The 55,202-nt window shown below is 71.2% G+C and carries 55 protein-coding genes (1 of these 55 running past the window's edge); 21 read left to right on the top strand and 34 right to left on the bottom strand.

The window, feature by feature from the left end:
* The 7 genes from AC07FN_RS16885 to AC07FN_RS16855 all read right to left on the bottom strand — a co-directional run.
* A protein-coding gene (locus AC07FN_RS16885; protein ID WP_478396440.1) for a uracil-xanthine permease family protein crosses the window boundary here: on the bottom strand, window positions 1-419 show its start. The gene continues 922 nt to the left of window position 1, outside the view; the window shows 419 of its 1,341 coding nt (coding positions 1-419); it begins with the start codon at window positions 417-419; the stop codon falls past the left edge of the window.
* Window positions 420-520: 101 nt separating this feature from the next.
* Window positions 521-1,519: a TIGR03842 family LLM class F420-dependent oxidoreductase gene (locus AC07FN_RS16880; RefSeq protein WP_452612601.1), complete on the bottom strand. Its 999-nt coding sequence runs from the start codon at window positions 1,517-1,519 to the stop codon at window positions 521-523.
* Between the two features lie 220 nt (window positions 1,520-1,739).
* Window positions 1,740-3,140 (bottom strand): dihydropyrimidinase, encoded by a 1,401-nt coding sequence (gene hydA, locus AC07FN_RS16875; protein WP_478396439.1) that lies wholly within the window; start codon window positions 3,138-3,140, stop codon window positions 1,740-1,742.
* Entirely contained in the window at window positions 3,137-4,435 is a 1,299-nt protein-coding gene (locus AC07FN_RS16870) for an aspartate aminotransferase family protein (protein ID WP_478396438.1), read from the bottom strand. Before AC07FN_RS16870 ends, hydA begins: the two co-directional genes overlap by 4 nt.
* 11 nt (window positions 4,436-4,446) lie before the next feature.
* Window positions 4,447-5,289: a nitrilase-related carbon-nitrogen hydrolase gene (locus AC07FN_RS16865; RefSeq protein ID WP_478396437.1), complete on the bottom strand. Its 843-nt coding sequence runs from the start codon at window positions 5,287-5,289 to the stop codon at window positions 4,447-4,449.
* Window positions 5,290-5,553: 264 nt separating this feature from the next.
* On the bottom strand, window positions 5,554-6,942 hold the full coding sequence (locus tag AC07FN_RS16860; protein ID WP_478396436.1) for an NAD(P)/FAD-dependent oxidoreductase: 1,389 nt from the start codon (window positions 6,940-6,942) through the stop codon (window positions 5,554-5,556).
* 6 nt (window positions 6,943-6,948) lie between these two features.
* Complete coding sequence (locus tag AC07FN_RS16855) at window positions 6,949-7,332, bottom strand: DUF5313 family protein (protein WP_358575907.1); 384 nt, start codon at window positions 7,330-7,332, stop codon at window positions 6,949-6,951.
* Between the two features lie 186 nt (window positions 7,333-7,518).
* Here AC07FN_RS16855 and AC07FN_RS16850 point away from each other — a divergent pair, with 186 nt between their 5' ends.
* The 5 genes from AC07FN_RS16850 to AC07FN_RS16830 all read left to right on the top strand — a co-directional run bounded on the left by AC07FN_RS16850 (window position 7,519) and on the right by AC07FN_RS16830 (window position 11,294).
* Window positions 7,519-7,677, top strand: a complete 159-nt coding sequence (locus tag AC07FN_RS16850) for a hypothetical protein (RefSeq protein WP_358575908.1) — start codon at window positions 7,519-7,521, stop codon at window positions 7,675-7,677.
* A 222-nt stretch (window positions 7,678-7,899) separates the two neighbouring features.
* The gene (locus tag AC07FN_RS16845) at window positions 7,900-8,511 is read left to right on the top strand and encodes a hypothetical protein (RefSeq protein WP_478396435.1); all 612 of its coding nucleotides are present in this window, start codon (window positions 7,900-7,902) and stop codon (window positions 8,509-8,511) included.
* Window positions 8,512-8,561: 50 nt separating this feature from the next.
* Window positions 8,562-9,362: an SDR family oxidoreductase gene (locus AC07FN_RS16840; protein ID WP_478396434.1), complete on the top strand. Its 801-nt coding sequence runs from the start codon at window positions 8,562-8,564 to the stop codon at window positions 9,360-9,362.
* A 66-nt stretch (window positions 9,363-9,428) separates the two neighbouring features.
* Complete coding sequence (locus AC07FN_RS16835) at window positions 9,429-10,193, top strand: TetR/AcrR family transcriptional regulator (protein ID WP_478386712.1); 765 nt, start codon at window positions 9,429-9,431, stop codon at window positions 10,191-10,193.
* 66 nt (window positions 10,194-10,259) lie between these two features.
* Entirely contained in the window at window positions 10,260-11,294 is a 1,035-nt protein-coding gene (locus AC07FN_RS16830; RefSeq protein ID WP_478396433.1) for a methyltransferase, read from the top strand.
* 224 nt (window positions 11,295-11,518) lie between these two features.
* Here the strand turns inward: AC07FN_RS16830 and AC07FN_RS16825 are convergent, their stop codons facing one another.
* The gene (locus AC07FN_RS16825) at window positions 11,519-11,947 is read right to left on the bottom strand and encodes an LLM class flavin-dependent oxidoreductase (RefSeq protein WP_478396509.1); all 429 of its coding nucleotides are present in this window, start codon (window positions 11,945-11,947) and stop codon (window positions 11,519-11,521) included.
* 155 nt (window positions 11,948-12,102) lie between these two features.
* Between AC07FN_RS16825 and AC07FN_RS16820 the strand changes: the two genes are divergently transcribed.
* A complete protein-coding gene (locus AC07FN_RS16820) occupies window positions 12,103-12,372 on the top strand; it encodes a TetR-type transcription factor C-terminal domain-containing protein (RefSeq protein ID WP_478396432.1) in 270 nt (89 codons plus the stop codon).
* Window positions 12,373-12,380: 8 nt separating this feature from the next.
* Here the strand turns inward: AC07FN_RS16820 and AC07FN_RS16815 are convergent, their stop codons facing one another.
* From AC07FN_RS16815 to AC07FN_RS16765, 11 genes are all read right to left on the bottom strand, one after another.
* Window positions 12,381-13,250 carry a helix-turn-helix domain-containing protein gene (locus tag AC07FN_RS16815; protein ID WP_478396431.1) on the bottom strand — a complete coding sequence of 290 codons (870 nt, stop codon included), beginning with the start codon at window positions 13,248-13,250 and terminating at the stop codon, window positions 12,381-12,383.
* A gap of 335 nt (window positions 13,251-13,585) precedes the next feature.
* Window positions 13,586-14,500, bottom strand: a complete 915-nt coding sequence (locus AC07FN_RS16810; RefSeq protein WP_478396430.1) for an alpha/beta fold hydrolase — start codon at window positions 14,498-14,500, stop codon at window positions 13,586-13,588.
* A gap of 44 nt (window positions 14,501-14,544) precedes the next feature.
* A complete protein-coding gene (locus AC07FN_RS16805) occupies window positions 14,545-15,252 on the bottom strand; it encodes an isochorismatase family protein (protein WP_478396429.1) in 708 nt (235 codons plus the stop codon).
* On the bottom strand, window positions 15,239-15,928 hold the full coding sequence (locus AC07FN_RS16800) for an SRPBCC family protein (RefSeq protein WP_478396428.1): 690 nt from the start codon (window positions 15,926-15,928) through the stop codon (window positions 15,239-15,241). Before AC07FN_RS16800 ends, AC07FN_RS16805 begins: the two co-directional genes overlap by 14 nt.
* Window positions 15,925-16,461: a (2Fe-2S)-binding protein gene (locus tag AC07FN_RS16795; protein WP_478396427.1), complete on the bottom strand. Its 537-nt coding sequence runs from the start codon at window positions 16,459-16,461 to the stop codon at window positions 15,925-15,927. The genes AC07FN_RS16800 and AC07FN_RS16795 overlap by 4 nt, the downstream gene beginning before the upstream one ends.
* A complete protein-coding gene (locus AC07FN_RS16790) occupies window positions 16,458-18,905 on the bottom strand; it encodes a xanthine dehydrogenase family protein molybdopterin-binding subunit (protein WP_478396426.1) in 2,448 nt (815 codons plus the stop codon). Before AC07FN_RS16790 ends, AC07FN_RS16795 begins: the two co-directional genes overlap by 4 nt.
* Entirely contained in the window at window positions 18,902-19,798 is an 897-nt protein-coding gene (locus AC07FN_RS16785) for an FAD binding domain-containing protein (RefSeq protein ID WP_478396425.1), read from the bottom strand. Before AC07FN_RS16785 ends, AC07FN_RS16790 begins: the two co-directional genes overlap by 4 nt.
* 46 nt (window positions 19,799-19,844) lie before the next feature.
* Window positions 19,845-21,254, bottom strand: a complete 1,410-nt coding sequence (locus AC07FN_RS16780) for an MFS transporter (RefSeq protein ID WP_478396424.1) — start codon at window positions 21,252-21,254, stop codon at window positions 19,845-19,847.
* A 34-nt stretch (window positions 21,255-21,288) separates the two neighbouring features.
* On the bottom strand, window positions 21,289-22,560 hold the full coding sequence (locus AC07FN_RS16775; protein ID WP_478396423.1) for an FAD-dependent monooxygenase: 1,272 nt from the start codon (window positions 22,558-22,560) through the stop codon (window positions 21,289-21,291).
* A 270-nt stretch (window positions 22,561-22,830) separates the two neighbouring features.
* On the bottom strand, window positions 22,831-23,631 hold the full coding sequence (locus tag AC07FN_RS16770; protein WP_478396422.1) for a maleate cis-trans isomerase family protein: 801 nt from the start codon (window positions 23,629-23,631) through the stop codon (window positions 22,831-22,833).
* Window positions 23,628-24,674, bottom strand: a complete 1,047-nt coding sequence (locus AC07FN_RS16765; protein ID WP_478396421.1) for a 2,5-dihydroxypyridine 5,6-dioxygenase NicX family protein — start codon at window positions 24,672-24,674, stop codon at window positions 23,628-23,630. The genes AC07FN_RS16770 and AC07FN_RS16765 overlap by 4 nt, the downstream gene beginning before the upstream one ends.
* A gap of 382 nt (window positions 24,675-25,056) precedes the next feature.
* On the opposite strand from AC07FN_RS16765, the gene AC07FN_RS16760 reads away from it, so the two are divergent.
* On the top strand, window positions 25,057-25,566 hold the full coding sequence (locus AC07FN_RS16760) for a MarR family winged helix-turn-helix transcriptional regulator (RefSeq protein ID WP_478396420.1): 510 nt from the start codon (window positions 25,057-25,059) through the stop codon (window positions 25,564-25,566).
* Window positions 25,567-25,719: 153 nt separating this feature from the next.
* Here AC07FN_RS16760 and AC07FN_RS16755 read toward each other — a convergent pair whose 3' ends face one another.
* Entirely contained in the window at window positions 25,720-26,733 is a 1,014-nt protein-coding gene (locus tag AC07FN_RS16755) for an NADP-dependent oxidoreductase (RefSeq protein WP_478396419.1), read from the bottom strand.
* Between the two features lie 104 nt (window positions 26,734-26,837).
* On the opposite strand from AC07FN_RS16755, the gene AC07FN_RS16750 reads away from it, so the two are divergent.
* The gene (locus AC07FN_RS16750; protein WP_478396418.1) at window positions 26,838-27,482 is read left to right on the top strand and encodes a TetR family transcriptional regulator; all 645 of its coding nucleotides are present in this window, start codon (window positions 26,838-26,840) and stop codon (window positions 27,480-27,482) included.
* Between the two features lie 9 nt (window positions 27,483-27,491).
* On the opposite strand, the gene AC07FN_RS16745 is transcribed toward AC07FN_RS16750, so the two are convergent.
* Together AC07FN_RS16745 and AC07FN_RS16740 are read right to left on the bottom strand one after the other, a co-directional pair.
* Window positions 27,492-28,877 carry an amidase gene (locus tag AC07FN_RS16745; RefSeq protein ID WP_478396417.1) on the bottom strand — a complete coding sequence of 462 codons (1,386 nt, stop codon included), beginning with the start codon at window positions 28,875-28,877 and terminating at the stop codon, window positions 27,492-27,494.
* 213 nt (window positions 28,878-29,090) lie between these two features.
* A complete protein-coding gene (locus AC07FN_RS16740; protein ID WP_452612625.1) occupies window positions 29,091-30,089 on the bottom strand; it encodes a pirin family protein in 999 nt (332 codons plus the stop codon).
* Between the two features lie 73 nt (window positions 30,090-30,162).
* Between AC07FN_RS16740 and AC07FN_RS16735 the strand changes: the two genes are divergently transcribed.
* Entirely contained in the window at window positions 30,163-30,480 is a 318-nt protein-coding gene (locus tag AC07FN_RS16735; protein ID WP_397525872.1) for a GNAT family N-acetyltransferase, read from the top strand.
* A gap of 97 nt (window positions 30,481-30,577) precedes the next feature.
* Window positions 30,578-31,564: an aldo/keto reductase gene (locus tag AC07FN_RS16730; RefSeq protein ID WP_478396416.1), complete on the top strand. Its 987-nt coding sequence runs from the start codon at window positions 30,578-30,580 to the stop codon at window positions 31,562-31,564.
* Between the two features lie 4 nt (window positions 31,565-31,568).
* Here the strand turns inward: AC07FN_RS16730 and AC07FN_RS16725 are convergent, their stop codons facing one another.
* The 4 genes from AC07FN_RS16725 to AC07FN_RS16710 form a co-directional block, all read right to left on the bottom strand.
* Window positions 31,569-32,699 carry a VIT1/CCC1 transporter family protein gene (locus AC07FN_RS16725; protein WP_478396415.1) on the bottom strand — a complete coding sequence of 377 codons (1,131 nt, stop codon included), beginning with the start codon at window positions 32,697-32,699 and terminating at the stop codon, window positions 31,569-31,571.
* A gap of 17 nt (window positions 32,700-32,716) precedes the next feature.
* Entirely contained in the window at window positions 32,717-33,607 is an 891-nt protein-coding gene (locus AC07FN_RS16720; RefSeq protein ID WP_478396414.1) for an Acg family FMN-binding oxidoreductase, read from the bottom strand.
* Window positions 33,604-33,735: a hypothetical protein gene (locus AC07FN_RS16715; RefSeq protein WP_268951841.1), complete on the bottom strand. Its 132-nt coding sequence runs from the start codon at window positions 33,733-33,735 to the stop codon at window positions 33,604-33,606. The genes AC07FN_RS16720 and AC07FN_RS16715 overlap by 4 nt, the downstream gene beginning before the upstream one ends.
* Window positions 33,736-33,839: 104 nt before the next feature.
* Complete coding sequence (locus tag AC07FN_RS16710) at window positions 33,840-34,619, bottom strand: enoyl-CoA hydratase-related protein (protein ID WP_093267845.1); 780 nt, start codon at window positions 34,617-34,619, stop codon at window positions 33,840-33,842.
* Window positions 34,620-34,719: 100 nt separating this feature from the next.
* On the opposite strand from AC07FN_RS16710, the gene AC07FN_RS16705 reads away from it, so the two are divergent.
* The 4 genes from AC07FN_RS16705 to AC07FN_RS16690 all read left to right on the top strand — a co-directional run bounded on the left by AC07FN_RS16705 (window position 34,720) and on the right by AC07FN_RS16690 (window position 38,548).
* The gene (locus AC07FN_RS16705; RefSeq protein WP_478396413.1) at window positions 34,720-35,535 is read left to right on the top strand and encodes an IclR family transcriptional regulator; all 816 of its coding nucleotides are present in this window, start codon (window positions 34,720-34,722) and stop codon (window positions 35,533-35,535) included.
* A gap of 104 nt (window positions 35,536-35,639) precedes the next feature.
* Window positions 35,640-35,825 carry a hypothetical protein gene (locus AC07FN_RS16700; RefSeq protein ID WP_132486206.1) on the top strand — a complete coding sequence of 62 codons (186 nt, stop codon included), beginning with the start codon at window positions 35,640-35,642 and terminating at the stop codon, window positions 35,823-35,825.
* A gap of 599 nt (window positions 35,826-36,424) precedes the next feature.
* Window positions 36,425-36,592 carry a hypothetical protein gene (locus AC07FN_RS16695; protein ID WP_478396412.1) on the top strand — a complete coding sequence of 56 codons (168 nt, stop codon included), beginning with the start codon at window positions 36,425-36,427 and terminating at the stop codon, window positions 36,590-36,592.
* Between the two features lie 102 nt (window positions 36,593-36,694).
* Window positions 36,695-38,548, top strand: coding sequence for an ABC transporter ATP-binding protein (locus tag AC07FN_RS16690; RefSeq protein WP_478396411.1), 1,854 nt, complete (start codon window positions 36,695-36,697; stop codon window positions 38,546-38,548).
* Here the strand turns inward: AC07FN_RS16690 and AC07FN_RS16685 are convergent.
* The 4 genes from AC07FN_RS16685 to AC07FN_RS16670 form a co-directional block, all read right to left on the bottom strand.
* Entirely contained in the window at window positions 38,545-39,738 is a 1,194-nt protein-coding gene (locus tag AC07FN_RS16685; RefSeq protein WP_478396410.1) for an FAD-dependent monooxygenase, read from the bottom strand. The two genes, AC07FN_RS16690 and AC07FN_RS16685, sit on opposite strands and share 4 nt — an antisense overlap.
* Before the next feature lie 138 nt (window positions 39,739-39,876).
* Complete coding sequence (locus AC07FN_RS16680; RefSeq protein WP_452612634.1) at window positions 39,877-40,686, bottom strand: ATP-binding cassette domain-containing protein; 810 nt, start codon at window positions 40,684-40,686, stop codon at window positions 39,877-39,879.
* Window positions 40,686-41,675: an ABC transporter permease gene (locus tag AC07FN_RS16675; protein WP_478396409.1), complete on the bottom strand. Its 990-nt coding sequence runs from the start codon at window positions 41,673-41,675 to the stop codon at window positions 40,686-40,688. Before AC07FN_RS16675 ends, AC07FN_RS16680 begins: the two co-directional genes overlap by 1 nt.
* Window positions 41,672-42,679 carry a substrate-binding domain-containing protein gene (locus tag AC07FN_RS16670; protein WP_478396408.1) on the bottom strand — a complete coding sequence of 336 codons (1,008 nt, stop codon included), beginning with the start codon at window positions 42,677-42,679 and terminating at the stop codon, window positions 41,672-41,674. Before AC07FN_RS16670 ends, AC07FN_RS16675 begins: the two co-directional genes overlap by 4 nt.
* A 158-nt stretch (window positions 42,680-42,837) precedes the next feature.
* Between AC07FN_RS16670 and AC07FN_RS16665 the strand changes: the two genes are divergently transcribed.
* From AC07FN_RS16665 to AC07FN_RS16655, 3 genes are all read left to right on the top strand, one after another.
* On the top strand, window positions 42,838-43,728 hold the full coding sequence (locus AC07FN_RS16665) for a PfkB family carbohydrate kinase (protein ID WP_478396407.1): 891 nt from the start codon (window positions 42,838-42,840) through the stop codon (window positions 43,726-43,728).
* Window positions 43,729-43,794: 66 nt separating this feature from the next.
* Window positions 43,795-44,895: a sensor histidine kinase gene (locus AC07FN_RS16660; RefSeq protein WP_478396406.1), complete on the top strand. Its 1,101-nt coding sequence runs from the start codon at window positions 43,795-43,797 to the stop codon at window positions 44,893-44,895.
* Entirely contained in the window at window positions 44,892-45,545 is a 654-nt protein-coding gene (locus AC07FN_RS16655; protein WP_478396405.1) for a response regulator, read from the top strand. The genes AC07FN_RS16660 and AC07FN_RS16655 overlap by 4 nt, the downstream gene beginning before the upstream one ends.
* Here the strand turns inward: AC07FN_RS16655 and AC07FN_RS16650 are convergent.
* Window positions 45,542-46,111, bottom strand: coding sequence for a hypothetical protein (locus tag AC07FN_RS16650; protein ID WP_478396404.1), 570 nt, complete (start codon window positions 46,109-46,111; stop codon window positions 45,542-45,544). The two genes, AC07FN_RS16655 and AC07FN_RS16650, sit on opposite strands and share 4 nt — an antisense overlap.
* A 176-nt stretch (window positions 46,112-46,287) precedes the next feature.
* Here AC07FN_RS16650 and AC07FN_RS16645 point away from each other — a divergent pair, with 176 nt between their 5' ends.
* A complete protein-coding gene (locus AC07FN_RS16645) occupies window positions 46,288-47,682 on the top strand; it encodes a 3' terminal RNA ribose 2'-O-methyltransferase Hen1 (protein WP_478396403.1) in 1,395 nt (464 codons plus the stop codon).
* Window positions 47,682-50,240 (top strand): polynucleotide kinase-phosphatase, encoded by a 2,559-nt coding sequence (locus tag AC07FN_RS16640; RefSeq protein ID WP_478396402.1) that lies wholly within the window; start codon window positions 47,682-47,684, stop codon window positions 50,238-50,240. The genes AC07FN_RS16645 and AC07FN_RS16640 overlap by 1 nt, the downstream gene beginning before the upstream one ends.
* 73 nt (window positions 50,241-50,313) lie before the next feature.
* Here AC07FN_RS16640 and AC07FN_RS16635 read toward each other — a convergent pair whose 3' ends face one another.
* On the bottom strand, window positions 50,314-51,798 hold the full coding sequence (locus AC07FN_RS16635) for a serine/threonine-protein kinase (RefSeq protein WP_478396401.1): 1,485 nt from the start codon (window positions 51,796-51,798) through the stop codon (window positions 50,314-50,316).
* A 236-nt stretch (window positions 51,799-52,034) separates the two neighbouring features.
* On the opposite strand from AC07FN_RS16635, the gene AC07FN_RS16630 reads away from it, so the two are divergent.
* Entirely contained in the window at window positions 52,035-53,228 is a 1,194-nt protein-coding gene (locus AC07FN_RS16630; RefSeq protein ID WP_478396400.1) for a cytochrome P450, read from the top strand.
* A 57-nt stretch (window positions 53,229-53,285) separates the two neighbouring features.
* On the opposite strand, the gene AC07FN_RS16625 is transcribed toward AC07FN_RS16630, so the two are convergent.
* Window positions 53,286-53,963, bottom strand: coding sequence for a TetR/AcrR family transcriptional regulator C-terminal domain-containing protein (locus tag AC07FN_RS16625; RefSeq protein ID WP_478396399.1), 678 nt, complete (start codon window positions 53,961-53,963; stop codon window positions 53,286-53,288).
* A gap of 69 nt (window positions 53,964-54,032) precedes the next feature.
* Between AC07FN_RS16625 and AC07FN_RS16620 the strand changes: the two genes are divergently transcribed.
* The gene (locus tag AC07FN_RS16620) at window positions 54,033-54,737 is read left to right on the top strand and encodes a DUF998 domain-containing protein (RefSeq protein WP_478396398.1); all 705 of its coding nucleotides are present in this window, start codon (window positions 54,033-54,035) and stop codon (window positions 54,735-54,737) included.
* Window positions 54,738-54,843: 106 nt separating this feature from the next.
* Here AC07FN_RS16620 and AC07FN_RS16615 read toward each other — a convergent pair whose 3' ends face one another.
* The gene (locus AC07FN_RS16615; RefSeq protein WP_358575954.1) at window positions 54,844-55,095 is read right to left on the bottom strand and encodes a hypothetical protein; all 252 of its coding nucleotides are present in this window, start codon (window positions 55,093-55,095) and stop codon (window positions 54,844-54,846) included.
* Window positions 55,096-55,202 lie beyond the last annotated feature (107 nt).

The raw sequence follows: 55,202 nt of genomic DNA, 5'->3' as shown, positions 1-55,202 counted from the left end.
ACCACCTGCGGGCCGACGAAGTGGATGACCACCCCGACCGCGGACAGCACCAGGCCGAGCACCAGGATCGCGCCGGTGACCGTCGAGCTGTCCCCGCCGCCGGCCCGGATCACCGTCACGACGCCCACGAAGGACGCGCTGCTGCCCAGGTAGCTGGGGATCTTGCCCTGCACGATGAGCAGGAACAGGATGGTCGCCACGCCCGAGACCATGATCGCCAGGTTCGGGTCCAGGCCCATCAGCACCGGGAAGACGAAGGTGGCGCCGAACATGGCCACCACGTGCTGGGCGCCGAGCCCGATGGTTCGTCCCCAGGAAAGCCGTTCGTCCGGGGCCACCGCCTCGCCGGGGCGCGGCGTGCTGCCGTCCCCGTGCAGCTTCCAGCCGACGCCCAGCTTCGCGCCGAGTCCCTGCCGCATGGCGCCCCTCCTCGTTCCACCCCGCCGATCGGGGCTGCCACTTTCCGGCGGAACTCTACAAACCCGCGGCCGTGTGATCACCGCCGCAGGTCCGCAAGGCGTCAGGACATGGCCGGGATGACGGCATCACCATAGGCGTCCACAGTGGAGTCGAGCGCGTCGTGCATGGCGTAGATCGCGAACTGGTCGACCCCGGCATCGCGCAGTTCCCGCAGCTTGGCCAGGTGCGCCTCGACGGGCCCGAGCAGGCAGAACCGGTCCACGATCTCGTCCGGCACGAACTCGGTGCTCGGGTTGTCGGCGCGGCCGTGGTGCGAGTAGTCGTACCCCTTCCTGCCCCTGATGTAGTCGGTGAGCGCGGTGGGCACTCCCTCCGCGGCGTCGCCGTAGCGGGCGACGAGGTCGGCGACGTGGTTGCCGACCATGCCGCCGAACCAGCGGCACTGCTCGCGGGCGTGGTCGAGGTCGTCGCCGACGTAGGCCGGGGCGGCCACGCACACGGTGATCGACGCCGGGTCGCGGCCGGCATCGCGGGCGGCTTCCCGGACGTGGTCGACCATCCACCGCGTCAGGTACGGGTCGGCGAGCTGCAGGATGAAGCCGTCCGCCTGCCGGCCGGCGAGCTCCAGGGCTTTGGGCCCGTAAGCGCCCATCCAGATCGGCAGCCGGCCGTCTCGCACCCACGGCAGCCGGACCGGGGTTCCGTGCAGCTGCACCTCGCGGCCCTCGGCCAGTTCCTTGATCACGCGCATGGCCTGTTCGAGCGTCGCCAGCGTGGTCGGCCGCCCACCGGTGACCCGCACCGCCGAGTCGCCGCGGCCGATGCCGCACACCGTGCGCGGCCCGAACATGTCGTTGAGCGTGGCGAAGGTCGATGCGGTGACCGTCCAGTCGCGGGTGGCCGGGTTGGTCACCATCGGGCCGACCACGAGCCGTTCGGTGGCGGCCAGGATCTGGCTGTGGATGACGAACGGCTCCTGCCACAGAACGCACGAGTCGAAGGTCCAGCCGTGGCTGAAGCCGAGCCGCTCGGCCCGGCGCATCCGGTCCACCACGGACCACGCGGGCGGGTCGGTCTGCAGAACCAGTCCGAATTCCATCTCTCCCCCAAAAACTGTTCTTGAATCTAATTTGCTTTGCGGTCCGGTAGTGGAACCTCAGACGCCGCCTGGACGGTGGGAGCCCCGACTTACGACCAGTACGCGGCATCGGGGCTGTCCTCGCCCAGTAGCCCAGAAGGGCGGGCACAGCCTGAGAACCCGCGGTGGTGCGACTTGCGTAGGTGGGCTAAGCGGCTGCGCCGCTTCAAAACGAAGGGATTCAGATCAGGTACTGGCAGGTGTCGCGGGCCAGGAACCGGCCGTGCCCGGCCCGGCCCGTGTAGGTGCCGTCGTCGACGACGACCTCGCCGCGGGACAGCACCGTGCGGACCCGGCCGGTGATCCGCTTGCCCTCGTAGGCGTTGTAGTCGACGTTCATGTGGTGCGTCTCGGCCGAGAGCACGTGCTCGGCGTGCGGGTCGTAGATCACGATGTCGGCGTCTCCGCCGGGCGCGATCGTGCCCTTGCGCGGGTGCAGGCCGAACATCCTGGCCGGGGTGGTGCAGGCCAGTTCGACCCACCGGCGGCGGTCGATGCGCCCCTCCACGACGGCCTGGTGCAGCAGGTCGATGCGGTTCTCCACGCCCGGGATGCCGTTGGGGATCTTGGAGAAGTCGCCGCGGCCGAGCTCCTTCTGGTCCTTGAAGCAGAACGGGCAATGATCAGTCGACACCACCGAGAGGTCGTTGGTGCGCAACGCCCGCCACAGGTCCGCCTGGTGCTCGGCAGGCCGCAGCGGGGTCGAGCAGACGTACTTCGCGCCCTCGAACTCCGGCCGGGCCAGGTCGTCGACTGTGAGGAACAGGTACTGCGGGCAGGTCTCGCCGAAGACGTTCAGCCCGTTGTCGCGGGCTCGGGTGATCTCGGCGACGGCCTCGGCCGCCGAGACGTGCACGACGTAGAGCGGGGCACCGGCCACTCTGGACAGCTGGATCGCCCGGTGCGTCGCCTCGGCCTCCAGCAGCGGGTGCCGGACCTGCCCGTGGAACCTCGGGTCGGTGCGCCCGGCGGCCAGCGCCTGCTGCACGAGGACGTCGATGGCGATGCCGTTCTCGGCGTGCATCATCGCGAGCGCGCCGTTGCCGGCGGCCTGCTGCATCGCGCGCAGGATCCGCCCGTCATCGCTGTAGAACACGCCGGGATAGGCCATGAACATCTTGAAGCTGGTGATCCCCTCGGCGACCAGCGCGTCCATCTCCTTCAGCGCCTCGTCGCCGATGTCGGAGAGGATCATGTGGAAGCCGTAGTCGATCGCGCACTGCCCGTCGGCCTTGGCGTGCCAGGTGTCCAGGCCCTCGCGCGGCGAGCCGCCGACCGGCTGGATCGCGAAGTCGACGATCGTGGTGGTGCCGCCCCACGCGGCGGCCCTGGTGCCGGTCTCGAACGTGTCCGACGCGAACGTCCCGCCGAAGGGCATCTGCATGTGCGTGTGCCCGTCGACGCCGCCCGGGATGACGTAGTGCCCGGACGCGTCGATCACGGTGTCCGCATTGGACACCCACTGCTCGGCGACGGCGGGCGCGGCGATCGCGGCGACCTGCTCGCCGTCGACGAGCACGTCCGCGCGGGTCTCCTCGGTCGCGGTGACCACCAGGCCACCGCGGATGATCGTCCTGCTCATGATCGCCCCGCCTTCTCCATTGCCGCCAGCAGGATCCGGCCGCCCTCGCGCGCCTCGGCCTCGGTGAGGGTCAGCGGCGGCGCGATGCGCAGGACGTTGCCCGCCAAGCCGCCCTTGCCGATGAGCACGCCGCCCCGGCGGGCCTCTTCCAGCACCTCGGTGGCGATTTCCGGCGCGGGCGTTCCGTCGGCGTGCGCCAGCTCCACGCCGATCATCAGGCCCTTGCCGCGCACGTCGACGACGGCCGGGATCCGGCCGAGCGCTCCGTTGAGCTGTTCGCGCAGCACGCCGCCGACGCGCGCGGCGTTGCCCTGAAGGTCGTGGGCGAGGAGGTAGTCGAGGTTGGCCAGCGCACCGGCCGCGGTGACGGGGCTGCCGCCGAAGGTGGAGATCGAGTTCGCCCGGACGCTGTTCATGATCTCGGCGCGGGCGATGACACCGCCGACCGACAGGCCGTTGCCGATGCCCTTGGCGAAGGTGACGATGTCCGGCGCGCCGTTGGCGTCGTGCGCCTGCCAGCCCCAGAAGTGCTCGCCGGTCCTCCCCCACCCGGTCTGCACCTCGTCGCTGATCCACAGGATGCCGTGCCGGTCGAGGACCTCCTTGAAGCGGGCGAACATGCCGTCCGGCGGGGTGGCGAAACCGCCGACGCCCTGGATCGGCTCGGCGATCAGGCAGGCGACGTTGCCGTGCAACTGCCCGAGCACATCCTCCAGATCGGACACGCACGCGGCGGTGAACTCCGCGTCAGGCAGGCCGGCGAACGGGGTACCGCGCCGGCGGCTGCCGTGCACGTACGCCGTCTGCACCGGCGACAGGCTGGTCGGCGACCAGCCGCGGTTTCCGGTCACCGCCAGGGCCGAGAACGACCGGCCGTGGTAGCTGTTGCGCAGTGCCAGCACCTGGTTGGAGGTGCGGTAGCCGGTGGCCAGCAGCAGCGCGGTGTCGTTGGCCTCGGTGCCGCTGGTCGTGAAGAACACCCGCGGGTCATCGATGCCCGAGAGCTCCGCGACCCGCTCGGCGAGCTCGATCATCGGCCGGTTCAGGTACAGCGTGGAGGTGTGCAGGATCCGGCCCGCCTGCTCGCCGACCGCCGCGGTCACCTCGGGCAGCGCGTGGGCGGTCATCGTGGTGAGGATGCCGCCGAAGAAGTCCAGGTACCGGTTCCCCTCGGCATCCCAGACGTGCCGCCCCTCGCCGCGCTCGACGTCGATCGGCTCGTCGTAGTACAGCGCGAGCCAGTCCGGCAGCACCGCGCGGTGCCGCTTGGTCAGCTCTGCGTGCGTGCTCGTCATCGTCGCTCCTCTCACGGCTCGGTCAGCAGCCGGTAGGCGTCCGGGCGGCGGTCGCGGTAGAACGCCCACTTCTGCCGGACCTCGTCGATCAGGTCGAAGTCCAGGTCGCGCACCACGAGTTCCTCGTCGGTGCCGCTGGCCGGCTCGCCGACGAACTGCCCGTACGGGTCGACGAAGTAGCTGGTGCCGTAGAAGTCGTTGTCGCCGTACTCCTCGATGCCGACCCGGTTGATCGCCGCGATGAAGTACTCGTTGGCCACCGCCGCGGCGGGTTGTTCGAGCTTCCAGAGGTAGGAGGAGAGCCCGCGGCTCGTCGCCGACGGGTTGTAGACCAGCTGCGCGCCGGCCAGCCCGAGCGCCCGCCAGCCCTCCGGGAAGTGCCGGTCGTAGCAGATGTAGACGCCGATCCGGCCGACGGCGGTGTCGAAGATGGGCCAGCCGAGGTTGCCGGGGCGGAAGTAGTACTTCTCCCAGAACCCGGGCAGGTGCGGCAGGTGGTGCTTGCGGTACTTGCCGAGGTAGCTGCCGTCGGCGTCGATCACGGCGGCGGTGTTGTAGTAGAAGCCGGGTCCGTCGACCTCGTAGACCGGCACGACGATGACCATGCGGAGTTCTCGCGCCAGCGCGCACATCCGCTGCGTGGTCGGCCCGTCGGGCACCGCCTCGGCCCAGCGGTAGTGCTCCGCCTCCTGCACCTGGCAGAAGTAGGGGGCGTTGAAGACCTCCTGGAAACCGATGATCCCGGCGCCCTGCCCGGCCGCGGCGCGGGCGTGCTTCTCGTGCTGGTCGACCATCGAGGCGGTGTCGCCGGTCCACTTCGCCTGGACCAGCGCCGCACGAACGGTGTTGGGCATGGTTGCGCTGCACCCCTTCGGTCGGTGATGCCCTCTAGGACGACGTTCGGAGGGCGACCATGACGAGCCGGTCGGCCCGTCCATCGAAGGTATGACCAGTAGCCATGACGCGCAATGATCAAGCGATTGCGCAGTGTTCCCATTTTGGCGCGGCGGAACCGGGACACGTGCCGCTGCTAGGAGGAACACCCGCGGAGCGGGCCCGGACCGCGTCCCCGAATTCCCCCGAGAAGGCGAAGCGCCGGTGTGTCGTGCACCGGCCTGTCAGCTGCCGAGGCCGATGCCGCGGTTGTCGAGGAAGCGCAGCCAGCGGCCGCGCCGCCCGCCGTTCTCGTCGGCCCGGGCGAGGGCGCGGCGGGTGTACTGGACCAGCGGCCAGCGCAGGGGCTCCGGCGGGAACGGGATGGGACGGTCGCGCACCATGCGCAGCCGGGTGCGTTCGGTGTCCTCTCCCCACAGCAGGTCCAGCGCGGTCTGCGCGCCGAAGCGGGACGCCGCCACGCCCAGGCCCGTGTAGCCGACCGCGTGGGCGACCCCGCGTTCGCAGCCGATGACCGGCGTGAACCGGACCGTGGAGTCGATCGGCCCGCCCCAGCGGTGGGTGAAGCGCAGCCCCTCCAGCTGCGGGAAGGTCCGGAAGAAGTTCCGCGCCAGCGCGCGGTGCGCGGCGTCGTGCCGGGCCAGGGCCGGATCGGTGCGGCCGCCGTAGTAGTACACCGCGTCGTAGCCGCCCCACAGGATCCGGCCGTCCGGTGTCGGGCGGTAGTAGTGGAAGCGGTTGGCGCCGTCGGTGACGCCCTGCCGCTCCCGCCATCCCAGCGAGTCCCACCGCGGTGCCGACAGCGGCTCGGTGACCAGGACGTAGTCCCAGATCGGGAGCACGTACCGGCGGATCGAGCGCAGCGGCGCGGGAAACGCGTTGGTCGCGAGCACGACGCCCCCGGCCCGCACCGTCCCTTGTGGAGTCTTCAGCCGGACCCCGGCGTCGCGGCGCAGCGCGCGCACGGGGCTGCCTTCGTGGATGCGCACCTCGAGCCGCTGCGCCGCCGCGGCGAGTCCCCAGGTCAGCCTCGCCGGGTCGACGAGCCCGCCCGCGTCCGGCAGGCGCACGCCCGCCCGGTAGGTCGGCGAGTTCACGTCCGCGCGAATGCCGCCGGCGCCCAGGAACCGCGCCGCCATCCCGTGCTCCCGGTACAGCTCGGCCTCGTCGCTGAGCTCCTCGACCTCGTGGGGCTCGGTCGCGACGCCCGTCTTGCCGCACAGCCGGAAATCCGCGTCGATCGCCTCGTCCCGCACGAACTCGCCGATCGCTTGGAGGTTCTCCCGCCCCAGGCGCACCAACCGGTCGTTCTCCGCCGGCCAGCAGAAGCGGCCGTGGGCGAGGCCGTGCGTCAGCGACTCCGACACGAAGCCGCCGTTGCGGCCGCTGCCGCCGTGCCCGAGCCGGTGCGCTTCCAGCAGCAGCACGTCGAGGTCCGGGCGCCGCCGCTTGGCCAGGATCGCCGCCCACAGCCCGGTGAATCCGCCGCCGACCACGACGAGATCCGCGCGGTCGTCGCCGGGCAGCGGCTCGCGCGGGGCGGGCGCGTCCGCGCGATCCGTCCAGTACACGGCGATTTCAGCGTCGCGCAACGCCGGGTCGAGCTCGTCCATCCGGCGCTAGTCCCACCACGGGCGGTAGCCGACGCCGTGCTTCGCCGCGCGGCTGACGTCTCGGCGCAGTTCCCGGGTTTCGCGAGCGACGCCGGGCGGGAAACCGTGCTTGATCGCCCGGTGCTCGGCGGTCTCACCCATGTAGCAGACCGAGTAGAACAGCCCGACCAGCAGGCCCAGCAGGATCGAGGTGAGCCGGATCCACAGCGGACCGGGCATCAGCACGAGGAGGCAGAAGGGCGCCAGCTGGGTCAGGGCGCGGGCGAAGTGCCGCAGCACCCAGGTCGAGCAGGTGACGTCGTGCAGCACCCACTCCGCGCACCGGTCCGGCAGCCTGCCGCCGAAGGCGTACCAGACCCACTGCGCCGGATTGGGTCGATTGGTCGCCATGTTCTCCAGGCTAGTCTTCGCGATTCCGGTCACCAGCCGTCCATTCGGCCGGATCCGAGGACGCGGCAATCCTAGGCCCGGCCGGGCGCGGCTCCCTCATCCGGCCCGAAATGCGTCCCGCGACACACCTGGGGGATACCGGTAACGAAGGCCGCCCCTGATCGATGTTATGGGCAGAAGGGGTGAGTGATCGTGTTCGTCGTCGTTGTCGCCTTGTTGCTCGTGCTTGTCCTGGGTGCCGTCATGTTCACCGACGTGCTGGACCGCAAGGGTTCGCCGAGCCGTGGCCTGAAGAACGCGGTGGCCCAGTTGCGGCGGGACATCCGCCTGCTCGGCCACCGCTGATCGTCCAGAGTGGACTCCGGCCTCGCCTCGCGGCGAGGCCGTTCCCGTTCCCGACCCCACCACCTGCAGCCCTCCCACCAGCGATGATCTTGCGAATCGCCGACCAGGGGGGCTGGCCACGCCCGCCGGCGGTGACGTAGGGTGCGACCGGCCGCCACCACTCGTTTGGGTGAAGGCGACGCCGCGAACAGACCAATCGGCCGGACAGGTGGGGTGGCAGAAGTGGGTAATTCGTCGTTGCCGCGAGCCCGCACTCGGGGCCGCCACCGGCGGGTGGAGCCCAAGACGTGGCAGCACGCCACTCCCCCGCGGGTGATCGGCTACGCGGTCGCGGTGTTCCTCACCGTGATCGCGGTCAGCAGCGCCTATCACCGCACCGACGCGCCGCAGGCAGCCCCGGCTCCGGCCCCGCAGCCGGCCGCCGCCCAGCCCGCCGCGCAGTTCCTCGCTCCGCAGGTCACGGCCACGGCGCCGGACCTGGCTCCCGCGACGCCGGAACCGCGGCTGCTCGCCAGCGAAACCCTGGCCCCGGCTCCCGCCAGGACGCCGGTCGCCGAGCGGCAGACCGAGGAAGCTCCGGAGACGACGAAGGCGCCGAAGGCGACCACCCGGACCTCGGCGCCCGCGGCGACCTCGCAGCCCGAGGAGCCGACCCGGACCACGCAGCCGTCCGACGAACCGGCGCCGACCACGCAGCCGTCCGAGCCGCCGAGCGAGACCGCCCCGCCGTCGCAGTCCGAGCCGCCGGGCAACTCCGGGCCCGAACGCCCGGGCCTGCTGCCCGCGATCGGCGGGATCGTCGACGGGCTCACCGGTCCGCTGCTGAAGCCGTAGCCGTCGCGACCTCGGCACCCCGGTGGGACAGTTGATCCGGAGGTGCCGAGATGGACACAGTCGCGATCACCGGCGGGACCGGACACCTCGGGCGCGAACTGGTGCGCCTGCTCAAGCCCGCGCACCGGGTGCGGGTCCTGACGCGCCGGCCCGGCACCGATCCCGAGCTGGAGTGGGTGCAGGGCGACCTCGCCACCGGTGAAGGGGTCGCCGAAGCGGTGGCCGGCGCGCACACCGTGGTGCACGCGGCGACGTGTTCCCCCGCCGCCCAGCGCGGCTTCATGCACCCGGTCGACTTCTGGCGCAGCCCGCCCGACGTCGACGTCGACGGCACCAGCCGGTTGCTCGAAGCCGCCGCGGCGGCCCAGGTCCGGCACTTCCTCTACGTCTCCATCGTCGGCGTGGATCGGCCGGCCATGCCCTACCTGCGGTTGAAGCACACCGCCGAGGAGCTCGTCAGCGTCGCCGACGTGCCGTGGTCGATCGTGCGGGCGACCCAGTTCCACTGGCTGCTGGACCGGATGCTCAACCGCGCCGCCCGGCTCCCGGTGCTGCCGCTGCCGGGCGCGCTGCCCACGCAGCCGGTCGACACCCGCGATTTCGCCGAGTACCTGGTCGAATGCATCCGCGATGGCGCCGGGCAGCGGCGCGAGGACTTCGGCGGCCCGCAGGTGCTCACGCTCCGCGACGCGCTGCGCACCTGGCAGCGCGTCCGCGGCACCGACCGCCGGGTGATCAACGTGCCCGCGCCGCGGCGGCTGCGCCGGATCGCCACCGACATGACCTGCCCCGGCGGTCGCCGCGGCAAGATCAGCTGGGCGGACTGGCTGCAGTCGCACCCCGCTGAGTGACCGCCGCGCGGCGGGCTCCGGCCGCTCTCCTACGATCTGAGGCGTACGGAGTACGGAGAGGGTGCGATGGCGACGGAGTACAGCGGCGGCGGAGATCCGGCACGCAGCCTGGCGCTGCTGTGGCGGACGCAGGACGGGCCGACCAGCGGGCGCAAGGGGCGGTCCGATCTGGGCGTGGGCCGGATCGTGCGGGCGGCGATCGAGATCGCCGACACCGACGGGCTCGCCGCGCTGTCCATGCGCCGGGTCGCCGACCACCTCGGCGTCGGCACCATGTCGCTGTACACCTACGTGCCGGGCAAGGCCGAACTGATCGACGTCATGCTCGACACCGCCTACGGCGAGACCGCCCGCCCCGAGCCCGGCCCCGCATGGCGAGACCGGTTGGCGCAGGTGGCGCGGGAGAACTGGGCGATGTACCACCGGCATCCGTGGATGCTGCAGGTCGCGGCCGGGCGCGCCGTGCTGGGGCCGAACGCGATCGCCAAGTACGACTACGAGCTGGGCGCGGTCGCGGAGCTCGGGCTCACCGACGTCGAGATGGACTCCCTGCTGAGCCTGGTGCTGGGGCACGCCGAGGCCGCCGCCCGGCGGTCGGTGGAGATGGCGCAGGCCGAGCAGCGCAGCGGGATGAGCGACGAGCAGTGGTGGCAGGCGCACGCCCCGCTGCTCGGGCAGCTGGTCGACCCGCAGCGCTACCCGACGGCCACCCGGGTCGGCGCCGCCGCGGGCGAGGCCCACGGCTCGGCACACAACCCGGAGCACGCCTTCGAATTCGGCCTGCAGCGGATCCTCGACGGCATCGAGGCGTTCGTCGCGGGCCGCGGCTAGCGGTCAGGCGATCTCGACCAGCCTGGACCCGCAAACCTGGCCGGCACGGGTGGATAGGCTCGAACAATGGTCCAGCCAAAGGCAGAACGGTCGATCATGGCGCTGGCCGACCTGGCCACCCCCATGGCGATCCGGGTGGGGGCGACGCTGAGCCTGGTCGAACACGCAGGGGGCGAGGGCGCAACGGCGGAGCAACTCGCCGCCAGAACCGGAACCGCGACGCAGGCGATGCGATGCCTCCTCGATCACCTGGTCACGATCGGCGCATTCGATCTCGATGCGGACTCCGCCCGTTATCGGCCCACGAGTCTCGGCGCCCAGATGGGCGAGGACGCCCCGGAAGGGGTCAAACCCCTGCTCGACATCACTTGCGCGGGTGGTCGCGGCGAACTCGCCTTCGTCGATCTCCTCGAGACGGTCACCACCGGCGCGCCCGCCTATCCGCACCGGTACGGGCGCGATTTCTGGGCGGACCTCGACGCCGAGCCGAAGCTGCGGCGCACGTTCGACGCCCAGATGAACTGGCGGTTCCGCGAGCAGGCGCCGCAGATCGCCACGAGCTTCGACTGGAGCCGCTTTCCCGACATCGTCGACGTGGGCGGCGGCGACGGGCCGTTGCTCATCGAGATCCTGCACGCCCATCCCGGCGTCAGGGGCCAGATCCTGGACCTGGCACCCACGGCGACCGCTGCCGCCGGGAGGTTCGCGGCCCTCGGACTCGGAGACCGGGCCAGCGCTGTCGCCGGCAGCTTCTTCGACCCACTGCCCGCAGGAGCCGACGCCTACCTGCTCTCCGACATCCTGCACGACTGGGGCGACGAGCACGCCCGAAGGATCCTGGCCGAGTGCCGACGGGCGGCCACCCCGAACGGCACCGTGGTGGTGATCGAGCCGGTACGGGGCCACGGGGTCGGCACGGCCATGGACCTACTCATGCTGATGTGCTTCGGCGGCAGGGAAAGGACGGTCGACGAGCTGGCGGAGCTCGCCGCCGGCTGCGGGCTCAGGCTCCACAGCTCGGTTCCGGTGACGGAAGGGCGGATGGCACTGGAGTTCAGAGTCGCACCCGATCTGGCGGATGAACCGCCGCAGGCCCGGTAGCGCTCTGACGTTGCCCCGCATCATCACCTGCACGCCCCCGGCTTCGGTCGAGCCGGGTTCACCCCGCACAGTCTCATCCTCGGATGGCATGCGCGGAGCGCCGCCATATTCAGCGCGTTGCGTGCCGATGGCCGGCTCAGCGTGATCGTGGCGCTCCGCTCACTCACTTCCGGCAGCACGACGTCGCCATGCGACGGACCCCCTTCCCCGGTCGGGCAGCCAGTTCATCGCGCGGTTCGGATACCGACCAGCACATCCGCCGCCAGCTCGTCGTCCGCGTCGTAGGGCATGGACAGCGAAACGCGGTCCAGCAGACCGTCGAAACGACGTCGCACCAGCGCACCAACCTGCTCCGGTTCAGCAACGATCGCGAACGCGTGGAGGACGTCGTCGGTGATGCGGCGGCCCATCTCGTCCCACTCCCCCTGCTTGGACAACGCGTTCAGCTCCTGCTGGAGTTCACCCCAGCCGTGTTGCTCCAGCACCGGCCGGTAGGCAGGCGTGGACGCGTAGAAGGCGACCTGCCTGCGCGTTCCAGCCACGGCTGCCTGCAGGTCCGCTTCGTTCCGGCCGGTCGCGACCATGACCATGCCGGCGACCTCGAAGTCCGCCGCGCCTCTTCCGGCGCGATCAACTGGCTTCGTCGAAGCGATTCTTGAGCTGGTACAACACCCTCGGCGAAGCCGCGCCGGCCGGGCACCGGGGAACTACCGGTCGCACTACCCGATTCGCGGAAGCGAGATCAGCCCTGGCCTGTTCGCGTTGTCAGCTCTTCGAGCACCACGACGCAGCCGGATACGCATCGCTCATGGGAGCGGCGCAGTCCACCCACATCCTCGCCCCCGAGCACCAGCAGACGCTCAAGTCCGTGCAGCGCCAGATCTATGAACGCTTCCTGAGCACGCTGCGGGACGGTGACCGCGCAGGAGACTTCCACCTCGCCACCACCTTCGCGATCATCGCGATGTGCGAGCACGTCAACAACTGGGTCCGCCCCGGCGGCCGACTCGACCCCGAGACCATCGCCGACGAGTACGTGGCGCTGGCACACCGCATAGTCGGCACACGAACCGGCTGACGCTCACATCAAGAGGAGCGGTTCAGCGCGGCTTTCAGGGCCTCGCGGGTGTCTTCCGGAGTGAGCGCGTCGGAGGTGAGGCGGTGCAGAGCGGCGCTGTGGACCTCGACGTCCTCGGGTTTGTCGAGGTAGAGGGCACCGCAGAGATGTTCCAGGTAGACGATGTCGGGGATTTCCGGCTGGGCGAAGCGCAATAGCGTGAAGGGGCCCTCCGCGCCGGAGCGGCCGACGTCAAATGGCAGTATCTGCAGCGAGACCGCGGACATCGTGGTCGCCTCGAGCAGATGCTCGATCTGCTCCCGGAGCACTTCCGGGCCGCCGATCGGCCGGTACAGCACCGATTCGTCGATCACCGCCCACAGCCGCGGCGGCTTCGGCCGCGTGAACAGCTTCTGGCGCTGCATACGCAGCCGTACTCGCCGGGCCACCTCGTCGTCCGGGAACTCCGGGCGGCCCTGGGTGGCGACCGCGCGGGCGTACTTCTCGGTCTGCAGCAGGCCGGGCACGAACTGGATCTCGTAGGTCTGGATGCGGGAGGCCGATTCCTCCAGGCCGACGTAGTCCTGGAACCACAACGGCATCAGATCGTTGAAGCGGTGCCACCAGCCAGGTTCGTTGGACCGCCGCACCAGGTTCAAAAAGGACTCGTGCTCCGCCTCGTCGGTCACCCCGTAGAGGTCGAGCAGGTCAGCGACGTCGCGCTCCTTGAAACCGACCCGGCCCAGTTCGAGGCGGCTGATCTTCGATCCGGAACCGCGGATGGCGAAACCAGCGTCCTCCCGGGAAATCCCTCTCGCCTCGCGCAACCTGCGCAGCTGGCTACCCAGTACAAGACGTCGAGCAGTGGGTCCGCCTTCCGTGGCACTGTCCTCGGCCACGTGAGACCTCCTCCACAGGGGGGCTACTACGCCAGCATGGTAGCCGACCCGCGCAGCCGGCATCCCTCAAGCTGACGACCTCTCTCTCGCAACGTGCGGCGCCGCCCTTGATCCACTGTGGAGCACTGCTCGGGTCGCTGCTGGCGTCGAAGTGGCTCTGCCCGCCCGGGTCGGCTGAGGAAGTCGAGCTCGGCGAAGTCGTTCGACGTGGCGGACGAGCCGGCGGACACGCTGGGTGCGGGGTCTCCCCGCACCCAGCGCCCTGGCCGTTGCGGGGCGTTGGCGTTGTCATACGAGGGGCGGCCGGTGGCGCGGCTAGGCCGTCGGTGAGGCGATCAGCTCAGCTTCCGCAGTGCTGCACGCACTGCGGCGAGGCTGGCGTCGGGTTCGTCCCAGAAGACCATGTGCCCGGCTCCGGGGACTTCGACGAGTTCGGCGGAGGGATTGGCCTTGGCGGCTTCCTGCGCGCCAGCGGCGGTGACGACCGGGCTGTCGGCTCCGTGGACGAGAACCGCGGGGGCGGGCACGTTGGGCCAATGGGCGAAGAAATCCTCGGATTCGAACCCGGCGTGAGTTGCCGCGATCGCGGTCCGCGAGCAGGAGGACAGCCAGCGGGCGCGCAGCTCCTGTTCCCTGCGAGGCCAGCGGGGCCAGGACTGCGCGACCTCGTCGGCGTTGGTGCCCTCACGGGCTTGGTCGAGTTGGCGGAGGAAGGCTTCGAGGGTCGTGGGGTAAGGATCCCTGCCCGGGCCGCTCATCGGGGGGTCGACCAGAACGGTCCCTCGCAGTTCGTGATGGGCGGTGGTCGCGGCCAGCGCCGCGATCCGCGCACCCATGGAGTGTCCGAGCAGGATGGGGCTTTCCAGCTGCAGCCCGGACACGACCGCATCAACGTCCGCGGCGTAGCTGGCGAGGTCGTAGCCGTGCAGTGCAACCGCACCGTTCGCCGCAATGGGTTCGGGCGGGTTGTCGGAGAGTCCGCGGCCTCGGATGTCGAGCACGAGTGGGCGCACGAGGTCGGTCAGTTCTCGCGCCACGAAGTCCATCGTGATGGCGGGGCTGGTGATGCCGGGAAGGATCAGCACCGGCACGCCGTCGGCCGGGCCGTAGTCGAGCAGGTGCAGCCGGAGCGGTCCCGAACGCACCCAACGGCTCACCGCGGGGACGGCGCCGAGATCGGCCAACGCCGGTTGGCTCATGGTGCGGGCAGTCGGTGGCTCCGTCGGGATCGACGGGAGGGACGTGGTCACGAGTGGCCTTTCTGTGTCGGCGAGTCGGCTCAGCGGTCGGCGCGCTACCCAGCCGCCGATGCGAGGGGCGCGGCGGTGTTGAGCCCGGGCAGGCTGTCGAGGTGGGCAAGGGCGTCGTAGAGGCCGATGACATCGGCGTATTTGGCTTGCAGGTCGAACAAGGCGGCATCGTGCGGGCCTTGCGCTCGGTCACCGCAGGCTTCGCGCACGACGAGGGTGTTGAAGCCGCACTGCACGGCATCGACCGCGGTGGCGCGGACGCAGCCGGAGGTGGTGGCGCCGCAGACGAGCAGCGTGTCGGTGCCCAGGCTGGTCAGCAGGGTGGCCAGGCCGGTTCCGTGGAATGCGGAGGCGCCCTTCTTCAGGACGAGGTGGTCGCGGGCGTGCTGCTCGAGCCGGGGATCGAGAGCGACCTCTTCGCTTCCTTCCCGCAGGGCTCGCATGCCCGGTGCTTTGCGGAGCCAGGCTATGGAGTCACCGTCGGCCTCGGCGGGCGTGTAGCTGATCGCGGTGTAGATCACCGGCACGTCGTGTTGCCGGGCCGTGGTCGCGAGGACGGCCGCCGCAGTCACCTCCCGGGTGAGGTCGGATCCGGAGGCGAAGCCGGGTTCGGTGAATCCGCGGGTCAGGTCGACCACGACCAGTGCCGGGCGGCTGCCGCGGGGAACAGCGGCGCCGAACCCGGCCCGGTCGTAGGTGGCATCGGTCTCGGCCCCGTGCAGGCCGGCGGATCGGTGGTCATCGACGGGCACGCTGCAACTCCTTGATCAGTTTGTCCTGGGTGCGGATCCGGCCGAGCAGCCAGCCCTGGAAGAACCCGAGCGCTGCGGCGGCCGCCAGCGCGGCGTATCGCCGGGTCTCGGGTGGAAGCAGCATCGCCAGCCCGTCGAGGCTGTCGTTCGCAGCGGGGCTCGCGGCCGGAGCGGGCGCGACGCCGTTGCTGCCCGGGGTTCCGAGGGCCGGTTCCGAGGCTGCGGTGCTCGGCCCCTGCTGCAGTTGAACGGCGAGGTTTCGGGCGAACTGGTCGAGCAGCCGGTTGGACACGGTGCTGATGGCGCCTTTGCCGAACTGGGCGAGCTTTCCGCGCACGGACAGGTCGGTGTGCAGGTTGAGCGTCGCTCCCCCGGGAGCTTCGAGCACGGTCAGGGTGACATCGGCCTCGGCGTCGCCGTTGCCGTGGCTGTCCGCTCCCCGCGCGAGCAGTCGCAGCCGGCGATCAGCGGCGGCGACCTCGCTGAACCTCACCGTGCCGGCGTACGCGGCGCTGATCGGGCCGACCTTGAACTTGACGCGGCCGCGGTAGGTGTCGCCGTCCCGCCCGTCGAGGGTCGCGCCGGGCAGGCAGCCCGCCACCCGCTCGACGTCGTTGATCAGGGTGAACACGGCATCCGGGTCGGCCGGGACTTCGAGTTGGTTTTCCAGGATCACGGTGTCGCTTCTTTCTCGGCAGGGATGCCGGCCGGGCAAGCAGGTTCGGTGTCCGAAGTGGACCGACGGCACTCAGCGGTCGCGGCGATCGCGTCGACGATCGTCTGGTAACCCGTGCAGCGGCACAGGTTGGCCGAGACCGCCTCGCGGATCTCTTCGCGGTCGGCGTCCGGCTGCTGCGCGAGGAAACCCTCGGCGAGCATGAGGAATCCGGGAGTGCAGAACCCGCACTGCAGTCCGTGGTGGTCGCGGAAGGACCGCTGCAGATCGGAGAGCTCCCCGTCCTCGCCGAGCGACTCGACCGTGCGGATGTCGCTGTTCTCGGCTTGTACGGCGAACATCAGGCACGCCCGCACCGGTTCGCCGTCGACGAGGACTGTGCAGGCCCCGCACACCCCGTGCTCGCATCCGACGTGGGTGCCGGTGAGCCCGAGGTCGTGGCGCAGGGCGTCGAGCAGGGTCTTCCGCGGTTCGACGAGGGCCTCGTGCGTTGCACCGTTGACGTTCAGCCCGATCAGGTGTCGCTCGCTCATGACGGGGTGGTCGCCTCCTCTCGGCTGGACAACTGCGGGGAAATGGCCGCGTCCAGCGCGGCCAGCACGGTCTGCGGGTGCACGGGCGTGATGTCGAGTTCGACTCCGGTGTGGCGCAGTGCGTCGTTGATCGCGTTCAGCACGGCGGCCGGCGCACCGATGGTGCCGCCCTCGCCGGCACCCTTGGCGCCGCTTTCGGTGAAGGCGCAAGGTGTTTCGAGGTGGGTGACGGTGATGTCCGGGATCTCCGTCGCGGTCGGCACCAGGTAGTCGATGAAGCTGGCGGCCGAGGGCTCGCCGTTGTCGGCGTAGGTGACCTCCTCGAACAGGGCTCCGGCGATGCCCTGGGCGATCCCGCCGCGGCACTGGCCATCGACGACCTGCGGGTGGATCACCACTCCGCAGTCCTCCACGCAGGCGTAGCGCAGGATCTTGATCTGGCCGGTGCCCGGATCGGCCTCGACGACCACCGCGTGGGTGGCGTTGGAGAACGTGCCGTCACCGGCGACGTCGAAGCTCGCGGTCGCCGTCAACGTCGGTTCGACGCCCTTGGGCAACAGGTGGCTGCGCAGATAGGCCACGTCCGCGATGTCCTCGAAGGACACTCGCTGCGCGGGGTCGTCGATCTGGACGACTCCCCCATCGCCGTCTAATCGGACGTTGTCCGGGCGTGTCTTGAGCAGGTGCGCGGCGATGATGCACAGCAGCTCGCCGAGCCGTCTGGCCGCGACGGACACGGCCGACCCGCCGATCGTCACCGACCGCGAGGCGAAGGTTCCCCATCCGTAGGCGATGCGCTCGGTGTCGCCCTGCCGCAGCTTGACCTTGTCCAGGTCCAGTCCCAGCCGGTCGGCCACGATCTGGGCGAGGGTCGTCTCATGCGACTGCCCGTGGTTCATCGTGCCGCTGGTGACCACCACCGACCCCGTGGTGTCCATCCGGATCTCGGAGACGTCGAAACCGGGGACCACCTGCATCTTGCGCTTGGCGAAAGCGTCGGACCCGTAGCCGGTCCGCTCCGAGAAGCAGCAGTAACCGATGCCGATGTGCCGCCCCTCGGCGGCGGCCCGCTCCCGGAACCCGTACCAGCCCTCATCACGGAGGGTGGCCTCGGCGAGGTCGAGCGATTCCCGGTAGGTGCCGGGATCGTAGGTGACGTCGTTGACGCCGGTGTAGGGGAATTCGGTGATCACGTTGCGCCGGCGGATCTCGACCGGGTCGATGCCGAGTTCGCGCGCAGCGCGCTCCATGACGCGTTCCATCGCCATGACGTACTGCGGACGGCTGACCCCGCGGTAGGGCGCGGTCGGCGCCTTGTTGCTGGTGATGGCGCGGCCGCGGACCCGGTAGGCGGGCACCTGGTAGACGCCCGGCATCTCGGCGGAGGCCATCAGCGGTTCGATGCCGGCCGTGAACGGGTAGCAGGAGTAGGCGCCCATGTCGCAGACGACGTCGACGTCCAAGGCGGTGATCCTGCCGTCGGCGTCGAACGCCGCGCGGGTGCGGTAGCGCTGCTCTCGGGCCAGGAATGCGGCGGTCAGCGCCTCCCGGCGGTCCTCGATCCACTTCACCGGGCGGTCCAGCTTCCGGGCCGCCGCTGCGACCGCGATCTCCTCGCGGCCGACCACGCACTTCTGGCCGAATCCGCCGCCCATGTCGGGGACGGTGACCCGCACGGTGCGCTCCGGAACGCGCAGCGAGCGGGCCAGCACCGTGCGCACCTGGTGCGGGACCTGCGTGCAGGTCTGCACCAGCAGCTGGTCGTCGCGGTCGTCCCAGGAGGCGACCACACCGCGCGTTTCCAGCGGCAGCGCGTTCTGCCGCCCGCTTCGCGTGACGACCTCGACCACGCACCCCGGTCCGGATTCGGCGGTCTCGAACGCGGTGTCGACACCGGGTGTGTCGAACATCGACACGTCGAGGAGGACGTTCCCGGGTGCTTCCTCGTGCACGAGCGGTGCGTCCGCGGCGAACGCGGTCTCCTCCGAGACGACCGCGCCGAAGGGTTCGTAGGTCGCCACCGCGGCTTCGATGCCGTCTTCCACGCTGTAGGGGTCGCGAGCGATGACCACGGCCACCGGTTCGCCGACGAAGCGCACCTTCTCCTTGGCGAGGATGGGCATCGCGGTGGGGGCGAACTCCTCCGGCGGGCGATCGAGCAGCGCCACGATGTCGCCGAGGTCGAGGTCCTCAGCGGTGTAGGCGGCGACGACGCCCTCGACCTCGCGGACCGCGGAGAGGTCGATGTCGAGGATCCGGCCGTGCGCGACGGTGGAGCGGACGAAACCCGCGTGCAGCATCCCGCTCAGCTGGACGTCGTCGATGAACCGCCCCCGACCGCGCAGCAGGCGGGGGTCTTCGCGCCGGGGGACGGCGGCCCCGACCCAGCGCTTCCCGTCGGACTGCGGAGATCCGTGTCGGACACCGGTATCGCGTCCGGTCATCGCGTCTCTCCTTTCTCCCACGCCTCGTGCAGGGCCTGGGCGACGAGCGTCCGGGTGAGCCGACGGCGATAGGCGCCGGTACCCGCTGCGTCGTCGGGTGGATCGATGGCCGCAGCGGCGGCCTCCCCGCACGCGGTGAACAGATCCGGTCCGGGGACACTCCCCGCCAGCACGGCCTCGGCCTCGGGTACCCGGATGGGCGCCGGGGCCACGCCGCCGAGCACCACCCGACCTCCGGTCAGCGGACCCGCTCCGGCGACGGGGTCCGGGTCGAGCGCGACCGCTGCGTCGACGGTCGCGAAATCCCCGTGGCGGCGGGCGAACTCAGTGAGCGCGGCTCGCGGCGCCGGGCGCGTGAAGCGCACTTCCACGACGACCTCGTCGGGTTCGACGGCCGTGGCGTAGAACCCGTAGAACATCTCCGCGGCCGGGATCTCCCGTTGCCCGTTCGGGCCTTCGGCGACGATCACGGCATCGAATAACAGGGCGAGCAGGCACCACTCGGCGGTGGCGTCTCCGTGCACGATGCTGCCCGCGACGGTGCCGCGCGAGCGGATCGGCAGGTGGCCCACCCACCGCATGGCCCGGGAGATCGCGTCGAACTCCGGCCCCAAGGTGTGGCCGGCGGTCTCGACCGCACGATGGGTGCTCAACGCCCCGACCCGGAGTTCCGGGCCGTCGCGCCGGATCGAGCTCATCGCCGGATCGCGGCGCAGCAGTCCCATGTCGACCAGGACCGTCGGCCGGGCGAGCCGGAAGTTCATCATCGGTATCAGGCTCTGGCCGCCGGCGATGAGCTTCGCCTCCTCGCCCGCTGCGGCGAGTTCGCCGAGCAAGCCGACGGCATCGGCGACGTCATGCGCCCGGTGGTAGCTGAACGCAGCGGGCTTCACGCGGTCAACCTCCTCGTTGTTGGATGCCTGGAACGGATTTTCGCCGTCAGTGCGCCGAAGTCTCCGTAGTGGCAGCGGCTTTCACGACCGTCGGCTCGGCACCGAGATCGGTGATGCGGTCGAGTTCGCGACCTCGGGTCTCCGGCGCGGCGACCATCATGAACACGACCGCGGCCACCACGAGCACACCGAGCACTGTGAAGGTCAACGGCAGGCCCAGCACCGGCCACAGCACGCTGCCGAACAGCAGCGGGGCGAAGCCGGTGACGGCGCGGCTCGACGACGACGCCCAGCCGAAGCCCGAGGCGCGCAGCTCCGTCGGGTAGAGCTCGGAGACGTAGGCGTACATGACCGGGATGACCACCAGGGCGAACAGACCGAAGGCGCCGATCGCCACGACCGCCAACGCAGGCGTTCCCAGCAGCAACGAGAACACCACCAGCATCACCGACATGATCGGCCCCGCGGTCGCGATGACCCGCTTGCGGCCCACCCTGTCCACGACGAGCACCGCCAGTGCGACGCCGACGATGCCCACCGCGTTCATCAGCGCGGTCGAAGCGAAGGCCGCGATCTCGCCGAAGCCCTCCGCCTTCAGGATCGACGGCATCCAGCTCAGCGCGGCGTAGTACACCAGCATCACGCTGGTGAACAACGTCCACGACACCGCAGTGATCCGCGGGTTGAAGGCCCACACCCGGCGAAGCTGGTCGAACGCTGCCGCCAGTGCCCCACCGCGAGTGTCCTCCACGACCGCCGCCGGAATCACGTAGGGCTCCGGCTTTGCTCCGGTGCGCCGGACGAGATCGTCGATGACCGCGCGAGCTTCTTCCTCACGGCCCTTGCGGACCAGGTACAGCGGAGACTCCGGAACACCGCGTCGCACCCAGATCAGCAGAAGCGCCGGCAGGATCATCAGCACCAGCATCCAGCGCCAGTTCCCGTGCACCGGGACCAGCAACGTCGCCGAGACACCTGCCAGCGTGGTCCCCACCGGCCACCAGCCGTCCATCGCCGAGAGCACCCGTCCCCGTTGCCGGCGGGGTGAGAACTCGCTGACGATCGCGTAGTCGACCGGGATGCACCCACCGAGACCGACGCCGGCGAGGAAGCGCAGGAGCAGGAAGATCTCGAGGTTCGGCGACAGCGCCCCGACTGCGGAGAACAGCGCGAAGAGCAGCAGCGTGATGCTGAACGCCCGCTTGCGGCCGATGCGGTCGGCCACCGTCCCCCAGGCGACCGCACCGACCGCCATGCCGATCAGGTTTGCGGTGGCCACCAACCCCTTCTGGCCCGGTGACAGCCCGAACTCGGTCCCCACCAGCGGGGTGAGGAAGCCGTTCAGCGCGACGTCCCAGGCATCGAACATGTAGCCCAGTCCGCCGATCAGGAAGATCTTGCCTTGCGCGCTCCATCGCCAGGGCAGGTCCTGGACGACTTGGTCTCCGGTACGCATGAGTCACTCCGTTGTGCTGTAGCGGCGTCACGCGTCAGCGTGCGAACTGGTAGTGGATGGATTCGGTGTCCGGGTCCGTGAGCGGGCTGCCGTTCCACAGCCAGTCGTAGGACACGTCGGACTCACCATCGAAGCGACGCAGCTTGTCGTCGCGTTCACGCTGCTCCGGGCCATCGGGCAGGTGGTAGAAGCTCATGTTCTGCAGGGACGCATCCTGGACCATGCCCGCGTGCTTCGCCCGTCGATCGACGTAGCGGACCAGGGCCGCCTCGATCCCGTCGCGAGTCACCCGGCCGAGCTCCTCCGCGAGCACGGCGGCGTCCTCCATCGCCTGGGAAGCGCCCTGCGCCTGGTAGGGCAGCATCGCGTGGCAGGCATCGCCGAGCAGGGCGACCCGCCCGTCGACCCAGACCGGGTCGCGGCGCCGGCGGTACATCGCCCACACCGACACGTCCTCGTCCTTCGCCTTGGCCAGCACGGCCGGAACGCGGTCGTCCCAGTCCTCGTACTCCGCGGCGAGCTGCGCCGCGGTCGCCGGGCCGCTCCAGTCCCGGGCGATCTCCTCGGTGCACGGGACGATCGCGACGATGTTGAGGTACTGACCGCCGCGGATCATGTAGTGCACCAGGTGCTTGTCCGGGCCGTACCAGATCGTGGAGTGGAAGCGGTCCACCAGGAACCGGGTCGCCGGGTCGGCGGCCACCAGGTCGCCGGGGATCAGCGCGCGGTAGGCCATCTCCCCGGAGAACTCCAGGGTGTCGTCGAATTCCGCCAGGTCCCGCACCGCGGACCGGATGCCGTCCGCCCCGATCACGAGATCCCCGGCGAACCGGCGTCCATCAGCGGTCAGCACCGCCGGGCGCGCCGGATCGGTGCGATCGAGATCGACCACCTGCGCCGAGGTGGCGACCTCGACCACCGGGCCGGGCCCGGTCGGGTCCAAGCACGCCTCCAGCAGGACGCTGTGCAGGTCGGCGCGGTGGTAGTGCCAGTAGGGCGCCCCGTACTGGTCGATCACCCGCTGCCCGAGCGGCAGCTGGGCGATGATGCTCCCGTCGGCCCAGCGACGGCGGACCTGGTCCTGGGGTTCGGTGCGCACGCGCTCCAGCTGAGCGCGAAGCCCCAGCCCGATCAGGATCCGGCTGGCGTTGGGCGCGGTCTGGATTCCCGCGCCGATCTCCCCCAACTGCGCCGCCGCCTCGACCACGGTGACCCGCAGGCCGCGCTGCCGCAGCGACAGCGCGGCGCACAGGCCTCCCAAGCCGGCACCGACAACAACGACTTCGAACGACTGGCTCGCAGCCACGCTGGCCTCCTCGTCCTCGCCGGATCCCGCGTCGGATTCAGGTGATCCGAACACGTACTATCCGGATATGCAAGGTCTTGTTTGAAAAGGTTTTGTTCGCAGGTGATTACCGCTTGATGCGCTTCTGATCAGCGCGAAGAGGGCGCAGGCGATCAGGATGCGGACGGGCGAGCACGAGCTCGCACCGGGTGAATACGCGCAGCGCAGCCCGAGGAGCCGGGACGCCCCGCCAGAGGGCGGTCCCGGCCACGAGCGTCGCGCGCCGGAGGCTCAGACCGCGTGCGTCGGCACGCCCGGGGTGGCGATCGCTCCGCTGAGCAGCTTGCCCGCACCGGGCACTCGGGGTTCGAGTCCGAGTTCGGACAGGATCCGGAAGGTGGTGGCGGTCGCGGCCGAGAGCACCGGGATCCCCACCTCGTCCTCGACCGGCTGGATCGAGGGCAGGGACGGCATCTGCACGCAGGCCGACAGGACCAGCGCGTCAGCGTTGGACAGGTCGAGCTTGCGGTAGTGCTCGCGCAGATCGGCCGGATCCAGCCGCGCCACAGCGAGGTTGTCCGGCACCTCCAGCGAGAGCGCGTCCACCACCTCGATCCCGGCGTCCTCGATGTAGTCCGCCACCGCCTTGGTCAGCGGCTTCATGTACGGCGTCAGGATCGCGACCTTGCGCGCGCCCAACGCACCGATGCCGGACAGCAGTGCACCAGCACTGGAAACGACCGGGGCATCGGACCCCTCGGCGCGCAGCGCGCGGGTGATGTCGTCCTCCGCGGTGCAGTGGTAACCCGGCCCCTGCGCCATGATCGCCACCAGGCACGCGGTGGCCACGACCGCCGGGCGAGCGTCGGCCAGTTCCGCCGCCGCTCGTTCGGCCTGCGCGTTCATCGCCCGCAGTTGTTCCGGGGTCACGTGCTGCATCCGCGCCCGCGCGGAGTGGAAGATGAACCGGTCCCCCGGATCGACCTCCTCCCGAGCTCGCAGCATCCGCGGCAGCTCGGTCTCCATGGTGAGGTTCGAGCTGGGCACGATCATTCCGATGTGGTGCTCGCGCGCCGCCGCGCCCGCGCTCATCGCCGACCGACCGGGCGCATCTCGGCAACGGTCAGCTCGCCCGCGTCGACGATCAGCTCGTCGTCGAGGTACAGCGAGTTGCCGCGCATCGGGATGTCGAAGTGGCAGGCGGTGTCGTTCGGGCCGCCCAGCTCGTTGTTCGGCCCGATGGAGAACATCACGTTGCCGTAGAAGCTGCGCAGCTCCATGCCCATCCCGCCGGGGAACTGGGTCAGGCCGTGCCAGTGGGCACGCTCGTCGAGACCCCAGCCGACGTGGCTCATGCCGTAGCCACGCGGGTCGTCGAAGCTCTCGATGTACGAGCGCAGCAGGTCCGCGTCCAGCCCGGACGACCCGGCGCCGCCGCGGATGTCCCGGATGAAACCCTTCTCGATGGTGATCTCCACCGGGGTCTGCACGTAGGTGTTGAACGGCAGGAGCACGTCCCCCGGCGAGAGCACGATCTTCCCGTCGACACCATCGTCGGCTCCGCCGGTGAACACGAACGCGGCCGGCCAGTGGTCCCATCGACCCGGAGTGTCGGTGTAGCCGTACTCCGACAACGTCGGGTACATGCCGAGCTGGTAGGTGACGTCGGTACCGGCCGGGCTGGTGATCCGCATCGTGCTCGCCTTGGCCAGCAGCTCGGCGCCGATCTCCACCCGCTCGCGCAGTTCCTCGGTCGGCATCAACCGGGCGAGCAGCTCCGGCGGCTCGACGGCGGTCAGGATTCGGACTCCGGCGTCCTGGATGGCGAACTGCTCCTTGCTGAACAGCAAGAAGGTGCAGTCCACGACCATGTCGACGCCCTTGAGGGCATCCACGGCCTTGGGGATGTTCCCGAGGCCGGAGTCGCCCACGGCCCACGCCCCCGCGGCGCTCGCCGGCGAGGGCAACCGCATGTGGAACGCCGCAGCTCCCAACTGCTGAGCGGCCCACAGGAACGCGTCCGCGTACTCCGCACGCTCCCCGCCTCGGGTGAGCACGACGACCGTCTCACCCTCGTGCACGCCGGACAGGCGCAGTTGCTGCAAGCAGATGTCGTTGAACAGGTTCTGGTCCACCGTTGACCACCTCCGCATATAATCCGAGCACGGATTATCCGAGCACGCAAGAGTTGTTTTCGTGGAGCCCGTGTGCACCCGAACCTGCGAGCAAGATCCACACTTCGGCAACGGCGCTTGCACGCGTCACGCGCGAGAACAACCCCGGCTACACGCCGAGAGCCGGTCAACCAGATGACATGGCGGACAAGATGATTCCCTTGCACAGCCCCGAGTTGCGCCGACCAGGCGGGCCGCACCTGGACGAGCGCGACCTGGCTCGGATCGCACCGGAGCGACCTGGATCCATCCCGGCCAAGCCAGTCCTGTACCAGCACAACCATCCGGGCACGTATTATTAATCGGCACCTAACCCGGGTGCCGAGCTGCATGGGAGGAACGCATGGGGGAGCCAGCGCGCACGGACCGACGTGTTGCAGATACGTCAGCCGTCGCTCCGGCACCACCCGCCGACCTGCTGGCCGCCCCCGGCTACGGTGCCCGCCGGCTGTACCAGGCCTACCTCGCCGCCTGGAACCGGCACGTCGACTCGGTGCTGACCGGTCCGCAGTTCGCGGTGCTCTCCGCCGTCCGCGCCTATCCGGGCAACGACCAGAGCTCGCTGGCCGGCGCCGCCGCGCTGGACACCTCGACGATGGCCGACCTGTGCCGCAGGCTCGAGCGACGAGGTCTCATCCAGCGCATCGAATCCCCGCGCGACGCCCGGCGCAAACTCCTGTCCCTCACCGAGGAAGGCGAGGCAGTGCTCACCCAGGTGCACCACCGGGCCCGGCAACTGGACGAGGCACTGCTCTCCGACAGCGACATGGCCAGCGACGCCAACATCGCAACACTGCTCAACGCACTCGGCGCCCGCTGGGAAGCCGTCGCAGCATTCGAAAAACTGGACTGAGCACGACCGCTGTCACGAATTGCTCAGCCACCGGCCCCACCCCGCGCAGTCGCATCCTCGGATGGCATGCACGGAGCGGGGCCGCGAACATCGTCTGGACCGGGGCCGAGACTCGTCGGGCCGCCGGTCGTCGTCGGAGAGAGCTGCGGAAACCTAGCCGGCGTTTGCGATCTTGACCAGCATCTTGCCGGTGTTCTCGCCGCGCATCATGCCGAGGAACGCCTCCGGGGCATTGCGCAGGCCCTCGACGACCGTCTCCCGGTAGCTGATCTTGCCCTCGCGCAGCCAGCCGCCGACCTCGGCGAAGAACTGGTCCTTGCGGTGCGCGTGGTCGATGACGATGAAGCCCTGCAGCTTCAGGCGCTTGGAGACGATCTTGAACAGGTTGTTCGGGCCGGGCTTCGGCTCCGCGTTGTTGTACTGCGAGATCATGCCGCACTCCGCCACTCGGCCGAAGTCGTTGAGCACCTCGATGGCGGCCTCCAGGTGCTCGCCGCCGACGTTGTCGAAGTAGACGTCGATGCCGTCGGGCGCGGCGGCCTTGAGCTGCTCGACGACCGGGCCGTCGTGGTAGTTGAACGCGGCGTCGAAGCCGAGTTCGTCGACGAGGTAGCGGACCTTCTCGGCCGACCCGGCGCTGCCGATCACCCGGGAAGCGCCGCGCAGCTTGGCGATCTGCCCGGCCAGCGAGCCCACCGCCCCGGCCGCGCCGGAGATGAACACCACGTCGCCTTCCTTCTGCGCGGCGATGTCGGCGAGCCCGACGTAAGCGGTCATGCCGGGCATGCCGAGCACGTACAGGTAGGCGCTCAACGGCGCGACCTGCGGGTCGACCTTCACGGCGTGCTTGGCGTCGAACGTCGCGTAGTCCCGCCAGCCGAAGTAGTGCAGCACGAAGTCGCCGGGCTGGAAGCCCTCGGCGTTGGCGGCGACGACCTCGCCGACCGCGCCGCCCTGCATCGCCTTGCCCACCTCGAAGGGCGGCACGTACGACCTGCCCTCGTTCATCCGCCCCCGCATGGCCGGGTCGACGCTCATCCAGACGTTGCGGACCAGCAGCTCGCCCTCCCCCGGCTGCGGCTGCTCGACCTCGACGACGTCGAAGTTCTCCTGCGTCGGCCAGCCCTTCGGGCGGGACGCGAGGCGGATCTCCAGGCCCTTGCTCATCGTTGCTCCTCCATCGGTGCGGTCGACACCGACCATACATAAAGTGTCAGTCGCTGCCAATTGTCGCTACGTGACTTATGTCGTCCTCTGGCATAATGACGGACATGAGTGTCCCGACCGACCAGGGTGGCCTGCGCGCCCGCAAGAAGCAGCGCACGCGGGCCGCGCTGATCGACGCGGGCCTGGACCTGTTCCTCACGAAGGGCTACGACGCGACGACCATCGACGAGATCGCCGCCGAGGTGGAGATCTCGTCGCGCACGTTCTTCCGCTACTTTGCGGGCAAGGAGGACGTCGCGCTGGCCAAGGGCGACGAGTTCGACGAGCTGGTGCTCGAAGCCCTCGCCACTCGGCCCGCCGCCGAGCCGCCGCTGCTCGCCCTGCGGCACGCGGTGCTGGCGATGATCCACGAGGCCGCTGCGGGTGACGGCGTCCGCCGGTTCCTCCAGGTCCAGCACCTGATCAACAAGACACCGGCGCTGCTGGCCGGAAACCTGCGCCGCGCGGCGGGCAGCGAAGAGCGGCTGACCACCGAGATCGCCACGCGACAAGGCGTCGACCAGACCCACGACATGCGGCCCCGGGTGCTCGTCGGGATGGTCTGCGCGGGCCTGCGCATCGGCCTGGAGACGATGTGCGCCGACCCGCGCCGCGACCTGGAGCGGCTGGTCGAGCTCGTCGAGGAGGCCATCGACCTGGCCACCGCCGGGATCCCGCAGCGCTGGGGCGACGACCCGCACACCTGGTGAACGCGCGGCTCAGAGCCTCGGCCAGGGGCGCTGCGCGGGGCGGAGCTGCTCGTACGCCCTGGCCAGGGCGAGGGTCCCCAGGTCGTCGAAGCGCTTGCCCGCGATCTGCAGGCCGATCGGCAGGCCCTCCGGGGTCCAGCCGCAGTTGACCGACACCGCCGGCTGGCCGGACATGTTGTAGGGCAGCGTGAACGCGATGTGCTCCATCGCCCGCATCGGATCGCCCGTCGGGTAGGCCTGCTCCGCCGGGAAGGCCGGGATCGGCGCCACCGGGGACAGCACGTAGTCGAAGTCTCGGGCCACCCGGTTGGCCGCCACCGAGATCGCGTCCATCTGGCTGAAGCCGTGGAACACCTCGGCCGCCGAGACGTCCTCGGCGCTGGTCGCCCACTGCGCGATGCCGGGCAGGATCTTGGCGCGGCGCTCGGCGGGCAGCGCCGAGATGTCGGTGTACGACCGGAAGCGCCAGAACAGGTCCATTCCGTCGAGCATCTCGCGGGACAGGAACGGGTCGATGGGTTCCACCGCCGCCCCTGCGGAGGCGAACAGCTGCGCCGCGGCGGTCACGGCGGCGGTGACCGCGGGCTCGACCGGCAGCCCCACCCGGTGGTCGAGCAGCAGGGCGATGCGCAGGCCGCGCACGTCGCGGTCCAGCCGCGTCCAGTCGACGTCGGCCGGGGGAAGCGCCGTGTGGTCGCGCTCGTCCGGGGCCGACAGCACCGACGTCAGCAGCGCGGCATCCGCGACCGTGCGGGTCAGCGGGCCGATGACCCGGCCGGGATACGGCGGCGAGACCGGGATGCGGCCGAAGCTGGGCTTGAGCCCGACCACCCCGCACCAGCCGGCGGGCAGCCGGATCGAGCCGCCGATGTCGGTGCCCACGTGCAGCGGCCCGTAGCCCGCGGCGGCCGCCGCGCCCGCCCCGGCGCTGGAACCGCCGGGCGTTCGCGTCAGATCCCACGGGTTGCGGGACAGGTCGTGGAAGCTCGACGCGCCCGAGGAGAGCATGCCGTAGTCGGGCATGGTGGTCTTGGCGAAGATCACCGCACCGCTCTCGCGCAGCCGTGCGGCCGCGGGCGCGTCGTCCGCGGCCGGGATCAGCTCGGTGGCCGCGGTGCCCTGCGGCACCGGCGTCCCCTTCGTGGCGATGTTCTCCTTGAGCGTCACCGGCACCCCGTCCAGCGGCCCGGTCGGTTCACCGGCGTGCCATCGCCGTTCCGACGCCCGGGCCGCGGCCCGGGCACCTTCGGGATCCGGCGCGTAGAGGGCGCACAGCTTGGGCTCGCGGGAATCGACGCGCGCCAGCACCGCGTCGATGGCTTCGACCGGCGAGGCCTCGCCCGCCCGGTACGCCGCCACCAGATCCACGGCCGGGAGGTCGGCCAGCTCTGTCATGCCACGTCTCCTCGTTCGCGTCCGAAGCCCCGAGTCTCGGCCAGCGCGCAGCGCGAGGAAAGTTGGCAACGTGTCCACACCGGGGGCATGAACCGTGCACAACGTCAGTTGACTCGCGCCGGCCGCCGCGGACCGCGGCCGGTCCACTGTGGATTCCGCGCGTCGGTCCGGCCGAAGTGGATGCCCGGCCGGACCGGCGGTGAACTCCGCGGCTCAGCTCGGGCGGCGCGTTCGGCCCCGGGCCCGCAGCTCGACGTTCGGCAGTTCCGGCGCGGGCAGCGCCGGGCCGCCGTAGCCGTGCACGACGCCGAACCGGCCGTCCGGGTCGGCGGCCGCGCGGCCGTGCTCCCACTCCGCCCTGGCCTGGGCGACCTCGTCGTGCGAGCGCCCGACGAAGTTCCACCACATGACGATCTCCTCCTCGAACGGGACGCCGCCGAGAAGCATCGCCCGCGCCGGGCCGTCACCCCGCACCGAGAGCTCGTCCCGGCCGCGCCCGAGGTAGAGCATGTTGCCGCGGGCCAGCGGCCGGTCGTCGACGGAGACGCCGTCGGAGACCGCCAGCACCGCGTGCTCGAACTCCGGCTCCACCGGTAGCCGCAGCGTGCGGCCCGCCGCGATCGACAGGTCCGCGCCGACCAGCGGCGTGTAGGTCCGCGCGGTCGACTCGGCGCCGGCGAGCGCGCCCATCAGCACCGTCACGGCACCGTCCGCCGTGGACAGCACCGGCAGGTCGGCGTGGTTCTCGAAGTGCGGGGCGACGTCGCGCCGGTCACCGGGCAGCGCCACCCACAGCTGCACGCCGTGCAGGACCGGGCCGTGGCCGACCGGCGACTCCTCGGAGTGCGAGATGCCGAAACCGGCCGTCATCAGGTTGAGCTCGCCCGGCCGCACCAGCTGCTCGCTGCCCAGGCTGTCGCGGTGCAGCACCTCGCCGTCGAGCAGCCAGCTCACCGTCTGCAGGCCGGTGTGCGGGTGCGGCGGCACCTGCATGCCCGGCGCCCCGGCGATGTCGGCCGGACCGTAGAAGTCGGCGAAGCACCAGGCACCTACCATGCGCCGGTCGCGATTCGGCAGGGTCCGGCCCACCATCATCGCCCGCGGGCCGCCCAGCGGTACGGTGCGCGGTTCGAGGAGTTCGCATTCCCGCCCGGCGGCGGTCGCCACGCCACCGCAGCGCAGTTCGGCCGGATCGTGTTCCACGTTGCTCACCCGGCCAGCCTCCCCCATCCCGGGCTGCGTGCACAATCGACGGGACCGATGCCGATCGCTCTGGAGGCAGAACGTGACCAGTCCGACCAAGCCCGAGGTCGTGGACAACCCCGACGCCAAGCGGTTCGAGATCCGCGCCGACGGCGAGCTGGCCGGTTTCGCCGAGTACCGGCTGCGCCCCAAGTCCATCGCGTTCGTGCACACCGAGATCGACTCCCGGTTCGAGGGCCGCGGCCTGGGCAGCGCGCTCGTCCGCACCGCGCTGGACGACGTCCGGGAGCGGGGCCTCGCGGTGCTGCCGTACTGCCCTTTCGTCCGCCGCTGGATCAGCACGCACCCGGACTACCAGGACCTCGTCCCCGCCGACAAGCGCGCCGAGTTCGAACTTTGACAGTCCTTTGTGGTCAGTCCGGATGGTGAGCGGGGCGGCGCGGCGGGCCTAGGCTGGTGGTGGACCGGAAATCGAGACAACACCGATCGGAGCGCACGTGTCGCAACCGTCCCCTCCCCGCCGCGAACTGGGCCGCAGCGGCCCGCTGGTGAGCGCCATCGGCTATGGCGCGATGGGCCTGTCCGGGGTCTACGGCGCCGCCGACGACGCCGAGTCGGCCTGGCTGCTCGACCAGCTGGTCGACCTCGGCATCAACTTCCTGGACACCGCCGACGTCTACGGCGAAGGGCACAACGAGGAGCTGATCAGCGGCCTGCTGGCGAAGCGCCGCGACGAGGTCGTGCTGGCCACCAAGTTCGGCGCGAACAAGGAGACCGGCGGCGGCCGCCCCGAGTACGTCCGCCAGGCGGTCGAGGCCAGCCTCACCCGCCTGGGCACGGACCGCATCGACCTCTACTACCTGCACCGGCTCGACCCGACCACGCCGATCGAGGACACCGTCGGGGCGCTGGCCGAGCTGGTGCAGGCGGGCAAGGTGCGGTACCTCGGCCTCTCCGAGATCAGCGCCGGCACGCTGCGCCGCGCCCACGCGGTGCACCCGATCACCGCGGTGCAGCAGGAGTACTCGCTGTTCACCCGCGACCCGGAGGCCGAACTGCTGCCCGCGCTGCGCGACCTCGGCGTCGCGCTCGTCGCGTACTCGCCGCTGGGCCGCGGCGTGCTGACCGGCGCGTTCAGCGACATCTCGGACGTCGAGAACTTCGAAGTCCGCAAGAAGCGGTACCCGCGCTTCGAGGAGGAGAGCCTCCGCCACAACATCGAGCTGACCCGGCCGCTGCGCGAGCGCGCCGCGGACCTGGGGATCACCCCGGCGCAGCTCGCGCTGGCCTGGCTGCTCGCCCAGGGCGAGGACGTGGTGCCGATCCCGGGCAGCCGCCGGATCGAGCGGGTGGAGGCCAACATCCACGCCGCCACGACGCGGCTGGATCCGGCGGTCGTGGCGGAGCTGTCCGCGAAGTTCCCGCCCGGCGCCGCCGCCGGCGAGCGCTACACGCCCGCCGGGATGGCCCGGCTGAACCGGTGACCGCTCACCCGACGGTCGCGCCGAAGACCAGCCCGAGCAGGTAGGTCACCGCCGCTGCCCCCGCCCCGATGGCGAGCTGCCGCAGGGCGCGGGGCAGCGGTGCCGCACCGGAGAGCACGCCGACGGTCGCGCCGGTGAGCATCAGCGCGAGCCCCACCAGCACGGCGGCGACCAGGACGGCGAAGCCGCCGGAGAGGCCGAACGCGAACGGCAGCACCGGGACCAGCGCGCCGGAGGCGAAGAAGACGAAGCTGGAGATCGCCGCCTTCGCGCCGGTTCCGACGACCTCGTGGTCATCGGTGGACTTGTCGGCCGGCGGCACCGCCGGTTTGGGATTGCGCAGCAGCGCGTCCGCGCGGCGCTGGGCCTCCTCGGCGGACATCCCCCGGGCCCGGTAGACCAGGGCCAGCTCGTTCGCGTCGACGTCGAGGTAGGGCACCACGGCGCGGGCATCGGGATTCGGTGCCGCCGCTGCCAGCAACTCCCGCTGGGAGCGCACCGAGATGTACTCGCCGGCCCCCATCGACAGCGCGCCGGCCAGCAGCCCCGCCAGGCCGGTGAGCAGCACCGTCGAGGTCGGCACGTTCCCGCCGATGACGCCCAGCACCAGCGCCAGGTTGCTGACCAGGCCGTCGTTGGCGCCGAACACCGCTGCCCGGAAGGTGCCCGACACGCGGGCGCGCCCGCGCGCGGCCAACGCCCGCACCACTTCTTCGTGGATCCGCTCGTCGGCGGCCATCGCCGGCGGCGCGTCGCGGTCGGAGCCGTACGGCGAGCGGCTTTCGGCGCGCTGCGCCAGGGCGAGCACGAACACCGACCCGAACCGCCGGGCCAGGAACACCAGCAGCCGCATCCGGAACTGGCCGCGCCGCACCGGCCCGACCTCGTCGCCGAGCAGCGCCTCCCAGTGGGCGGCGTGCCGTGCCTCGGCCTCGGCGAGGCCCAGCAGGACCTCCCGCTCCTCACCGGAGCGCCGGGCGGCCAGTTCCCGGTAGACCTCGGCCTCCTCGCGCTCGTCGGCGAGCCGTCGCCGCCACCGGCGCACCGACCGCGCATCGGCCTTGCCCGCTCGAGATCCGCTGTCCTGCACGCGCCAAGCCTCCCAGCAGAGATCGCCGTCTTCCACTCGAAGCATAGGTCCACTGTGGATTTTCAGCGCCGGATGGGCAGCAGCTCCATCGAATCCGCGAGCACCCGGCGCGGCGTCGGCGGTGGTGGCGCCTCGGACGCCGGCCAGCCCAGCCGCAGCATCAGCTGGGGGTGGCCGGCCCCGCCGAGGACCGTCTCCCGGACCCGATCGCGCTCCTCGCCGACCTCGCCGAGGTGGTTCAGCGGGCAGCCGACCAAGCCGTCGCGTGCCGCGGCCAGCAGGACCGCGCTCAGCGCCTCCCCCACCGCCAGCCAGCTGTCGACGCCGTCGCCGCGGGTGGCCAGCACCGCGAACACGGCCTCATCGCCGAGCACCGGGAGCACCGGCTCGGGATCATCGAGCTCCGCGATCGCGCTCTGGTACGCGGCGGATTCCCGGAACTGCCCGGCCTGCCGCAACGACTCCAGCACGACCGAACGGTGCTCGGCGGCCCGCACCAGCACGCCGTGCTCCGTCTCGGCGGCGGCGCGCAGCTCCGTCAGCAGCTCGGGGGCGACGAGCTCCGACCGGAACGACCGCCGCTCGGTGCGCCGCTGCCCCGCCACGCCGGCGAGCGCGACCAGCTCCGGGGACACGTGATCGCGCGGGCTGAACTGGATCGACGCCAGGTGTCCCGGCTGGGCCGGGTTCGGCAGCCGGTGCACCAGCGCCCGCCAGCCGAGCGCGGCGAACGCGACCCGCGCGTGGTGCAGCACGGCACCGCAGCTGATCACCTGCGCGCGCCCCGTCGGGTCGAGCACCTCCGGCAACCGGGACAGGTCCAGGAACAACTGCACCGATCGCTCGGCGAGCAGCCACCGCCACGGTTGGCAGTTGTGCGCGGAAGGCGCCCGGCACGCCAAGGACAGCGCCGAGCACACGGTGTCGTACGACGGTGCCGAGACGCGTGTCATCCCAGCGCCAGCAGCCGCCGGACGCGGCGCGGCAGGCGCGGCAACCATCCGTCGCCGAACCTGCGGCGCGCTCCTCGCGGACGTTTCCCGATGATCGAACCGAACACCACCACCACGACCTCACGCACTCCGGACGGGCCACCATCGTTCGCACGACCGGGCTTATCGGTCCAGAGCAGAAAGTCACGGCGGTCGAAGCCGAGCGGCTGCGCCGCTTCGAGAGCGAAGACCTTCAGTCGCCGAAGGCCGGGGGGCGCTTCTCCAGGAACGCCCGCATCCGCTCGCGCGCGTCCGCGGTCTGCGACGTCGCCGCCATCACCTCGGTGGCGATCGCGTACGCGTCGGCCTCCGGCCGGTCCAGCTGCGCGTAGATGGTCTGCTTGCCGACCGCCTTGGCGTGCCTGCTGCCGCGGGTGGCCCGGGCCAGCAGCGCCTCGACGGCCGCGTCCAGCTCCGCGTCGGGCACCACCTGGTTCACCAGGCCCCACCGCTCTGCGGTCGCGGCGTCGACCAGGTCGCCGGTCAGCGCCATCTCCATCAGCCGCTTCCGGCCGATGGATCGGGCCACCGGCACCGCCGGGGTGTGGCAGAACCAGCCGCCCTTGCCGCCGGGCAGCGCGAACCCGGCCGACTCGGCGGCCACCGCCAGGTCGCAGGTCGCGACCAATTGGCAGCCGGCCGCGACCGCCGGGCCGTGCACCCGCGCGATCACCACCTGCGGGACCGCGTGGATGGTGCGCATCAGCGACTCGCACAGGCGCAGCAGCTCGCGCATCCCGGCCAGGTCCCGGTCGGCCATGTCGCCGAAGTCGTGCCCGGAGCTGAACACCGGGCCCGCGCCCGCCAGCACGATCCCGGTCGCCTTCGTCTCGGCGGCCGCTTCGAAGGCCCGGCGCAGCTCGGCGAGGTGCCCCGCCGACAGCGAATTGCGGGTCTCGGGGCGGTTCATGGTGATCCGGACGGTCGCACCGTCCTGTTCGGTCAGCAGGTGCTGGTACTCCGGGTTGCTCATCGATGCTCCAGGGAACTCGACTCCGTCGTCGTTATCCCGAGCCTCGCACAGCGAACACCGCCGCGGCACCCACCTGGCGGGGCAGCCGCAGAATGGGTCCATGTCGGGTTTCGAGACGGACCGGCGCACGCCGCCGGGGTTGCCGCAGACCGCCGACCGCGCCCTGCAGGTGCTGCTGGCCTTCGACCGGGCGAGGCCGGAGTGGGGTGTCACCGAGGTCGCCACCGAGTTCGGCCTGCACACCTCGATCGCGCAGCGGCTGCTGGCGACGCTCGCGCACCGCGGTTTCCTGGTGCAGGACACCGCGAATCGCCGGTACCGGATCGGCCCGGCCGCGCTGCACCTCGGCCGGATGTGGGACCAGGCCGGCGCCCTGGACATCCTGGTGCGGCCGCTGCTCGCCGAGCTCGCCGAGGCGACCGGGCACAGCGCCCTGCTGGCGCTGCCGGACAGCGCGCACATGCGCTGCGTCGTGGTCGCGGAGGGCGCCGACGGCAGGCTGCGGGACTACCCGCTGACCAACGAGCTCTACCCGGCGCACGCCGGCGCCACGAGCAAGTCCTTCTACGCGTTCCTGCCCGACGAGCAGCGGTCCCGGATCTTCACCGACCGGCCGCTCGCCCGCTTCACCGACCGCACGGTGACCGACCTGGCCGAGCTGGAGGCGCAGTTCGCCGAGGTCCGGGCGAATGGCTGGGCCTACACCGTCGGCGAGTACGACCTCGGCGTGGCGACCCTCGCGGTGCCGGTCTTCCTGCGCGACGAGCCCTACGGGAGCGTGAGCGTCGGCTGGCTGTCCGAGCAGTACCGGCACGACCCCTCCGAGTGGGTGGAGTTGCTGCGCGAGGTCAGCTCCCGCGTCAGCCTCCGCCTGACCAGGCCGATCCCCCGGCGGCATCGGCGCGGCCGGTTGTGATCGGCGGTCGGATGTGATCGGCTTCCCCCACGCGGGTGAGAGGCCGCGCGCGCGGGCCCGGTAGGGTCTCGTCGGCGCCGGGGGCCGGACAGGAGGCTGATCTCATGAATCGCAAGGCCGTGATCGTGATCGTGGTGCTCCTGGTCGTCGTCTGCGGCTCGCTGCTGGTGCGCGACCCGATCGGGGCGGCGGACGTGGTCCGGTCCGGGTTCGACATGCTGGTGTCGGCGATCAGCGCCATGGTCAACTCGCTGACCACCTTCCTCCAGCACCTCTTCGCCGGCAGCTGACCGGCCGGGCCCCGCGCGACGGCCGACAATTCATTCACCAACTGCGCTGTCCGATATTTATCAACCTGCCGTCATCCGTGTTGGGTGAAAACGTCGCCATGATTCATTTCCGGCACCTGAAGAAGCGGACAGGAATATAAAAGGATCGCACCCAATACCCACTTGCCCAACACCGGAAACGGGCTTTGGAAAAAGCTAGGGACCAAATACCCGGATCCCTGCGGGCGCCGCGGAAGCCATGCCGCAAAGACGAAAAAATCCGTCCGGCCAATGCGAAAGTCGGCTTGTCCTCCCCGGGACGACCGCTTAGGGTGGGAACCGGTCACATCGAGGAAAGAGCCGGCCGAGGTCAGTGCCAATTGACATCGGCTACTGGGGAAGACCGACTCACCGGCGAAGTGGCCCGGCGCGGGGGAAAAGATTTCCGGCCGGTCCGCATGCCACAAAGCTCCCATCGGGCGTACGTTCGATCCAGGGCCCAGATCGAGCTGCCCGGATGGCATGCGGATGACTGGAATTCCCAAGCGCTGCGTGCAAGCGCGCGCCGGATCGCACGATCCGGCACGCGACGTGCATCGATTCCGGAAATGGTGATGGGAATGCAGATCAAGGATTCGTTCAGGTTCGACCGGTTCCGCAGCAACTGGGGCGGAGGCGGCTGGGGCCGCGGCTGGGGCTGGGGCGGTTGGGGCTCCGGCTGGGGCTGGGGCGGTTCCGGCTGGGGCTGGGGCGGCTGGGGCGGCTGGTGGGGCGGCTGGGGCTGCTAGTGACCCCTGACGTCCACTGGACCGTTTCGTCATCGCGTAGCTCCCACCCCGCGGGGGTGGGAGCTACGCCCGTGCATGGGGGGTGAGGATTTGCCGGGCTTGGTGAACTGGCTGTTCCGGCCGGCCGACCGGGACAGCGAAGGACTCGTCGAGCGCGCGCCGACGGTGCGGCTGCGAGAAGTCTTCCGCCGCTTCTGGCCGGATGCGCGGCAGTACCGCGGCTGGCTGCTGCTCAGCCTGGTGCTGGTGCTGGTGGCGCCGCTGCTGGACGCCGCCGCGATCTGGCTGTTCAAGGTGCTCATCGACGACGTGCTCACCCCGCGCAATTTCTCCCTCTTCCCAGCCATCGCCGCGGCGTACGCGGTGATCACGCTGGTCTCCGGCACGCTGGACTTCTGCGGGCAGTACCTGGCGACGTGGATCGGCGAGAACTTCCTGAACAAGTTGCGCACCAAGGTCTTCGCCCACCTGCACACGCTGTCGGTCGGGTTCTTCGACCGCAGGCGCATCGGCGACACGCTGTCCCGGCTCACCGGTGACGTGGCCGCCATCGAGGGCCTGGTGCTCTCCGGCGTCGCGCAGACCTTCGCCTCGGTGGTGAAGGTCCTGCTGTTCGCCGGCGTGCTGTTCTACCTCGACTGGCTGCTGGCCCTGGTGTCCCTGGTCGGGGCGCCGTTGTTCTGGGTCGTCGCCAAGTTCTTCGCGCGGCGGATCCGGGAGGCCTCCCGCGAGGTCCGCGGCCGCAGCGGCTCGATCGCCACCGTCGCCGAGGAGAGCCTCGGCAACGCGCCGCTGATCCAGGCCTACGGGCGGGAGCAGTCGGAGATCGACCGCTTCGCCAGGCAGAGCCGCGGCAACGTCGCCGCCGCGCTGTCGTCCGTGCGGGTCGGCGCGCTGTTCTCCCCGCTCGTCGACGTGCTGGAGGTCATCGGCGTGATGGCGATCCTCGGCGTCGGCATCTACGAGCTGTCAGCCGACCGGATCACCCTCGGCGGCCTGCTGGTGTTCCTGGTCTACCTGTCCCAGCTCTACACACCGGTCCGCAGCCTCGGCCAGCTGTCCAACACCGTCTTCTCCGCCGCCGCCAGCGCCGAGCGCATCATCGACCTGCTCGACCAGCGCCCGCTGGTGCAGAACCCGGCGCACCCGATCCCGCTGCCGCGGCGGGTCACCGGCCGCCTGGAGGTCGACCGGGTCACCTTCCGCTACCCCGACACCGCCGACGACGTGCTGCACGGGGTGAGCTTCTGCGCACTGCCCGGCCAGACCACCGCCGTGGTCGGCGCCAGCGGCGCGGGCAAGTCGACCCTCACCAAGCTGCTGCTGCGGTTCTACGACCCCACTCACGGCCGGATCCTGCTGGACGGCACCGACGTGCGGGCCGTGGACATCGCCGCGTTGCGCGCCAACATCGCGATCGTGCTGCAGGAAACGCTGCTGCTGGACGGCACCATCGCGGACAACATCCTGGCCGGGCGCCCGGACGCCAGCCGCGAACGGCTCGTCGAAGCGGCCGAAGCGGCCGACGCGCACGAGTTCATCCAGCGGCTGCCGGAGGGTTACGACACCCGCGTCGGGCAGCGCGGCCGGCTGCTCTCCGGCGGTCAGCGGCAGCGCATCGCGATCGCCCGCGCGATGATCCGCGATGCCCCGATCCTGCTGCTGGACGAGCCCACCACGAGCCTGGACGCCGAAGCCTCGCGGCGGATCCTCGCGCCGCTGCGGCGCCTGATGGCCGGTCGCACCACCATCGTGATCTCGCACAACCTGCTCACGGTGCGCGACGCCCAGCAGATCATCTACCTCGACCGGGGGACGATCACCGAGGCCGGCACCCACCACGAGCTGCTGGCCAACAACAACGGCTACGCCCACCTCTACCAGCTGCATCACCCGGAGACTCCGGCCGAGCCGGAAGCACCGGCCCGGCCGGACGGCCGACTGCCCAACAACTAGCGCCAGGACTCGCCGCGGCGCCGGGCGCGCAACCAGCGCTGCCCGACGCCGGCGAGCCGCTTCCCCTTGCGCACCAACAGGTTCTGGTTGACCAGGTGCTGCTGGTACCGCCACGGCGGCTGCACGCTGTGGCGGCCGGCCATCGCGAAGGTGAAGTCCACCGCGCCGCGGTCGGTGTAGCGGTCGATGTTCTCGAACCACGCCATGCTGGTGCGCGCGGCGGTCTGCGCCAGGCGCAGCTGGGCATGGCCCTCTTCGTCGAACTCCTTCAACGCGGCGGTCGTGTCGCCGTGGTCGAACAGGTACTGCGCGAGCACGATCGCGTCCAGCATCGCCAGCCGGGTCCCGGAGCCGATCGTGAAGTGCGTGGTGTGCGCGGCATCGCCGATCAGCACCATGTTCCCGTGCAGCCAGGTCTGGTTGTAGACCTGGGTGAACCGCTGCCACGCAGCGGGTTTCCCGCGGGACTGGCTGATCAGCGAGCCGCCCTGCAGCGGGCCCGCGAAGATCCGCTCCAGCAGCGCGACGGTGTCCTCCGGGCCCATCTGGTCCAGGCCCAGTCGTCGCCAGGTGGTGTCCTGGCATTCGACGATGAAGGTGCTGATGCCGGCGCTGGAGGGGTAGGCGTGGAACCAGATCCAGCCCTCGGGTGTCTCTTCGAAGTCGAAGGTGAACATGTCGAAGACCCGGTCCGTGCCCAGCCAGATGTAGGGGTTGCGGCCGTGGTCGATCTGGGTGCCGAACTCCTCGGCGTAGTGCTGGCGGGTGCGGCTGTTCGCGCCGTCGGCGACCACGATCAGGTCGGCGTCGGCGAACTCCGACAGGTCCTCCGCGGCGTGCTCGTAGCGGACGTCCACGCCCAGCTGGACCGCCCGCTCGGCGAGTATCTCCAGCAGCGGCGCGCGGTTCACGCTGTACCCGTATCCCCCGAGGTATGCCTTGTCCCGGCCGCGCATAGCGACGACCTGCTCCTGCCACAGCGTCGAGGCGGCGCGGATCCGCTCCGCGCTCTCCCGGTCGTTGCGGTACAGGGTGTCCAGCAGGTTCTCCCAGTACACGACGCCCCAGCCGTAGGTGGCTCCCGGCGGGTCCCGTTCGATCACGGTGATGTCGTGCCCGGCGTCCCTCATCTTGGCCGAAATGGCGAAGTACAGGCCGGCGGGGCCGGCTCCGATGCACACAATTCTCACAGCACGACCTCCTGATAACAGGCGGGCAGCTGCGCAGACGCACCGGGAGGCACGCCGTTGTCCGCGTGACGCCCTCGTTGTACACCGCCGCCGGGTTGGTCGCACTCCCACCCGGCGTGTCGGGGCACCCGCGCGCCGCTACTCCCCCAGGCCCGTGCGCACCGCGGACGAGACCTCCTCCAGGCCGCCGTCCTCCCGCAGCACCAGTGCTCCGGTGATCAGCCCCACCACCTGGCTCATGCTGTGCTCGCGGGGCGTCACCACGCCTACCCGGCGGCCGAGCCGGTGCACGTGGATCCGGTCCGCGATCTCGAAGACGTGCGGCATGTTGTGGCTGATCAGGACCACCGGCAGGCCGCGCTGCCGGATCCGGTCGATCAGCGCCAGCACCTTCCCCGATTCCGCCACGCCGAGCGCCGCCGTCGGCTCGTCCATGATCACCGCCTTGGTGCCGAAGGCGGCAGCCCGGGCCACCGCGACGCCCTGCCGCTGCCCGCCCGACAGCGTTTCCACCGGCTGCGCGATCGACTTCACCGCGATGCCCAGCTCGTCCAGCACCCGCTGCGCCTCGGCCCGCATCCAGCCCTGGTCGACCTTCCGGAACAGCTTCCCGAGCAGCCCCGGGTGCCGCTTCTCCCGCGCCAGGAACATGTTGGACGCGATGTCCTGCGCCGGGGCCAGCGCCAGGTCCTGGTACACCGTCTCGATGCCGTAGCGGCGGGCGTCCAGCGGCCCGCGGAAGTGCACCACCTCGCCGTCGACCCGGATCTCGCCCGCGTCCGGGATCAGCGCCCCCGACAGCGCCTTGATCAGGCTGGACTTGCCCGCGCCGTTGTCGCCGACGACGGCCAGCACCTCGCCGGGCCGGACCTCGAAGTCCGCGCCGTCGATGGCGGTCACCCGGCCGTAGCGCTTGACCAGGCCGCGGGCGGAGAGCGTGGGCACCATCAGCCGTTCCTCCTCGTCACCCGGTCCACCACGACAGCCGCGATCACCAGGGCCCCGGTGGCGACGTCCTGGTAGAGCGCGTCGACGCCCAGCTGCGTCAGCCCGGAGCGCAGGACCGCGACGATCAGCGCCCCCATCAGCGTGCCCAGCACCGATCCCCGGCCGCCGAACAGGCTCGTGCCGCCGAGCACCACCGCGGTGATCGAGTCGAGGTTGCCCAGCTGGTAGGCGTTCGGGTCGGCGTTGGGCACCCGGCCGAGCGCCTGCCAGGCGGCCAGCCCGAAGATCACCCCGGCCACCACGTACACCGACAGCAGCGTGCGGTTGACCTTGATCCCGGCGAGCCGGGCCGATTCCGGCGCGTTGCCGACGGCGTAGACGTGCTTGCCCCAGGCGGTCCTGGTCAGCGCGTACCAGACCCCCAGGTACAGCAGCAGCGCCAGCGTCATGCCGTAGGTGATCTCGATGCCGCCGAAGAGGTAGCGGCGGGTGCCGAGCCAGGTCAGCAGCGCGTCGCCGGTCGGCACCGCCTCGCCGTCGGCGACCAGCTTCGCCACCGCGGTGAGCATCGTGAGCATGCCCAGGGTGACGATGAACGGCGGCAGCCGCACCTGCGTCGCCAGCGTTCCGACCACGGCGCCGATGGCCGCGGTGGCCGCGATTCCCAGCAGCAGCGCGACGAATCCGGGCGCGCCGCCCAGCGCCAGCTTGGCCATGATCAGGGTGGCCAGCACCGCGGCCGAGGCGTTGGCCAGGTCGATGCCGCCGGTGAGGATGATCAGCGTCTGGCCGAGCGCGAGGGTGGCGATCACCAGCGACTGCTGCACCACCAGCGACAGGTTGTCCGGGTTCAGGAACGTGTCGGTGAACACCGAGAACACCGCGATGGCGACGAGCAGCGCCAGCGCGGGCCCGACCGCCGGCGCGCGCAGGAGGAACTCCCGCACGCCCGGCCGCTCGCCGGTGTCCGGCGCGCGGAGCGTCGTCACTTGTCGCCCCAGCAGTTCTGCTCGCCCCAGGCGACCGTCTCGCTGCGCACGCCCGGCATCGGGTGGTCGGTGATCACCACGGAGCCGGTGTCGTGGAAGCCGCTGGGCTTCTGCTTCGTCTTGGCGTACTCGACCGCGGCGTCGACGCCCAGTTCCGCCATCTTGCCCGGGAACTGCATCACGGTCGCCCGGATCTGCCCAGCGGCCACGTTCGCCACGCCCTCGCAGCCGCCGTCGATCGACGCCATCACCACCGGGCCCGCCAGCCCGCGCGCCTGCAGCGCCGCATACGCGCCGCGCGCCGTCGGCTCGTTCATCGTGTAGACGACGTTGATGTCGCTGGCGCGGGCCAACAGGTTCTCCGCGCCCTGCTGGGCGAGGTTCTGGTCGCCGTTGGCGTTCTGGGTGCCGCGGATCTCCGGCGCGCCTTCGGACAGGCCGATGCCCGCCAGGAATCCGTCGTGGCGGAGGGTGTTGACGGACGATCCGGCGGTGCCGTCGATCATCAGCAGCTTCGGCGGCGTCGCGCCGAGCGCGGCCTTGGCGTAGGTGCCTTGCTGCCGCCCGGCCTCGAAGTTGTCGGTGGCGAAGGTCGCGTCGACTGCGTCGGCGGGTTCCGTCGCGGTGTCCAGGGCGATGACCAGGATGCCCGCCTGGCGGGCGCGGGCGATGGCGTCCAGCACGCCGGTCGAGGAGTTCGGCGTGATCAGGATCGTGTTCACGCCCTGCTGCACGAAGTTCTCGATAGCCCGCACCTGGCCGTCGTTGTCGCCGTCGAACTGCCCTGCCAGCGCGATGAATTCGGCGCCCCGCGCCTGCGCGGCGGCCTTCGCGGACTCGCGGAGCTGCACGAAGTACGGATTGGTGTCGGTCTTGGTGATCAGTCCGATCTTGGCCGTGCCCGCCGGGCTCGCCGATCCGCCGCCCCATTCGCGTTCGGCCGAACATCCTGCCGCGGTCAGCGCCAGCAGTGCGGCCGCGATCGCCAGGCCCCGTTTGAACATGATGCCTCCACGTCGAGGGCGTGCGTTCAAAGCTCTTTCCGACCGATCAACAACGGCATCGTAGGAACGCGACCATGGCCGGACAAGTCTTTCCCCGGTGGCCACCGGATCGGCCCATTGAGGACGGAAGCGGTGCCCGATTTCCCTACACTGGCGGCATGGCTGCCCCACCGCGCGGCGTGTTCGTCGGCCTGACCACCCTGGACGTCGTGCACCACGTCGACGCGCGCCCGGCCGCCGACCAGAAGGCCACCGCGGCCGCCCAGTTCGTCGCGGCCGGTGGACCGGCGGCGAACGCGGCGGTGACGTTCGCCGGGTTGGGTGGCGAGGCGGTGGTGGTCACCGCGATCGGCCGCAGCCCGGTCGCGGCGGTCATCCGAGCCGATCTGGCGGCCTGCTCGGTCACCGTCGTCGACGCGGCCGAGGACCGGACCGCGGACGCCCCGGTGTCCGCCGTCGCGGTCACCCGAGGCACCGGCGAGCGTTCGGTCGTCGGCATCGACACCACCGCGCTGCAGGTGCACCGGGCGCCGGACCTGGCCGAACTCCTCGGGTCGGCCGACATCGTCCTGCTCGACGGCCACCACCCGGTGCTCGCCGAGGCGGCCGCCGACGCGGCATCGGCGCCGATCGTGGTGGACGCCGGGCGCTGGAAGCCGGCCATGCGGCCGCTGCTGCCGCGCGCGGAGGCGGTCATCGCCTCGGCCGACTTCCGGGTGCCGGGCGCCCCGACCACCGATGCGACGGCCCGAGCCCTCGTCGGTCAGGGCGTGCCGACCGTGATCACCACTCACGGCGGCGGCCCGGTGCGCTGGTGGCACGACGGCGACAACGGTGCGGTGCCGCCACCGCGCATCCAGGCGGTCGACACGCTCGGCGCGGGCGATGTCTTCCACGGCGCCTACTGCTTCTTCGCCTGCGAGCCCGGCTCGGGCATCCCGGCCAGGATCGAGCGCGCCGCGGCGGTCGCCGCGCTGAAGTGCGAGACTCCCGGGCCTCGGGCGTGGCTGCAACGCCTCCCCGAGCTCCTGCTACGTCGGGGGGAGTAGGCGGAGGTGCGCTCCTGGGACGACCCGCGCGGCTCGGACATCGCGGAAACTGCGAGCATGCGCGGGATGAAATCGCTGATCGGGGACGCGGTCCTCGCCGCCCTGGTCACGTTGGTCGGCATCGTCGGCACGCTCGGCGCCGACCGCTGGACCGCGGCCGCGCACCGGCCGGTCGACGCCATCGGCGTGGGTCTGGTGGCCGCCACCGGGCTGGTCCTGGTGCTGCGGCGGCGCCGGCCGGTCGCGACGCTGCTCGTCGCCGCCGCGCTCACCTCGACGTACCTGGTGCTGGGCTACACCTACGGCCCGATCCTGCTGGCGCTGCTGATCGCCGTCTACTCGGTCGCCAGGCACCGCCCGCCGGCGACCTCGGTGCCGACCGCGCTCGCCGCCCTGCTCATGCTGCTGGTCCACATCTTCACCAGCGGCGCGACGCTGCCCGGCCTGTTCGGCGTGATCCCGGGTTCGGCGTGGGTCGTGGTGCCGTTCGCGTTGGGGCTCGCGGTCCGGCTGCAGCGCGAGGCGGCGTCCCGGGCCAGGGCCGAGGCGCTGCGCCAGCGCGTCGACGACGAACGGCTGCGGATCGCGCAGGAGGTGCACGACGTCGTGGGCCACGGGCTGGCCGCGATCAAGATGCAGGCGGATGTCGCGCTGCACGTGCTGCCGAAGAAGCCCGAGCAGGCCGAAGTCGCGCTGGAGGCGATCAGCCGCACGAGCAGCGATGCGCTGGAGGAGCTGCGCGCGACCCTGGCCGTGGTGCGCCGAACCGCCGCGCAGAGCCCGGCGCCGGGCCTGGCCAGGCTCGACGACCTGCGGAAGCGGATGCGCGAGGCCGGCGTCCAGGTCCAGCTCACCACCACCGGCGAGCCGCGCGAGCTGCCCGCCCCCGTCGACCTGACCGGCTACCGGATCCTGCAGGAGTCGCTGACCAACGTGCTGCGCCACAGCGGCGACAAGCGCGCGTCGGTCACGCTCGACTACGCCGCCGACGCGCTGGTCATCACGGTCACCAACCCGCTCACCGGATCCCCGGGCGACGGCGGTGGGCTCGGCGTTCCCGGCATGCGGCAGCGGGTCGCGGCGCTGGGCGGCGAGTTCACCGCGGGTCCCACCGGCGACGGCCGGTTCGAAGTGCACGCCCGCCTGCCCACCGAAGGACGCCCATGATCACCGTGCTGATCGTCGACGACCAGGACCTGGTCCGCATCGGACTGCGCACCCTCCTCGACAACGAGGACGACCTGACCTGCGCCGGCGAGGCCGCGGACGGGCTGGCGGCGGTGGCCGCGGCGCGCGAGCACCGGCCGGACGTGGTCCTGATGGACGTGCGGATGGCCGGCGTCGACGGGCTGGAGGCGACCCGGCGGATCACCGCGGACCCGGAGCTGCCGGACACCAAGGTGATCGTGCTGACCACCTTCGAGGTCGACGAGTACGTCTTCGCCGCGCTGCGCGGCGGGGCCAGCGGGTTCCTGCTGAAGGACACCAAGCCGGTCGACCTGCTCCGGGCGATCCGGCTGGTGGCCGGCGGTGAGGCGCTGCTCGCGCCGTCGGCGACGCGGAAGCTGGTCCGGGAGTTCGTGTCGATGGCACCGCGGTCGCGCCGCCCGCACCCGCAGCTGCACACGCTCACCGAGCGGGAGCGCGAGGTGCTCGGCCTCGTCGCGGAGGGCCTGAACAACGAGGAGATCGCGGAGCGCCTGGTGGTCAGCCCGGCGACGGCCCGAACGCACGTCAGCCGGGCGATGATCAAGCTGGGCGCGCGCGATCGCGCCCAGCTCGTCGTCTTCGCCTACCAGTCCGGCCTCGCCGACTAGCGCGCCCGCACCTCCTGTCGCACGGGCGGTCGCGCCGCGGCCTTCCGCGTTCTGCCCCACGGCTTGTAGACGGACAGCACCGTCGCCGCCACCAGCATGATCAGGTGGACGACCGGCAAGGCGAGCAGGAGTCCGGCCGACCACGGCTGGGCGTCGAAGAACGTGCCCCCGTCCCGCCACTCCAGGGCCGGTACGGCGCGACGCACGTACCGGTCTTCCAGCTGCACCGCGGTCACGATCACCGCGACGGTCAGCACCAGCTTCGTCACCACCCAGTAGTGCCGCAGCAGGCCCCACCTGGTGCCCAGCGAGAGCACCACGCCGGACAGCAGCGTGGCGATCGCCAGCGGCGGGAACGCCACGTCGACCGCGTCCACCGCCACGTACAGGCTCTGCGCGCGGGGCGGAGCACCGGTCAGCACGGCGGCCAGGCCGAGCACCAGCTTGGCCGCCGTGACCCCCAGCCACGCGGACGCGACGACGAGGTGCACCGTGCTCCACAACTTGTAGGCGCGCGGCGAAAGCCGGCGCGAGCCGCGCTTGGTCGATGCCGGCCGGTTCGACACGATCGCCTCCCGTTGGTCCCGCGGCGATCCGGGGCGCCGCAGGACCAACTCTGGCCGGGCTCCCCCGCCGGCACATCGGGCCGCAGTCGACTCCTGCCGTACGTCCGTGTGCGTACCCGGTCTGGAACCTGAAAAAGGAGGTTCGCCGGTGCCGGGCGTTGGGGCACACTGTGGCCGTGCTCGTCACCCTCACCACCACGCACCGACCGGCCACCGATCTCGGCTTCCTGCTGCACAAGCATCCGCAGAAGGCGCAGACCTTCCCAGTGGCCGGCGGAACGGCGCACGTCTTCTATCCTGTCGCCGCCGAGGACGAGTGCACCGCCGCGCTGCTGCTGGACGTCGATCCGGTGAACCTGGTGCGCGGCAAGAAGAACGACGCCTTCGCGCTGGCCCAGTACGTCAACGACCGGCCCTACGCCGCGGGCTCGCTGCTCGCCGTGGCGCTGGGTTCGGTGTTCCGGACGGCGCTGAACGGGCGTTGCGATGCGCGGCCGGAGCTGGCGGAGACACCGATTCCGCTGCGGGTCCGGGTTCCCGCGTTGCCGTGCCGGGGCGGTGCCGAGCTGGCTGCACAGCTGTTCGAGCCGCTGGGCTGGCGGGTCGAGGCCGCGCCAGTCCCGCTGGATCCGCAGGTTCCGGGCTGGGGCGACTCCAGTTACGTGGACCTGCGGCTGTCCGGCGAGCTGCGCGTCTCCGCCGCGCTCAAGCACCTCTACGTGCTGATTCCGGTGCTGGACAACGGCAAGCACTACTGGGTCGGCTCGGACGAGGTGGACAAGCTGCTGCGGGCCGGTGACGGCTGGCTGGCCGACCACCCCGAGCGGGAGCTGATCAGCAACCGGTACCTGGCGCACCGCAAGTCCTACGTGCGCTCGGCCCTGGCGCAGCTGGCCGAGTCCGGCGAGGACGAGCTGGCCGACGCGATGGCAGAGCCGGCGGTGACCGCAACGTCCGAAAAGGACGTTCCGCTCGCCGTGCAGCGCCGCGGAAGCGTGCTGACCGCGCTCAAGGCGAGCGGGGCGCGGCGCGTGCTCGACCTCGGTTGCGGTGGCGGCGCCCTACTGCACGACCTGATCCAGGAGCCGTCGTTCACCGAGATCGTCGGCGTGGACGTGTCGGCCCGCGCGCTGGAGGTCGCCGCGCGCCGCTTCGAGCGGCTGCCGGAGCGCCAGCGCGAGCGGCTCGTGCTGCGCCAGTCCGCGCTGACCTACGTGGACACCTCCCTCGCCGGATTCGACGCGGCCGTGCTGATGGAGGTCATCGAGCACGTCGACCCGCCCCGGCTGACCGCGCTGGAGCACGCGGTGTTCGCCGCCGCCCGGCCCGGCACCGTCGTCGTCACCACCCCGAACGTGGAGTACAACGTGCGTTTCGAGAACCTGCCCGCCGGTGCGTTCCGGCATGCCGACCACCGCTTCGAGTGGACGCGGCCGCAGTTCCGGCAGTGGGCCGGCGACGTGGCCGACCGGCACGGCTACGCGGTAGAGCACCTGCCCGTCGGGCCGGAGGATCCCCAGGTCGGGGCGCCGACGCAGCTGGCGGTGTTCACCAGGACGGCGGTGGCGTGATGCGACTGTCCATTCCGGACATGGCGCTGGTGGTGCTGATCGGCGCCTCCGGCTCGGGGAAGTCCACCTTCGCGCGCACCCACTTCGCGCCGACGCAGGTGCTCTCCAGCGACTACTTCCGCGGTCTCGTCGCCGACGACGAGTCCGACCAGTCGGCCAGCGCGGACGCCTTCGACGCGCTGCACTACGTCGCGGGCAAGCGGCTGGCGGCCGGGCGGATCACGGTCATCGACGCCACCAACGTCCAGCGCGGCTCCCGGTCCACGTTGATCGAGCTGGCGCGGAAGCACCACGTGCTGCCGGTCGCCATCGTGCTCGACATGCCCGAGTCGGTGTGCCTGGAGCGCAACGCGGCCCGCCCCGACCGGGATTTCGGCGCGCCGGTCGTCCGCCGGCACCGCGCCGAGCTCCGCCGGTCGCTGAAGTCGTTGCAGCGCGAGGGTTTCCGGCGCGTGCACGTGCTGCGCAGCGTGGAGGAGGTGGCGGCGGCCACCGTCGAGGTCGAGCCGCTGCTCAACGACAAGCGCGCCGAGACCGGGCCGTTCGACGTGATCGGCGACGTGCACGGCTGCCGGGCCGAGCTGGAGGAACTGCTCGAATCCCTCGGCTACGCCATCGAGCGCGACGACGAGCGGCGCGCCATCGGCGCCGCGCACCCGGAAGGCCGGCGCGCGGTGTTCGTCGGCGACCTGGTCGATCGCGGCCCGGACACGCCCGGCGTGCTCCGCCTGGTGATGGGGATGGCCGAGGCCGGGACCGCGCTGGTGGTGTGCGGCAACCACGAGCAGAAGTTCGTCCGCGCGTTGCGCGGCCGCAACGTCAAGATCGCGCACGGCCTCGCCGAGTCGCTGGCGCAGCTCGCGGCCGAGCCCGCGGAATTCCGCAAGCAGGCGGAGGAATTCTGCGACGGCCTGGTCGCGCACTACGTGCTCGACGGCGGCAAGCTCGTGGTGGCCCACGCGGGGCTGCCCGAGCACTTCCACGGCCGCGCGTCGGGAACCGTGCGCAGCTTCGCGCTGTTCGGCGAGACCACCGGCGAGATCGACGAGTTCGGGCTGCCGGTGCGCTACCCGTGGGCCAACGACTACCGGGGCAAGGCGATGGTGCTCTACGGCCACACGCCGATGCCCGAGGCGGAGTGGGTCAACGGCACGATGTGCCTGGACACCGGCTGCGTCTTCGGCGGCAAGCTCACGGCGCTGCGCTATCCGGAGCGCGAGGTCGTCTCGGTTCGGGCGCACCACGTCTGGTACGAGCCGAAACGCCCGCTGCTGCCGCCCGAGGAGCTGCCCCCGGCGGCGGATTCGGTGTCGCGGCGGGAGCCGCACGTGCTCAACCTCGACGACGTCGCGGGCCGCCGTTCGGTGGAAACCCGGCACCACGGGCGGATCGCCGTCCAGCCCGAGCGGGCGGCCGCGGCCCTGGAGGTGATGAGCCGCTTCGCGATCGACCCGCGGTGGCTGCTGTACCTGCCGCCGACAATGGCGCCGGTGGCCACCTCGAACCGCCCCGACGTGCTGGAGCACCCCGAAGAAGCCTTCGCGGGCTACCGCGCGGCCGGTGTGCAGGACGTGCTGTGCGAGGAGAAGCACATGGGCTCACGAGCGATCGTGCTGGTGTGCCGGGATTCTTCGACGGGCGCGACCAGGTTCGGCATCGACGGTCCGGGCGCGGTGCACACCCGCACCGGACGGCCGTTCTTCGCGCCGGACCAGACCGAGGAGCTGCTCGGCCGCGTGCGCGCGGCCGCTGCTTCGGCCGGGTTGTGGGAGGAGCTGTCGACGGACTGGCTGCTCCTGGACGCCGAGCTCATGCCCTGGAGCGCGAAGGCGCGCGGCCTGATCATGGACCAGTACGCCGCGGTCGGTGCTGCGGCGTCGGCGGCGCTGCCCAGCGCCGTGGAGATCCTGGCCGCCGCGTCGCATCGCGGCGTGGACGTCGCCGAACTGCACGCCAAAACCGTTGCGCGGGTGGCGAATGCCGACGCGTACCGCGAGGCGTACCGGCGGTACTGCTGGCCGACCGAGGGGCTGACCGGTGTGCGGCTCGCGCCGTTCCAGGTGCTGGCCGCCGAGGGCCGGACCTTCCACGACCGCGAGCACGGCTGGCACCTTTCGGTGGCGGACCGGCTCGTCGGCGCCGACCCGGAGCTGTTCGCCACGACCCGCAGGCTCGCCGTGAACACCACCGACCCGGACTCGACGGCGGCGGGCGTCGCGTGGTGGGAGGAGCTGACCGGCGACGGCGGCGAAGGCATGGTGGTCAAGCCGGCGGCGAACCTCACCAGGGGTCAGCGCGGCCTGGCGCAGCCGGGCGTGAAGGTGCGCGGGCGCGAGTACCTGCGGATCATCTACGGGCCCGACTACACCGAGGCGGCGAACCTGGAGCGCCTCCGCCAGCGGTCCCTCGGCCGCAAGCGCGGCCTCGCCACCCGCGAGTACGCGCTCGGCTTGGAGGGCCTGGAGCGGGTCGCGAGGGGCGAGCCGCTGTGGCGGGTGCACGAGTGCGTTTTCGCCGTGCTGGCCCTGGAATCCGAGCCCGTCGACCCGCGGCTGTGAGCCGGTCACGCCCCGAGCGGCCACCCGGCGTGCTTCGCCGCGGCCGAGCTGTGGCCCTCGGTCCGATCCGCGATCACTGGCCGATCGGGACGAACTTCGACCAGGCGGTCTCGCTGACCTTGGTCTTGCCGTCCCAGAGCTCGACCTTGAAGCGGACCTTGCCCTTCTCGCTCAGGTCCAGGTTGCAGTCGACCGGCGGGCCTTCCGCGCTGTTGTCGTCCTTGCACTCGTCCTTGCGGCCGTAGTCGGTCTCCGACAGCGTCTTGACCCACATGCCGTCTTTGCTGGTGTCGTGCGCGAAGAGGTGGTCGCCGACCGCCTCGAAGCAGCCGGTGCCGCGTTCCGCGCCCTTGTAGCTGACCGACTGGCACCACTTCGTCTGCGCCGGTGTCGCCGGCGGCGTCTCCGGGTCCTCCGCCGGCTCCTGGGTGTCCGGTGCCTGCGTCGCGGTGTCCTGCGCCGGCGGCGGGGCGGGCGCGGAAGACGGCGGCGGGGGCGGCAGCGGCGGCGCGCTGGACGTCGGCGGCGCCGAGGTCTGCACCGCGCTCGTCTCCGGCAGCAGCGGCGACGGGTCGCCGACCGGAATCGCCTGGCCCGGCTCGTTGTTCATCGTCGCCGCGAAGGCCGCCACCCCGGCCACGGCCGCGACCACGCCGACCCCGGCCAGGACGTACACCCAGCGCGCGCCGCCCTTGCGCTTCGGCGCCGCAGGCAGCGCGGCGAACTGCGGCGGGATCGCCGTGACGCTGGTCAGCGCCTGCCGGGCCGCCCTCGCCAGCTCGCCCGCGCTGCCGAACCGGTCGGCCGGGTTCTTCGCCATGCCGCGCGTGACGATCTGGTCGAACTCGCGCGGGAGATCATTGCGGACGCCGGTCGGCGCCGGCGGCGCGTGGTTGAGGTGCGCGTTGATCAGCGACGCCGCGGTGTCCCCGGCGAACGGCTTCGCGCCGGTCAGGCACTGGTACAGCACGCAGGCCAGCGAGTACACGTCCACCCGGTGGTCGACCGGGCCGTCGTCGAACCGCTCCGGCGCCATGTAGGCGAGCGTGCCGACGGTGTAGCCGGTGGAGGTCAGCGTCGCGGAGGCGCGCAGCGACGCGGCGATGCCGAAGTCGACGAGGTAGGCGAACCCGCTGTGGCTGACCAGGATGTTGGACGGCTTGACGTCGCGGTGCACCAGGCCTTCCTGGTGCGCGGCGTCCAGCGCCTCCGCGACCTGCTCCAGCACCGCCACCGCGTCCGCCGGGCGCATCGGGCCGTGCGCGGCGAGCAGCGACCCGACGTCGCTGCCCTCCACCAGGCGCATGTCGAGGTAGAGCCGGCCGTCGATCTCGCCGTAGGCGTGGATCGGGATGACGTGCGGCTCCCGCAGCCGGCCGGCCGCGTGCGCCTCCCGCTTGAACCGCTCGCGGAACTCCTCGTCGGCGGCGAGGTTCTCGGCCAGGAGCTTGAGGGCGACCACGCGGTCGTGACGGGTGTCGTACGCGCGGAGGATCTCGCCCATCCCACCCCGCGCGATCAAGCCATCCACCCGGTAAGGGCCGAACTGCCACTTCACGGTGCGTAACTCCTCAAGACCGACATCGGCCGTCATCCTATTGGGTGAGTCACAACGGCGCCGAACACCCCGAGTGCCGCACCCTATCGCGACCTACGGAAGTGATCCGGTCACCCGGTGCCGCCGGTGAAGTTTCCGCTACGAACCGACACCGACCGGTGCGCCGGGCGACCCGGGGCTGCTACAAGAAGTGGATCATGTTCGACCACCCGGCTGCGGAAAGGACCGGTCCACCGATGTCGACCGACGGGACGAACGCACGCAAGATCGATCGAGGCGAACCCGAGGGCGGCTGCCCGGTCAGCCGCGGTTCCGACGGCGTCTGGACGATCCGGGGCCACGCCGCGGCACGCGCCGCGCTGCGCAGCACCGACACCGTCCAGGCCGGCCTCGGGGTGGAGACGGTCGAGAAGATGCCCGCCAAGATCCGGCGCCCGGTGCTGTACCGGGACGGCCCGGAGCACCGCGAGCACCGGCGCCAGACCGCCAAGTACTTCACCCCGCGCCGGGTGGACGAGAGCTACCGGGAGCTGATGGAGCGGGTGGCGGACGCCCAGCTCGACAAGCTCCGCGGCGCCGGGCAGGCGCAGCTGTCGGCCCTGAGCTTCACCCTCGCCATCGACGTGGCGTGCGCGGTGATCGGGCTGACCGAGAGCCGCCCCGGCCTCCAGCACCGGCTGGAGCGGTTCTTCCCGGAGGAATTCGGCGAACCGGGCTTCACCAGCCTCAACGGGCTCTACTGGATTTGGCGGCAGGCCACCAACTGGTCCGGGATCTACTTCGGCGACGTCCGGCCCGCCGTCCGCGCGCGCCGCAAGCAGCGCCGCGACGACCTGATCTCGCACCTGCTGGACGAGGGCTGCTCGTCGGCCGAGATCCTCGGCGAGTGCATCACCTTCGCCGCCGCCGGCATGGTCACCACCCGCGAGTTCGTCAACCTCGCCGCGTGGCACCTGTTCACCGACGAGGCGCTGCTGGACCGCTACCGCGCCGCCGATGAACCCGAGCGGCTCGCGATCCTGCACGAGCTGCTGCGCCTGGAACCGGTCGTCGGCCACCTCAGGCGGCGCACCACGGCACCGATCGAGTTGCCGGCGGAGAACGACGAGACGGTCACCGTGCCGACCGGCGAGGTGATCGACATCCAGGTCAGCGCGACGAACGCCGACCCGAGCGCGATGGGCGACCAGCCGCTCGCGGTGTGCCCCGGGCGCCCCCTCAACGACGCCTCCGCGCCGGGACTGTCCTTCGGGGACGGTGCGCACAAGTGCCCCGGCGCGAACATCGCGATCATGGAGACCGATGTCTTCCTCAAGAAGCTGTTCGCCCTCCCCGGCGTGCACATGAAGAAGGAGCCGCGTGTCGCGTTCAACGACGCGATCGGCGGCTACGAACTGCGCGACATGGTCGTGGCGATCCCCAACCCGTGAAGCCGCGATGCGGGGCGTCCACGACCCGGGCGCCCCGCACAGCGCGACCGCCCGGTCTCACGACGTCCGCGTCAGCGCGCGCATTCCGTCGATGAGCATCCGCAATCCCTGCTCGAACGCCTCGGGTCCTTCCGGTGGACCGCCCTCGCGGATCGCGGCCTCCAGGACGGGCAACCGTTCCCGAGGAGCGGCCTCTTCTTCGCGGTCGCGTCGCCCCCGGCGCTCGTCCGCACCCGACTCCGCCCGGTTCCGCCGCTCCTGCGCGGCCTGCTCCTCCAGGACGAACCCGGTGATGTAGTGCCCGATGGCGATGACCGCGCGCATCGCCTGGACCGGGCTGAACCCGAATCCGGTGAGCACTCCCAGTTCGGCGTCGAACATCCGCGCCGCCGCGGGCCCCGGGCTGGTGCCCGAAACAAGCCGCGCACCGTCGCGGTGGGACAACAGGAGGCCGCGGCGCTCGTGGGCCCGCCGGGCGATCCACTCGGGCCAAGGCTCGCCGTCGAGTGGTCCCGCCGTCCCCTGCTCCGCCTGAAGCCGCTGGGACATCAGGTCCAGCAACTCCTGCTTGTCGCGGAAATGCCAGTACAGCGCGGGCGACTTGACGCCCAGCTCGGTGGCCAGGCGGCGCACGGTCAGGCCGTCCAGCCCGACCTCGTCGAGCAGGTCCAGGGCCGTCGCGACCACCGAGTCGCGTTCGAGTCCGCCGCGCTTGGCATGGCTCAGATCCTCCACGGCTTGACAGCTTAACATCGCTAAAGCTAGCTTAGCGCCGTTAAGGATTTAGCACTGTTAAGGAGACCGATGTCCGCGCGTCCCGACCGGGTCACCCGAGCCCTGCTCGCCTGTGGTTTCGCCCCCCTGCTCTTCATCGTCGTCATCCTGGTCCAGGGCGTGCTGCGCTCCGGCTACGATCCGCTGCACCACTGGGGCAGCGAGCTCAGCCTGGGCGACCAGGGATGGATACAGATCACCAACTTCATCGCGACCGGCGCCTTGACGATCGCGTTCGCCGCGGGAGCGCGGCGCGCACTCGCCGGCGGGCGGGGCTCGGCCGCGATCCCGGTTCTCACCGGCATCCTCGGCCTGTGCCTGATCGTCCAGGGAGTCTTCGTCACCGACCCCTACGCCGGCTATCCGGTAGGCAGCCAGGGCACCGCCGAGCCCACCCTGCACGGCTGGGTGCACGGCCTGAACATGTTCCCGACCTTCGGCGTGCTGACGGCCGCCGTCCTCACCACCGCCTACCGCTCCGCCCGGCGGCCCGGCGAACTGGCCTGGGCCGTCGTCAGCGTCATCGCGGCGATCCTGATCCCCGCCACCCTCTACATGGCCGCCGCCGCGTTCGACATGGACACCCAGACGGGCCAGTACCACGGCGTGTGGCAACGCATCAGCCTGGGCATCGTCGGCGTCTGGTACGCGCTTTTCGCCGTCCGCCTCCTCCGGCAGGGCAGCAATCCCCAGGTCGAGCGCCGCAGCAACGAGAAGGTCCCTGCGTCGAGCTGACGGGGAATCCTGGTCACTCCCAGTGGATTTCGCCGCCGTCGAAGGGGGCTCCGCGAACGAGGCGGAGCGCCACCGAGCGGTGGCGCCCCGCCTCGTTCGTCCCGGATCAGGATTCCGGTGCGTCGCTCCCGGCGGGAACGGCGATCGGCCGCAGCCGGGCCCACACCACGAGCGCCGCGGCGAACACGAGCATGCCGATGCCCGAGTAGAGGTTGATGTTGATGCCGCCGGACTTGGTGATCTCGTCCGCGCCGTCGGTCGCGCCGACGACGACCAGCACCGCGCCGAAGATGCCGAACAGCAGCGCGATCACGGTGCGGATGTCGAAGGCACCCGCGGTGCCCGAGGTCTTCGCCATGTCGGTTCCTCCTCAGCCGAAGATGATGTTGAGGGCGATGATCAGGACCAACGCGATCCCCGCCAACAGCCCCGGACGGCGATACCAGCCCGCGTCCTCACCACTGG

Source organism: Saccharopolyspora sp. NPDC045941, from assembly GCF_056431445.1.
This window is presented reverse-complemented; position numbering and strand designations above follow the sequence as displayed.

What these genes read in the sequence shown, in the direction of transcription:
- AC07FN_RS16880 (WP_452612601.1), bottom strand. Translation starts at nt 1,519, where the DNA reads ATGGAATTCGGACTGGTTCTGCAGACCGACCCGCCCGCGTGGTCCGTG.
- hydA (WP_478396439.1), bottom strand. Translation starts at nt 3,140, where the DNA reads ATGAGCAGGACGATCATCCGCGGTGGCCTGGTGGTCACCGCGACCGAG.
- AC07FN_RS16870 (WP_478396438.1), bottom strand. Translation starts at nt 4,435, where the DNA reads ATGACGAGCACGCACGCAGAGCTGACCAAGCGGCACCGCGCGGTGCTG.
- AC07FN_RS16865 (WP_478396437.1), bottom strand. Translation starts at nt 5,289, where the DNA reads ATGCCCAACACCGTTCGTGCGGCGCTGGTCCAGGCGAAGTGGACCGGC.
- AC07FN_RS16860 (WP_478396436.1), bottom strand. Translation starts at nt 6,942, where the DNA reads ATGGACGAGCTCGACCCGGCGTTGCGCGACGCTGAAATCGCCGTGTAC.
- AC07FN_RS16855 (WP_358575907.1), bottom strand. Translation starts at nt 7,332, where the DNA reads ATGGCGACCAATCGACCCAATCCGGCGCAGTGGGTCTGGTACGCCTTC.
- AC07FN_RS16840 (WP_478396434.1), top strand. Translation starts at nt 8,562, where the DNA reads ATGGACACAGTCGCGATCACCGGCGGGACCGGACACCTCGGGCGCGAA.
- AC07FN_RS16835 (WP_478386712.1), top strand. Translation starts at nt 9,429, where the DNA reads ATGGCGACGGAGTACAGCGGCGGCGGAGATCCGGCACGCAGCCTGGCG.
- AC07FN_RS16830 (WP_478396433.1), top strand. Translation starts at nt 10,260, where the DNA reads ATGGTCCAGCCAAAGGCAGAACGGTCGATCATGGCGCTGGCCGACCTG.
- AC07FN_RS16820 (WP_478396432.1), top strand. Translation starts at nt 12,103, where the DNA reads ATGGGAGCGGCGCAGTCCACCCACATCCTCGCCCCCGAGCACCAGCAG.
- AC07FN_RS16795 (WP_478396427.1), bottom strand. Translation starts at nt 16,461, where the DNA reads ATGAGCGAGCGACACCTGATCGGGCTGAACGTCAACGGTGCAACGCAC.
- AC07FN_RS16790 (WP_478396426.1), bottom strand. Translation starts at nt 18,905, where the DNA reads ATGACCGGACGCGATACCGGTGTCCGACACGGATCTCCGCAGTCCGAC.
- AC07FN_RS16780 (WP_478396424.1), bottom strand. Translation starts at nt 21,254, where the DNA reads ATGCGTACCGGAGACCAAGTCGTCCAGGACCTGCCCTGGCGATGGAGC.
- AC07FN_RS16770 (WP_478396422.1), bottom strand. Translation starts at nt 23,631, where the DNA reads ATGAGCGCGGGCGCGGCGGCGCGCGAGCACCACATCGGAATGATCGTG.
- AC07FN_RS16760 (WP_478396420.1), top strand. Translation starts at nt 25,057, where the DNA reads ATGGGGGAGCCAGCGCGCACGGACCGACGTGTTGCAGATACGTCAGCC.
- AC07FN_RS16755 (WP_478396419.1), bottom strand. Translation starts at nt 26,733, where the DNA reads ATGAGCAAGGGCCTGGAGATCCGCCTCGCGTCCCGCCCGAAGGGCTGG.
- AC07FN_RS16750 (WP_478396418.1), top strand. Translation starts at nt 26,838, where the DNA reads ATGAGTGTCCCGACCGACCAGGGTGGCCTGCGCGCCCGCAAGAAGCAG.
- AC07FN_RS16745 (WP_478396417.1), bottom strand. Translation starts at nt 28,877, where the DNA reads ATGACAGAGCTGGCCGACCTCCCGGCCGTGGATCTGGTGGCGGCGTAC.
- AC07FN_RS16725 (WP_478396415.1), bottom strand. Translation starts at nt 32,699, where the DNA reads ATGCTTCGAGTGGAAGACGGCGATCTCTGCTGGGAGGCTTGGCGCGTG.
- AC07FN_RS16720 (WP_478396414.1), bottom strand. Translation starts at nt 33,607, where the DNA reads ATGACACGCGTCTCGGCACCGTCGTACGACACCGTGTGCTCGGCGCTG.
- AC07FN_RS16710 (WP_093267845.1), bottom strand. Translation starts at nt 34,619, where the DNA reads ATGAGCAACCCGGAGTACCAGCACCTGCTGACCGAACAGGACGGTGCG.
- AC07FN_RS16705 (WP_478396413.1), top strand. Translation starts at nt 34,720, where the DNA reads ATGTCGGGTTTCGAGACGGACCGGCGCACGCCGCCGGGGTTGCCGCAG.
- AC07FN_RS16700 (WP_132486206.1), top strand. Translation starts at nt 35,640, where the DNA reads ATGAATCGCAAGGCCGTGATCGTGATCGTGGTGCTCCTGGTCGTCGTC.
- AC07FN_RS16695 (WP_478396412.1), top strand. Translation starts at nt 36,425, where the DNA reads ATGCAGATCAAGGATTCGTTCAGGTTCGACCGGTTCCGCAGCAACTGG.
- AC07FN_RS16680 (WP_452612634.1), bottom strand. Translation starts at nt 40,686, where the DNA reads ATGGTGCCCACGCTCTCCGCCCGCGGCCTGGTCAAGCGCTACGGCCGG.
- AC07FN_RS16670 (WP_478396408.1), bottom strand. Translation starts at nt 42,679, where the DNA reads ATGTTCAAACGGGGCCTGGCGATCGCGGCCGCACTGCTGGCGCTGACC.
- AC07FN_RS16665 (WP_478396407.1), top strand. Translation starts at nt 42,838, where the DNA reads ATGGCTGCCCCACCGCGCGGCGTGTTCGTCGGCCTGACCACCCTGGAC.
- AC07FN_RS16660 (WP_478396406.1), top strand. Translation starts at nt 43,795, where the DNA reads ATGAAATCGCTGATCGGGGACGCGGTCCTCGCCGCCCTGGTCACGTTG.
- AC07FN_RS16655 (WP_478396405.1), top strand. Translation starts at nt 44,892, where the DNA reads ATGATCACCGTGCTGATCGTCGACGACCAGGACCTGGTCCGCATCGGA.
- AC07FN_RS16640 (WP_478396402.1), top strand. Translation starts at nt 47,682, where the DNA reads ATGCGACTGTCCATTCCGGACATGGCGCTGGTGGTGCTGATCGGCGCC.
- AC07FN_RS16630 (WP_478396400.1), top strand. Translation starts at nt 52,035, where the DNA reads ATGTCGACCGACGGGACGAACGCACGCAAGATCGATCGAGGCGAACCC.
- AC07FN_RS16620 (WP_478396398.1), top strand. Translation starts at nt 54,033, where the DNA reads ATGTCCGCGCGTCCCGACCGGGTCACCCGAGCCCTGCTCGCCTGTGGT.
- AC07FN_RS16615 (WP_358575954.1), bottom strand. Translation starts at nt 55,095, where the DNA reads ATGGCGAAGACCTCGGGCACCGCGGGTGCCTTCGACATCCGCACCGTG.